General features: G+C 40.8%; 48 protein-coding genes. 22 read left to right on the top strand and 26 right to left on the bottom strand.

What is annotated here, in order from left to right:
- Positions 1 to 80: 80 nt before the first annotated feature.
- Together H5180_RS13245 and H5180_RS13240 are read left to right on the top strand one after the other, a co-directional pair.
- Positions 81 to 1316: a capsular biosynthesis protein gene (locus H5180_RS13245; protein ID WP_145234728.1), complete on the top strand. Its 1236-nt coding sequence runs from the start codon at positions 81 to 83 to the stop codon at positions 1314 to 1316.
- Positions 1249 to 2103, top strand: a complete 855-nt coding sequence (locus H5180_RS13240; RefSeq protein ID WP_182731307.1) for a sulfurtransferase — start codon at positions 1249 to 1251, stop codon at positions 2101 to 2103. Before H5180_RS13245 ends, H5180_RS13240 begins: the two co-directional genes overlap by 68 nt.
- Here H5180_RS13240 and H5180_RS13235 read toward each other — a convergent pair.
- The 3 genes from H5180_RS13235 to H5180_RS13225 all read right to left on the bottom strand — a co-directional run bounded on the left by H5180_RS13235 (position 2072) and on the right by H5180_RS13225 (position 6699).
- The gene (locus H5180_RS13235) at positions 2072 to 3616 is read right to left on the bottom strand and encodes a tetratricopeptide repeat-containing sulfotransferase family protein (protein ID WP_259399573.1); all 1545 of its coding nucleotides are present in this window, start codon (positions 3614 to 3616) and stop codon (positions 2072 to 2074) included. The two genes, H5180_RS13240 and H5180_RS13235, sit on opposite strands and share 32 nt — an antisense overlap.
- A 64-nt stretch (positions 3617 to 3680) precedes the next feature.
- Positions 3681 to 6113: a TonB-dependent receptor gene (locus H5180_RS13230; RefSeq protein ID WP_182734527.1), complete on the bottom strand. Its 2433-nt coding sequence runs from the start codon at positions 6111 to 6113 to the stop codon at positions 3681 to 3683.
- A 208-nt stretch (positions 6114 to 6321) separates the two neighbouring features.
- Positions 6322 to 6699 carry a DUF5522 domain-containing protein gene (locus H5180_RS13225; protein WP_145234736.1) on the bottom strand — a complete coding sequence of 126 codons (378 nt, stop codon included), beginning with the start codon at positions 6697 to 6699 and terminating at the stop codon, positions 6322 to 6324.
- Between the two features lie 57 nt (positions 6700 to 6756).
- Here H5180_RS13225 and H5180_RS13220 point away from each other — a divergent pair, with 57 nt between their 5' ends.
- The gene (locus H5180_RS13220) at positions 6757 to 7083 is read left to right on the top strand and encodes a hypothetical protein (RefSeq protein ID WP_145234738.1); all 327 of its coding nucleotides are present in this window, start codon (positions 6757 to 6759) and stop codon (positions 7081 to 7083) included.
- Between the two features lie 153 nt (positions 7084 to 7236).
- On the opposite strand, the gene H5180_RS13215 is transcribed toward H5180_RS13220, so the two are convergent.
- Positions 7237 to 8205, bottom strand: coding sequence for a class 1 fructose-bisphosphatase (locus H5180_RS13215; RefSeq protein ID WP_145234740.1), 969 nt, complete (start codon positions 8203 to 8205; stop codon positions 7237 to 7239).
- A gap of 161 nt (positions 8206 to 8366) precedes the next feature.
- On the opposite strand from H5180_RS13215, the gene H5180_RS13210 reads away from it, so the two are divergent.
- Together H5180_RS13210 and H5180_RS13205 are read left to right on the top strand one after the other, a co-directional pair.
- A complete protein-coding gene (locus H5180_RS13210) occupies positions 8367 to 10796 on the top strand; it encodes a zinc-dependent metalloprotease (RefSeq protein ID WP_182758368.1) in 2430 nt (809 codons plus the stop codon).
- A 104-nt stretch (positions 10797 to 10900) separates the two neighbouring features.
- The gene (locus H5180_RS13205; protein ID WP_149983146.1) at positions 10901 to 11674 is read left to right on the top strand and encodes a YggN family protein; all 774 of its coding nucleotides are present in this window, start codon (positions 10901 to 10903) and stop codon (positions 11672 to 11674) included.
- A gap of 66 nt (positions 11675 to 11740) precedes the next feature.
- On the opposite strand, the gene H5180_RS13200 is transcribed toward H5180_RS13205, so the two are convergent.
- Positions 11741 to 13411 carry a methyl-accepting chemotaxis protein gene (locus tag H5180_RS13200; RefSeq protein ID WP_182739842.1) on the bottom strand — a complete coding sequence of 557 codons (1671 nt, stop codon included), beginning with the start codon at positions 13409 to 13411 and terminating at the stop codon, positions 11741 to 11743.
- A gap of 83 nt (positions 13412 to 13494) precedes the next feature.
- Entirely contained in the window at positions 13495 to 14193 is a 699-nt protein-coding gene (gene rsuA, locus H5180_RS13195; RefSeq protein ID WP_145234749.1) for a 16S rRNA pseudouridine(516) synthase RsuA, read from the bottom strand.
- 58 nt (positions 14194 to 14251) lie between these two features.
- On the opposite strand from rsuA, the gene zapE reads away from it, so the two are divergent.
- Positions 14252 to 15364: a cell division protein ZapE gene (gene zapE, locus H5180_RS13190; RefSeq protein ID WP_182734533.1), complete on the top strand. Its 1113-nt coding sequence runs from the start codon at positions 14252 to 14254 to the stop codon at positions 15362 to 15364.
- A gap of 113 nt (positions 15365 to 15477) precedes the next feature.
- Here the strand turns inward: zapE and H5180_RS13185 are convergent, their stop codons facing one another.
- On the bottom strand, positions 15478 to 18504 hold the full coding sequence (locus tag H5180_RS13185; protein ID WP_145234753.1) for a TonB-dependent receptor domain-containing protein: 3027 nt from the start codon (positions 18502 to 18504) through the stop codon (positions 15478 to 15480).
- Positions 18505 to 19075: 571 nt separating this feature from the next.
- Between H5180_RS13185 and H5180_RS13180 the strand changes: the two genes are divergently transcribed.
- Positions 19076 to 21217 carry a winged helix-turn-helix domain-containing protein gene (locus H5180_RS13180; protein WP_182758367.1) on the top strand — a complete coding sequence of 714 codons (2142 nt, stop codon included), beginning with the start codon at positions 19076 to 19078 and terminating at the stop codon, positions 21215 to 21217.
- Between the two features lie 7 nt (positions 21218 to 21224).
- Here H5180_RS13180 and H5180_RS13175 read toward each other — a convergent pair whose 3' ends face one another.
- Positions 21225 to 21554, bottom strand: a complete 330-nt coding sequence (locus H5180_RS13175; RefSeq protein ID WP_145234757.1) for a 5-carboxymethyl-2-hydroxymuconate Delta-isomerase — start codon at positions 21552 to 21554, stop codon at positions 21225 to 21227.
- Positions 21555 to 21571: 17 nt separating this feature from the next.
- A complete protein-coding gene (locus H5180_RS13170) occupies positions 21572 to 22159 on the bottom strand; it encodes an outer membrane beta-barrel protein (RefSeq protein ID WP_182731317.1) in 588 nt (195 codons plus the stop codon).
- A gap of 104 nt (positions 22160 to 22263) precedes the next feature.
- On the opposite strand from H5180_RS13170, the gene H5180_RS13165 reads away from it, so the two are divergent.
- From H5180_RS13165 to H5180_RS13135, 7 genes are all read left to right on the top strand, one after another.
- Positions 22264 to 22734 carry a CreA family protein gene (locus tag H5180_RS13165; protein ID WP_182731318.1) on the top strand — a complete coding sequence of 157 codons (471 nt, stop codon included), beginning with the start codon at positions 22264 to 22266 and terminating at the stop codon, positions 22732 to 22734.
- A gap of 15 nt (positions 22735 to 22749) precedes the next feature.
- Complete coding sequence (locus H5180_RS13160) at positions 22750 to 23532, top strand: hypothetical protein (RefSeq protein ID WP_182758366.1); 783 nt, start codon at positions 22750 to 22752, stop codon at positions 23530 to 23532.
- A 2-nt stretch (positions 23533 to 23534) separates the two neighbouring features.
- The gene (locus H5180_RS13155; protein WP_145234766.1) at positions 23535 to 24158 is read left to right on the top strand and encodes a LysE family translocator; all 624 of its coding nucleotides are present in this window, start codon (positions 23535 to 23537) and stop codon (positions 24156 to 24158) included.
- Positions 24159 to 24192: 34 nt separating this feature from the next.
- Positions 24193 to 24687, top strand: coding sequence for a gamma-glutamylcyclotransferase family protein (locus H5180_RS13150; RefSeq protein WP_145234768.1), 495 nt, complete (start codon positions 24193 to 24195; stop codon positions 24685 to 24687).
- A gap of 29 nt (positions 24688 to 24716) precedes the next feature.
- The gene (locus H5180_RS13145) at positions 24717 to 26261 is read left to right on the top strand and encodes a serine hydrolase (protein ID WP_145234770.1); all 1545 of its coding nucleotides are present in this window, start codon (positions 24717 to 24719) and stop codon (positions 26259 to 26261) included.
- A gap of 72 nt (positions 26262 to 26333) precedes the next feature.
- On the top strand, positions 26334 to 27257 hold the full coding sequence (locus tag H5180_RS13140) for a histone deacetylase family protein (protein ID WP_182758365.1): 924 nt from the start codon (positions 26334 to 26336) through the stop codon (positions 27255 to 27257).
- Positions 27258 to 27335: 78 nt separating this feature from the next.
- Entirely contained in the window at positions 27336 to 28415 is a 1080-nt protein-coding gene (locus H5180_RS13135) for a DKNYY domain-containing protein (RefSeq protein ID WP_182758364.1), read from the top strand.
- Between the two features lie 39 nt (positions 28416 to 28454).
- On the opposite strand, the gene H5180_RS13130 is transcribed toward H5180_RS13135, so the two are convergent.
- The 3 genes from H5180_RS13130 to H5180_RS13120 form a co-directional block, all read right to left on the bottom strand.
- On the bottom strand, positions 28455 to 28610 hold the full coding sequence (locus H5180_RS13130) for a hypothetical protein (protein ID WP_182758363.1): 156 nt from the start codon (positions 28608 to 28610) through the stop codon (positions 28455 to 28457).
- A gap of 235 nt (positions 28611 to 28845) precedes the next feature.
- Positions 28846 to 29823, bottom strand: a complete 978-nt coding sequence (gene hemB, locus H5180_RS13125; protein WP_182758362.1) for a porphobilinogen synthase — start codon at positions 29821 to 29823, stop codon at positions 28846 to 28848.
- Between the two features lie 254 nt (positions 29824 to 30077).
- Positions 30078 to 30374: a DUF4144 family protein gene (locus tag H5180_RS13120; RefSeq protein ID WP_145234779.1), complete on the bottom strand. Its 297-nt coding sequence runs from the start codon at positions 30372 to 30374 to the stop codon at positions 30078 to 30080.
- 79 nt (positions 30375 to 30453) lie between these two features.
- Here H5180_RS13120 and H5180_RS13115 point away from each other — a divergent pair, with 79 nt between their 5' ends.
- Positions 30454 to 32970: an EAL domain-containing protein gene (locus H5180_RS13115; protein ID WP_182758361.1), complete on the top strand. Its 2517-nt coding sequence runs from the start codon at positions 30454 to 30456 to the stop codon at positions 32968 to 32970.
- On the opposite strand, the gene H5180_RS13110 is transcribed toward H5180_RS13115, so the two are convergent.
- The 13 genes from H5180_RS13110 to rsmD form a co-directional block, all read right to left on the bottom strand.
- The gene (locus H5180_RS13110) at positions 32949 to 33758 is read right to left on the bottom strand and encodes a DUF2797 domain-containing protein (protein WP_145234783.1); all 810 of its coding nucleotides are present in this window, start codon (positions 33756 to 33758) and stop codon (positions 32949 to 32951) included. The two genes, H5180_RS13115 and H5180_RS13110, sit on opposite strands and share 22 nt — an antisense overlap.
- Positions 33759 to 33825: 67 nt before the next feature.
- Positions 33826 to 36345, bottom strand: coding sequence for an EAL domain-containing protein (locus H5180_RS13105; protein WP_182758360.1), 2520 nt, complete (start codon positions 36343 to 36345; stop codon positions 33826 to 33828).
- A gap of 98 nt (positions 36346 to 36443) precedes the next feature.
- Entirely contained in the window at positions 36444 to 37727 is a 1284-nt protein-coding gene (gene purD, locus H5180_RS13100) for a phosphoribosylamine--glycine ligase (RefSeq protein ID WP_182734541.1), read from the bottom strand.
- A gap of 14 nt (positions 37728 to 37741) precedes the next feature.
- Positions 37742 to 38560 carry a class I SAM-dependent methyltransferase gene (locus tag H5180_RS13095; RefSeq protein ID WP_145234789.1) on the bottom strand — a complete coding sequence of 273 codons (819 nt, stop codon included), beginning with the start codon at positions 38558 to 38560 and terminating at the stop codon, positions 37742 to 37744.
- Positions 38561 to 38668: 108 nt separating this feature from the next.
- Positions 38669 to 40255, bottom strand: coding sequence for a bifunctional phosphoribosylaminoimidazolecarboxamide formyltransferase/IMP cyclohydrolase (gene purH, locus H5180_RS13090; protein ID WP_182717208.1), 1587 nt, complete (start codon positions 40253 to 40255; stop codon positions 38669 to 38671).
- Positions 40256 to 40466: 211 nt separating this feature from the next.
- On the bottom strand, positions 40467 to 40757 hold the full coding sequence (fis, locus tag H5180_RS13085) for a DNA-binding transcriptional regulator Fis (protein ID WP_002957804.1): 291 nt from the start codon (positions 40755 to 40757) through the stop codon (positions 40467 to 40469).
- A 20-nt stretch (positions 40758 to 40777) separates the two neighbouring features.
- Positions 40778 to 41749 carry a tRNA dihydrouridine synthase DusB gene (gene dusB / locus H5180_RS13080; protein ID WP_182731350.1) on the bottom strand — a complete coding sequence of 324 codons (972 nt, stop codon included), beginning with the start codon at positions 41747 to 41749 and terminating at the stop codon, positions 40778 to 40780.
- A gap of 281 nt (positions 41750 to 42030) precedes the next feature.
- Positions 42031 to 42912, bottom strand: a complete 882-nt coding sequence (prmA, locus tag H5180_RS13075; protein WP_182758359.1) for a 50S ribosomal protein L11 methyltransferase — start codon at positions 42910 to 42912, stop codon at positions 42031 to 42033.
- A 68-nt stretch (positions 42913 to 42980) separates the two neighbouring features.
- Entirely contained in the window at positions 42981 to 44822 is a 1842-nt protein-coding gene (gene rpoD, locus H5180_RS13070) for an RNA polymerase sigma factor RpoD (protein WP_145234798.1), read from the bottom strand.
- Positions 44823 to 44953: 131 nt separating this feature from the next.
- The gene (gene dnaG / locus H5180_RS13065) at positions 44954 to 46708 is read right to left on the bottom strand and encodes a DNA primase (RefSeq protein WP_145234801.1); all 1755 of its coding nucleotides are present in this window, start codon (positions 46706 to 46708) and stop codon (positions 44954 to 44956) included.
- A 169-nt stretch (positions 46709 to 46877) separates the two neighbouring features.
- Positions 46878 to 47324: a GatB/YqeY domain-containing protein gene (locus tag H5180_RS13060; RefSeq protein ID WP_145234803.1), complete on the bottom strand. Its 447-nt coding sequence runs from the start codon at positions 47322 to 47324 to the stop codon at positions 46878 to 46880.
- Between the two features lie 20 nt (positions 47325 to 47344).
- Positions 47345 to 47560 (bottom strand): 30S ribosomal protein S21, encoded by a 216-nt coding sequence (gene rpsU, locus H5180_RS13055; protein WP_002957797.1) that lies wholly within the window; start codon positions 47558 to 47560, stop codon positions 47345 to 47347.
- A 163-nt stretch (positions 47561 to 47723) separates the two neighbouring features.
- Entirely contained in the window at positions 47724 to 48323 is a 600-nt protein-coding gene (gene rsmD / locus H5180_RS13050; RefSeq protein WP_145234805.1) for a 16S rRNA (guanine(966)-N(2))-methyltransferase RsmD, read from the bottom strand.
- 213 nt (positions 48324 to 48536) lie between these two features.
- On the opposite strand from rsmD, the gene ftsY reads away from it, so the two are divergent.
- The 5 genes from ftsY to H5180_RS13025 all read left to right on the top strand — a co-directional run bounded on the left by ftsY (position 48537) and on the right by H5180_RS13025 (position 56025).
- The gene (gene ftsY / locus H5180_RS13045) at positions 48537 to 50741 is read left to right on the top strand and encodes a signal recognition particle-docking protein FtsY (protein WP_182758358.1); all 2205 of its coding nucleotides are present in this window, start codon (positions 48537 to 48539) and stop codon (positions 50739 to 50741) included.
- A gap of 52 nt (positions 50742 to 50793) precedes the next feature.
- Positions 50794 to 51471 carry a cell division ATP-binding protein FtsE gene (gene ftsE / locus H5180_RS13040; RefSeq protein WP_064665448.1) on the top strand — a complete coding sequence of 226 codons (678 nt, stop codon included), beginning with the start codon at positions 50794 to 50796 and terminating at the stop codon, positions 51469 to 51471.
- The gene (gene ftsX, locus H5180_RS13035; RefSeq protein ID WP_145234809.1) at positions 51468 to 52454 is read left to right on the top strand and encodes a permease-like cell division protein FtsX; all 987 of its coding nucleotides are present in this window, start codon (positions 51468 to 51470) and stop codon (positions 52452 to 52454) included. The genes ftsE and ftsX overlap by 4 nt, the downstream gene beginning before the upstream one ends.
- 236 nt (positions 52455 to 52690) lie before the next feature.
- Complete coding sequence (gene rpoH, locus H5180_RS13030) at positions 52691 to 53554, top strand: RNA polymerase sigma factor RpoH (RefSeq protein ID WP_145234811.1); 864 nt, start codon at positions 52691 to 52693, stop codon at positions 53552 to 53554.
- A gap of 599 nt (positions 53555 to 54153) precedes the next feature.
- Positions 54154 to 56025 (top strand): methyl-accepting chemotaxis protein, encoded by a 1872-nt coding sequence (locus H5180_RS13025; protein ID WP_182758357.1) that lies wholly within the window; start codon positions 54154 to 54156, stop codon positions 56023 to 56025.
- 147 nt (positions 56026 to 56172) lie between these two features.
- Here H5180_RS13025 and H5180_RS13020 read toward each other — a convergent pair whose 3' ends face one another.
- On the bottom strand, positions 56173 to 56709 hold the full coding sequence (locus H5180_RS13020) for a dihydrofolate reductase family protein (protein ID WP_182758356.1): 537 nt from the start codon (positions 56707 to 56709) through the stop codon (positions 56173 to 56175).
- Between the two features lie 87 nt (positions 56710 to 56796).
- On the opposite strand from H5180_RS13020, the gene H5180_RS13015 reads away from it, so the two are divergent.
- Positions 56797 to 57366: a TetR/AcrR family transcriptional regulator gene (locus H5180_RS13015; RefSeq protein ID WP_145234818.1), complete on the top strand. Its 570-nt coding sequence runs from the start codon at positions 56797 to 56799 to the stop codon at positions 57364 to 57366.
- A 139-nt stretch (positions 57367 to 57505) separates the two neighbouring features.
- Positions 57506 to 57671: transposase family protein (locus tag H5180_RS13010; RefSeq protein WP_182758355.1), on the top strand; the 166-nt coding region annotated here is incomplete at its 3' end.

The following is a 57671-nucleotide window of genomic DNA, read 5'->3' as shown; positions in this document are numbered from 1 at the left end:
ATTGTAACGCTTCATTCATAAATAAGTCATTATTACGGCTTAGTATTTATATCAAATATTAAAATTGGTATAAGCACCCTATGCACTTTTTATTCGTATCTCGTCGCAATGTACATGCTCGCTACTATAAAAAGTTAATCACTCAACTAAATTTAAGTGCTAGTTTACATATTTTTGGTAAGCCAATACTGCGTGCATTAAAGTACTTACCGGAGGCATTTAAAGCGTCTTTTGACGATATAATAGCTACTCAGATAAAGCGTAAACAAGCAAAGCATGCTATTTGGCATAGTTACTTGTTAATCTTACCTTATTACCTTCTACTCAATTTTGTCGAGCGTTGTCGCTACGCTAAGTATTTGGCGTTACTTACTCGGGAAAAACCAACACATCTGGTTATTTGGAATGGTCATAAACTGCCTAATATCACAGTAGTAAAAGCGGCGAAAAAGCTAGAAATTAACGTTTTTTATTATGAAAATGGCTTGCTGCCAAATACTAGCTGTTTAGATCCTAAAGGTGTTAACTTTGCATCTGCAATTAAGCGTGATCGAAATTTTTACCTTAATTTTGAATCATCATATGCATCTGATTTAAGCGCTTTAGCGTTAATGCCTCGATCAAATCACAAAAAACGTAAAGCATTTTTACAGAGTAAGTTACCGCCAAGGTATATTTTCGTGCCTTTTCAGGTTCCCCATGATACGCAAATCGTTTGTTATTCGCCCTGGATTAATTCAATGGAGATGTTATTTACAGAAGTAATGACAGCGATTGAAAAACTAAATGATCCAGAGTTAAAAGTGGTATTTAAAGAACACCCCTCTTGGCATAAACACTATTCTCATTTATATAAAAAGCACCCTCAGGCAGTATTTGCCAACGGCAATGTGACGGCTGATTTAATAGAAAATGCACAGGCCGTGATCACGATTAATTCTACCGTCGGACTAGAGGCGTTATTGTTAGGGCGCCGTGTTATTACGCTTGGGCAGGCTTGCTATAACATTGATGAATTGGTTTTACATGCGCGCAATAATGAGGAGTTAAGTGAAAAAATATCGCAAATGAACCAAGGTTGGCAATTCAATGCTCAACTTAGAAATCAATTTTTCAATTATTTAAAGCATGTTTACAGTGTCCAAGGAAGGTGGCAAGATTGCTCAAAAGAACATGCTGATGCTGTTGAAAAACGTTTGTTAGGATTGGATGTTTTTTCTCAGCAAATTAATGAAGTAAAGGATAACAATGAAAAACATCGTAACTTGCCAGTGGTTGAACGAGCACTTAAACGACCCCAAGCTGATTATTTTTGATGCCGGTATGGTGCGTCCAGGTAAGCTGGGAGAGTATAAACCAGAAGCTAAGTTACCTAATGCGCAGCGTTTTGACTTTAAAAAGCAATTAGCCGATCAAGACAATCCGCTACCGCATACCATGTGCAGTGCGGAGCAATTTACTCAGCAGATGCAGTTAATGGGGGTTGATAAAGATTCCTTAGTTATCATCTACGAAGACCAAGGCTTATTTAGTGCTGCAAGAGGTTGGTGGATGTTTAAAGCCATGGGCTTTGATAATGTCAAAGTACTCGGTGGTGGCCTTGCTAAGTGGCAGTCGTTGGGTTATTTAACTCAAATTGAATATAGCCGCCATTATCATAAAGGTAACTTTGTTGCCAAACCGCGAGTTGGTTACTTTATTGATGCTGCTGCAGTCTTTCAGGGCATAGATGATGAACATACCGTACTACTTGATGCACGAGGTTATCAGCGTTATTTAGGTGAAATGGCAGAGCCGAGAGCTGGGATGCGCAGCGGCCATATTCCAAATAGCCGCGCTTTACCTTTTGTTGAATTATTGGATGATGGCGAAGCAAAACCATTCGCTGATATTAAAGCTGCTTTCGAGGCTGTACTTGGCGATCAAGCAGATCTGCAAACTACCTTGCAATTTAGTTGTGGCTCCGGCGTTACTGCATGCATCTTGGCGTTATTTGCCGATGAGTGCGGATATGAAAATCTGCATGTTTATGACGGCTCATGGAGTGAGTGGGGCGGCCGAGACGAACTACCTATCGAAACGGGTCCTTGTCCTTCGCGTTAAACGCAAATCCGTAGTGCTGCCAGTAATCAATGGCTTTATTATTGAGAGGCTGGCGTACTTGTACTTTGCTTGCTGTTGCCGACGGGCTATGTTGCTTATGAAAATCCAGACACTTAACTTGCCAAGGTAAATCACAAAAATCATAGAGCAGCTGCGTGCTTGTGATTGGCTCTGATACTAATGTTTCGTATTGCATAATCATCACATTATCCGGGTGTTTTGCTGCAAAATGATTTATCAAAGAGCTGTAATCTTGATAAAAACTATCGATGTCTTGCAGGTTATAGCTATAGTGATGAAACGCACTGGCTGGGCTGTACAGTTGGCGGTAATTAGCTATACAGCTAGCTTTTCGGCCTCGTTGCATGCAAATGATTTTAGCCTTCGGGAAAGCCGCTAAAATTAAATCGATATAGTAAAAATTAAATGGCTGTTTGTCGCAGCTGCGTAGCTGTGGTGCTACTAGTTGACTAATACGCTGTTTATACTGACTCAACTGCGCCATTAACGCAGCATTTTTATATGCGTCATTGAGCACAACGCTATTTAATGCTTGAGCATTATTACCTTGGCAAACCTGGGCAATATCATTGAGTTCACCAACACCTTGCACCAAATCTGATTGATTCATTATTTTTTCTAGCAAAGTAGTCCCTGAGCGCGGCATACCAACAATAAATATCGGGGTAAAATCGTTGTCGCTTAAGGACGGCGTATACCTGTGACTTAAGGTTATCAGTTGCTGGCAAAATGCTTTGTGAGCTTGCGCATCATATTTTACATGCTGATAGATCGCTTGCTTACTTGTAGTAAAGTGGGCAAAGGCTTGCTTATAATCAGCGCAATGCTCGTAATTGAGTGCAATCGCATGGTGCAGAAATTGTTGCTGCATCGGCGTTTTAGCGTATTCGGTTAAAGTTAACAGCTGTTGTAAATGCTGCTTAGCCTGCTTGTTATTGTTAAGTTCAGCTAGCGAATAGTGAGCTTGAAAATGTTGCGGGTACTGTTTAACAAGCATTTGTAGTAGCAGTATTGCATCACTAAATTGCCCCATGATTTTATAGGCCACAGCTAAGTTATAACTTATTTGCGGATTGTTAGGGGCTTGTTGATAGGCCCGTAATTGCCACTCGAGCGCCAGTGGATAATGGCCTAAACGAGTCAGTACATTAGCAATTAAATCGCATTCAATAACTTCATAATATGGATGTTTTATTGCTTCAGTTATATATTGCTGCGCATCTAACAGCTGCCCGCGCAGTACGGAAAATTTGGCTGAGTGAGCAAAATATAAAGGTAGGGGCTCAATACTAATCGCCTTGCTTAAGAGTTTATTTGCTTTGCTTATATCATTTGCTGCAACATTTACTTGCGCTAGCAAAAAATAGCTAAAGTGATCATCTGGTGTGTTTTTAATATTATTGATCAGTAATAAGTGCGCGTCATTAAGCTTGCTATGATTAATAGCGTGCTCAATTTGTTGTTGTAGGTTTTTTTGTATCGATGTCAACATGGCAATAAGCATAAAAGCCTTGGCGTAAAACACCAAGGCTTTTTTAATTTATAGATAACCGTTATTACAGTTCAAAGTTATACGTAAACTTCATGCCGATAGTGCGCGGCGCTGTAGTGTAGTGACCATACACACGTTGTAGTTCAGGGAGCTCTTTATTTAGCTCTTCATATTTTGCCATACCGGCCCATGATTTATCACGGCGTACCGAAGTAAAGGCATACTTATCGAATAAATTATCAACATAAATAGTGGCAGACCACATATCACCCGTTAGCTTGGCTGATAAGTTACTCAAGGCATAGCCTGCAAGTGTTTCACCATCGGCTTTTAAGCCAACTTTAGTGATCACATCACTTTGCGCGGTCATACCGTAGTTAATGCTCAGTAGTTTATCGTCTAGTACATCTTGTTCATAACGCAGGCCGAATGAAAGCTGATGCTCAGGCGCGCCTGGTAGGCGGTCTCCATCAGTACCATCGTAGTATGCTTGATACTGTGTATATTTTTTATCTAATGTACCTAATAAACCTGGTGCATCCTCGGTTAGCTCAGCTTTTGCATAGGCGTAAGTTGCGTAGGCCGTCCAGTTATCAGCAATTATAGCGCGAGAAGAAATTTCCACGCCTTTTGAATTGGCAGCACCTGCATTAGAGGTGATCAGCTCTTGACCATTCACAGTTGCAGTACCAACTTGCGCATCTTTCCAATCAACATTAAATAATGCCGCGTTAAAGTGTAGACGATTTTTAAACCAGCTCGATTTAAAACCAAGTTCATAGTTAACGGTGGTATCTGGTTTATAATCTTCTTCATTCGGAAGAGCACAAACAATTTGTTGTTCCGGTAGTACGTCAGGACAAGGGGCAATGCCGTTACCACCACCAATTCTAAAGCCTTCACTTACAGTAAAGTAAGCAAGTACACCAGAGTCAAAGGTGTAGCTGGCATTAAATTTAAACAGGTTACCGTTGTCGCTAGCGCTAACGTTTTCCATTGCTAAATCGTTAAGAGATTCAAAGTCACCTGAATACAGTGGAGTCGCTGAACCTGCCGTGGTTGATACATCATATTCATAGAAACGTGCACCAAGTGTCACGTTAAATTGATCGGTAAACGCATAACCTACTTCACCAAATAGCGCTTTTTCAGTGGTCTCAGAATCACTGACTAAAATATACTCGAGGTCTTGTTGCAGATTAGGAATATCATCGCCCCAAAACTCAGTTAAACCGGGTGTGTATTCGCGATCATCTGAGTGAGTTTCAAGCTTGTTGTAGTAACCACCGACAATCCAGTTAAAAGCGCTATCAGAGTTAGACACTAAACGAATTTCTTGAGTGAAACTATCACGTTTTGATGTATCCAAGGTTTGCGCAACAAACGCTGGAAATTCTGCATAACCAGTCCATATGTCGTAAAGCAAGTCTGTTTGGTCGCGTTGCCCAGATTGCTCATAGCTTGACCAACCAGATGCTGAGACAAGTTCAGCAAAGCCTAGATCCGCTTTAATTTCCAAGCTTAATAAGTCGTTTTCTTCTTCACCAGGCTCAAGTATGCGGGCGGCATTTTCGTATTGACCCACCATACCTTGTAAGGCACTGCTGTCACTTAATGAATTATATTGCGATGTAGAATTACCGCCATTTTCTTGTTTTTGATAAAAATAGTTTAGCGTTGCCTCTACAGCTTCATTAGCTTGCCAGCGCAGTGACACACGACCTGTGGTAATTTGCTCATCATTTACATCACTGACACTGCGCAAGTTAGCACTAACATCCTGTGGGTTGGTAAAATCAGGATTTGGGTTTGATACGCCTGGGTTTTGTACTACGAAGTTATAATCGATATAACCTGGGTTGGTGTAGTAATTGACGCTAGCGCGGATTGCCAATACATCGTCAATTAACGGCGTATTAAATACTAAACCAAACTCACCGCCAGTGCCGTCACTTTCGTTTAAGCTAAACACATCACCAGTGACTTGCCCTTCGGTAATATCGAGCTGAGGTTGTTTTAATAAGTAACGAATTGCACCACCTAATGTTCCCGCTCCGTATAATGTACCTTGTGGACCAATAAGCACTTCAACACGGTCTACGTCTGTTAAGCGTAAATCAATATTTAGTGGAATTTCACCCACGTAAGTCGCTACTGTACCACCATCAGAAATACGATCAGAAGTATTGGTATTTAAGCCACGGACAATAATTGGTGAACCTTCACGGCCACCTTGATCAGAAATAGTTAAACCTGGCACCCAGCGTGCCACATCTTCAAGATCACCAATGTTTTGATCTTTGATCACATCACCATCAAGGGCGGTAATATTAAGTGGTGCTTCTTGCACTGAGCCCGCACGACGAGTCGCGGTAATTTGAATTGTTTCAATTGCTTTTTCTGTTGCAACTTGTTGCTCCGCTGCAACAGCATGACCGGCAGTAAAAAATTGGGCGGCTATTGCGCAAGCGACAATATTAGGCTTGAACTGTTTCATTGATTATCCTGTTTTTTGTTTATCTGGTTGTCATTTTCTAATAAGAAAGCATGTTATAAAAAGATAAACAAGATGGCTGAAAGGGTACGGAAATTAATATGCAATTATATAGATAAAATATTCATCAAAAAACGTTTTTTAGTGCTTTAAAGAGTTTTTATTGCATATTAATATTTGTATGAATTTTTTTCTCTTTATGGTTTTTTTGCTATTTTGCATCACTTGTTAATTTTGTGTTTTTGAATGGGCAGTTTTTACAATTGTTTTTACAACATGTACCACGTTTTAAAAAGAACCAGCGTGAGAACACCATATAGTTGTTCTGCATTGTATAATCGAGATTTTCTATTAGGGGATTATGGCTAGAGAAAGAGGCTGCAAAACTAAGCTGATTTTTAAGTGGTTGCTGATAGAGGGCATTTAAAAATAGATTGATTTTAGTCAACGTACAATCTCTGCATAAACAGCTGGTGGTTGTGCTATCAAGCGGTAAAATAGCAGGCAGCTCATTGCACCAACAGGCATTGATATCATCAACATTGCAGTTAAGAGTCGCTTGGCATTGCGAGCAGGCTAAAATAGTCATTAGATATATTTTAATCTTTAATGAAATAGTCAGTTACAGGATAACAGATAATTAAAAATGAACAGAGCACAAGCGTTAGCAGAATTTGTCACTTTTGGTAAATACAAAGACGAGGCAATAAGTATTATTGTTGCATCAACAATAGATAACCAAGGCCCAATTTACATATTGACGCTCGCAACTGTTTTGGATGTGCTCACTCGCTGCCAAGCAGATGAGATTGATTTAGACGATCTGGAGTTGTGGGCGAATGTTATAGAATCTAGAACCGACATCGACTACAGCGGCGTCGAAGGGGTTATCTATGCCCTCAGCAACAGCGAACAAATGGGCGAGCTTGATAAGAGTAAAGTTGCGAAGTTGGTTGAATTATTAGCAAGTTAGTAGGGGCTAGGTTCTAGGGATATTGCGGCTAACTTCGCCTTGATATGGCTGAAAATAAAAAACGCGGCATAAAGCCGCGCCTACGATGTGATTGTTATCTGAGGAAATCACTTTCCTAGAGCCTTTTACCTAGCTCCTCTATCCTAAAGTCTATTACTTATGATATCCCAAGCAGGTTTCTACTTCGTTTTTCGAACCTAAAATCACCGCTACGCGTTGGTGGATAGCGTCGGGTTGAATATCCATAATGCGTTCTGTGCCAGTTGAGGCGATGCCGCCGGCTTGCTCGATCAGCATAGCCATTGGGTTTGCTTCGTAAAGTAGGCGTAGCTTATTTGGTTTGTTTGGATCTTTAGTGTCGGTTGGGTAGGTAAAAATACCACCGCGACATAACACGCGATGAACATCACCGACCATGGCGGCAATCCAGCGCATGTTAAAGTTACGCGCTCGTGGGCCTGTTTCGCCAGCCATTAAGTCATTTATGTAGTTTTGCATCGCAGGCTGCCAATGGCGTTGATTTGACGCATTGATGGCGTATTCGTTGGTCTCTTCTGGTACTTGGGCAAAATCTTGAGTTAATAAGAAGCTGCCGTGTGTTTTATCTAGCGTGAAGAAACGAGTACCTTTGCCAGTCGTTAATGCAAGCACTGTAGATGGGCCATATAATACATATCCCGCAGCGACTTGGCTTTTACCCGGTTGCATAAAGATACTTTGATCTGCAGGATCTGAGCCTTCAGGCGCTTTCATTACTGAGAAAATAGTACCAACCAGTGAATTGATATCGGTATTTGATGAGCCATCAAGTGGGTCAAACGCAACGATATATTCTGCATTCGGGTTACCAGCTACTGTGTAGTCTTCTTCTTCTGAGGCTATCGCTTTTACGTAGCCTGACTCCAGTAAAATATCTTTAAGTAGTTGGTTGGTCAGAACATCGAGTTTCTTTTGTGTTTCGCCTTGAATGTTTTCATCAAGCGTTGAACCTAGTACACCGGACAGGGCACCTTGGCCGACGCGGAATGAAATTTCTTTACAGGCCGCTAAAATCGTTCTGATCAATGAGATTAACTCTCTAGGGCAACCGTCTTCAAGTAATACCGGAGGTAGTCTACGCATTCTATTTTCCTGATAACGTTATGGGCCATGATAATCATAGGGTGAGAGGGATCATCACAGCAAGCGCTGAATTTCGTCTTAAATAACTGTATTTTAGGTGCAACATCCTATACTGGACACACCTTAACCGTATTTAAAACGCGAATAACAAAGATAAGATTATGCAAAAAATACCATTGATACGTTACATACTCTTTACTGTGTTGCTAACTATGATAACCCAAGCGCACGCAGCAATTAAGTCTATTAATGATTTTACTGAACAAATGAATCATTTTCCGGGCTACTTCTCTTTTTATTACGACACTCAAAACGGTAAAATTTATTTAAAAGTTGATAAACTCAAGCAGCAATTTTTATTACAGCAAAGCTTGCCTTATGGTGTCGGCTCTAACGATATTGGCCTTGATCGCGGCCAGTTAGGCAATACGCATCTAGTACAGTTTGAGCGCTTTGGCGATAAAGTGATGTTACGGGCTATTAATACCTACTACCGTGCAAATACCAGCAATAAAGCCGAACAAAAAAGTATTCAAGAAGCCTTTGCATCAAGTATTTTAGCGGGTTTTAAAGTGGTTGCACAAAGCCCGCAAGCTGTCTTGATTGATTATACGCCCTATTTACTGAGCGATGTACATGGTGTGGGTCGAACGCTTGCTGCACGTAAACAAGGCAATTTTAGCCTTGATGAAAGTCGCAGTGCAGTAAATATGGATCGCTCAAAAGCGTTTATGAAAAATACTGAACTTGAAGCTGTACTGACATTTAATGGCACTCAACCGGGTGAGTATATTCGTCAGGTCAGTGCTGACCCTTACGCATTAACCGTGCATATGCATCACTCTTTAATACAGTTACCTGATGATAATTACACGCCACGTGCGTTTCATCCGCAATCAGGTTATTGGAGTATTGAACATAAAGATTATGCCGCGCCATTAAGTGAATCAATGTTGGTACGTTATATTCCGCGTCATCGTCTAGCGAAAAAAGACCCAAGCTTACCTATTAGCGAACCCGTTGAGCCGATTATTTATTATTTAGATCCTGGCGTACCAGAGCCGGTAAAAACAGCGTTACTCGATGGCGCAAAATGGTGGGATGATGCGTTTTCTCAAGCGGGTTATAAAAATGCATTTATTGTTAAAGTGTTACCAGATAACGCGGATCCTATGGATGTGCGTTATAACGTGATCCAGTGGGTGCATCGTGCAACGCGCGGTTGGTCTTATGGCAGCTCGGTGATCGATCCGCGTACAGGTGAGATTTTAAAAGGTCACGTTACATTAGGCTCACTGCGTGTGCGCCAAGATATTTTAATAGCTGAAGCACTTGCAGCGCCTTATTTAGAAGGTAATGAAGTGGCAAAAACGTTACAAGCAATGGCACTTGATCGTATTCGCCAGCTCAGTGCTCACGAAATTGGTCACACACTTGGTATAGCGCATAATTTCTCTGCGTCAGTGGCTGATCGTGCTTCGGTGATGGATTATCCGCACCCACTAGTGGGCTTTAATGACCAAGGTGAACTCGATGTGAGCCGAGGTTATGCACAAGGTATGGGGCAGTGGGATACGCAAGTTATAAAGTACGGTTACAGTGATTTTCGTAACCTTGATGAAGATGCAGAACTAAGTGCAATTTTAGCGGATAACCAAGCTAAAGGGCTGGAGTTTATTTCTGATAGTGATGCACGAGCGCAAGGTGGCGCGCATCCAACAGCACATTTATGGGATAACGGCAGTTCGCCAAGTGAAGAGCTATTAAGAGTGCTTGACGTAAGACAACAAGCACTCGCTAAATTTGGTATTAACAATATCAAAGAAGGAACCTCACTATCTCAGCTAGAAGAGATGCTGGTGCCGCTGTATTTATTCCATCGTTATCAGGTCGAGTCTGCTGTAAAACTGATTGCAGGTGTTGATTATGATTACGAAGTACGTGGTCAAGGTATGGTAAAAGGTGCACAAGTTGTTGCAAAGGCAACTCAACAGCTCGCTTTAAAGGCCATCTTAACTACCCTAAATGCTGACAATTTAGTATTACCAGAATCAGTGTTAGCGCTAATTCCACCCAAGGCCTATGGCGAATCTAAAAGCCGAGAAAGCATTGTTGGCCGCACTGGCTTAACCTTAGATGCAATGGCGCTACCCGAAGTGGCTGCACAACATAGTTTAGCGTTATTGCTAAATAGCCAACGATTAAATCGTTTAGCACAGCAACAAGCGCGCAGTGATGCATTTTTTAGCTTAGATGAACTGCTTGCAAAGGTTTATCAGCAGGTGTTTTTGATTCAGAGTAAAAAAGGCATGGCAGGCAAAATCACTCAGCGGGTGCAGTTATTAACAGCAAAGCAGTTTGCTGATTTAGTCGCCAGTGATAAAGTTGCTCCAGAGGTGCAAGCTCAGTTGCGTTATTACTTAGTAAAACTGAGTAAGGCGTATCAGCAAGAGTCTTTACTTAGCAGTGCTGATGTTGGTGAAAGTGCGTTTAAGCAATACTTAGCCGATCAAATTAAACAGTTTCTGGCTACCGGCAATTGGCCTACAAATTTTACTGTATTACCAATCCCACCAGGATCACCAATTTAAATGTTATCTATAAGGCCCTAGAAGCTAGGGCCTAGTTTCTCTTGCATAAAACTGGTTTTTTGTTAACCTAGCCGCCTTCCATTTTTAGTCTTTTTGAGGTGTTTATGGCGTTTTTATCTCGTTCGATATTGGCGATGTCCATAGCACTATCAAGTCTTAATGTCAGCGCTAAAGCCGTGTGCGAAGTAGAGCTAAGGCATGGTTTGATCATCACTGATGATGTCATTCGTATTGTTGATAAGGGCCAAACCCGCGTACAAATAAATAATGATAATCAACTCTTTATCCGTGGCTATTGGATTGATCTAACGTCAGATGAAACCCTAGTGTTAAAACAGTTTAGCGCGGGTATTCGCGATACGGTGCCTGAGTTGGTAGAGTTGGCAACTGACGGTGTTAATCTTGGCTTAAGTGCGATAGAGCAAGTTGTTGAAGGTATGTCGGACAAAGAGTCGGAAGTGCTAAAAACGCAACTGCAATATGTTGAGCGCGCTTTAATGGATAAATTTAAACGCGGCGATGATTTCTTTTTTATTGCCCCACAATCACTATCCAAAATTGATGATTTTTTTACCGAAGAGATCAGTCAAAAAATTCACTCTGCAGTTCATGGCTCTCTCGGCGCTATTTTAGTTTCTCTAGGTGATGCATTTAAGTCCCGCGAAGGTAATATTGAAGATCGTATCAATGACATGGGACAGCGCATGGATATTATTTCAAAAGAAATCGATAAGTCATTGCAGAAAAAAGCTCAACAGTTAGAGTTAAAAGCCTCAGAATACTGTGAATGTTTAAACTCGCTTGATGTCACCGAATCACGATTACAAATGATAGTACCAAGTATGGCTGATTTTGATTTAGTACAAATTAAATCTTAACTTAATCAATTCAATTAAAAAGCCCGCGTAATTAACGCGGGCTTTTTAGTTTTAGGTAACCAATTACTAGGATCTAAACTTGCCGGTTTCAGCTTCTAAATCGCTAGTCAGCCCTTTTATCAAGTCCGTTGCGGCATGGGCTTGATGCGATAGGTCTGCGGTCTGTGAGGCGGTGTCAGAGATGGTCACAATGCGTCTTGCTGTGTCTTCCCCTGCATCGAGCTGCTCTTTAGCTGCAATGGCTATTTGATGGCTCATTTGTGCTATGGCACTCAAAGATGCAGCAACACGCTGCAACTCTTCACTGGCATCTTTAGATTTCGCTACGGTTTGTTCACTGGTGGCAATACTTAAGTTAACTGAAGTTTTTGCATCTTTAGTGGCGGATTGTAATTTACCGATCATAGTACGAATTTCTTCTGTGCTAGTTTGCGTGCGCTGCGCTAGTTGACGTACTTCATCCGCAACGACCGCAAAGCCTCTTCCTTGTTCACCGGCACGGGCAGCTTCAATGGCTGCATTGAGTGCTAACAGGTTAGTTTGCTCGGCAATACTTTGAATAACAGTAAGCACATTTGCAATATTATTTACTTCATCATCAAGGAGTTGGATGTTATTACCAGCGCTGTCAATTTGTTGCTCTAAAAGAGCTATGGTATTTGCTGCCTCAGCAGTTAAATGACTGGCATTTTGTCCTTGGCTTTCGGCTTCTTGTACTGAAAAGGCGGCTTGCTCGGCATGCTCAACCACTGTTTGCGCAGAGGCTGTTAGCTCAGTGATAGCTGATGCGACCATATGGGTTTCTTCGTTTAGGCTGCGGGTCAGTTTATCAAGCTCAGTTGAGCGGGATTCGTTATCTAAACTCTGATTTTTTAGACTATCAGTAACATCTTTAATACTGCCAACTACACCCCGTAGCCCTTGTTGCATATAGTGCATGGCAGCAATAATGCTTTCAGGTTGGGCGTCAGTACGAATATGCGAATTTAAGTTACCACGAGAAACTTGCTTAACAATACCAATTACCTCAGTGACTTCACCGCCTAACGCGTTGCTTAAAGAAATACCAAAGCGAGCAATTGCAGCAGTTAAAGCAAGGGCAATAAGTAGTGATAAACCTAGTAACCATTTAGCGGTATTCCAGTAACGCTGATCAACTTCTTTTTCGCTGATCCCGGTACCAACATACCAACCAAAGTAAGGGGTTTTTTGTACCACAGAGGTTAGGTCAACGGTTTCACCATCACGGACAGAATCCCAATGATAAGTAATAATTTTGTTGGTTTGATTACCGACTAATTGTTCAACCATACGACCAATACTGTTACCGCTGGCATCTTTGAAATCATTAAAACTGGTGTTGTGTAGCTGCGGATCGTGCGGTGTGGCAATAAAGTCGAGTTTATCATTCACTACGTACACATATTCACTGTCGTGGTATTTGTTTTCACGCAACATTTGCGTGGCAAAGTCACGCGCTTGTTGCTCGGTTAGTTGCCCATTTTTAGCAAGTAACTCAAATTGCTCGACAATATTTGTCGTGCTTTTCATGAGTTGATTGATACGGGCAATATTATCGTTTTCACTAGCGTGACGAAGAGATTGTAAGCCCAGTAATGCTATAGCATTGAGTGCTATAAACATTGCTCCAGCGAACAAGATTATTTTAGTTCTTAATGCTAAACCTGACAGCACATCGAGCCCCTTATTATTGTTATGACCATGATTTTCTACCATGTTTGTCGGCCAGATGTTAGCTTTAATTAACAATAATATGGGAATTAGACGTGACTTTTACTCAAGTTTCCATTACGGGTAAATTAAAGCGTGATTTCTGCTGCGCTTAAGAGTCGATATTCTCCGCTAGCAAGAGCCTCATCAAGCTCGATATTTGCTACTTTTTCTCTATGTAATTCAACGACCTTATTGCCTACTGCAGCGAGCATGCGTTTAACCTGATGATATTTACCTTCGCAGATCGACAGACGCATACGATATGTGGCAAGTTGCTCTGCAATTGCGGGTCTGGTTAGTTCTTTTTCGTTGTGTAATTGCACTCCTTGGCGAAGTTTTTCCAGCGCATCATCCGTTAGAGGTTCTTGTGTTTCAATCAGGTAAGTCTTAAATTTGTTATGTTTTGGGGAGGTGATTTTATGTGACCAATCGCCATCATTGGTAATGATCACAAGCCCAGTTGTATCGAGATCAAGCCGACCTGCAACATGAAAATCACTCATGTTAGGTTCATCGAGTAAATCAAATACCGTTGGGTGTAACTCGTCACTGTTGGCGCATACATAACCGACCGGTTTATTCAGCATATAATAGCGTTTACCTAGAAAAACTAGCGGCTTACCTTGCCATAATACGTTATCTGTCGCTGTGATTGGATGATCATAAGCGCTGATCACCTCGCCATTTACGCTGGCATCTTTACGCTTTATTCCTGCTCTCGCTTTGGTGCGTGGCGTTTCTGCTAGATGGCTAATAAATTTATCTAGGCGGCAAGGGAATTTCATTGGGTTCACACTTCTAGTCGACTACAATGGCGGCGAGTATAACGGATCGTGATAACGCATGACAGTACACAGTGGACAAATATTAGCATATTATCAACAGCAAATAGCCACCGGTAAATTGCAATTTGATGATGCCCAATTAGCAGCGGTGAATGCACTAGACAATCTCGCAATTGCCATTGATAAACCGCATCATTGGTGGCAAAAATCGGTATCTTTGCAAGGCATTTATTTGTATGGACCTGTTGGACGGGGTAAATCGATGCTAATGGATGTGTTTTTTGAGACTGTAGCAATTAAACAAAAAACACGTTTACACTTCCATCATTTTATTGCTCAAGTACATACTCGTCTAGGACAGTTGCAAGGGGTTAAAAACCCGCTGGATAAAATAGCAAATGAGTGGTCAGAAACGCTTAAATTAATTTGTTTTGATGAGTTTTTTGTCTCTGATATTGGCGATGCTATGATCATGGCCGGCCTATTTAAAGCCTTGTTTGCCAAAGGCATCATTTTGGTTGCTACGTCAAATTGTCAACCTGAGCAGCTTTATTATAACGGCTTGCAGCGAGCGCGCTTTTTACCCACCATAGCGTTAATTAAAGCGCATTGTCATATTATTAATGTCACAGGCTCTGTTGACCACCGATTTCGTTTTGGTAAGCACGCAACTCATTATTTTAACAGCTCGGCTAACTCTGAACTGGATGCTGATTTTTTGGCTTTTGCAGATAACTTACAAACAGCAACTGATATTTCTATTTACGGGCGTAAACTGGCGTGTTTAAGGCTCAGCAATAATGCCATTATGTTTGATTTTATGGCGTTGTGCTCAGGCCCGCGTAGTACCGCTGATTATATTCATTTAGCAAAGTACTATCAGCGTGTGTATATCTGTAATGTGCCAGTAATGGGCGCTGCGGCAACAGGTAAGCAAATAGTGCATGGTATTGAAGATAGCTATCAGCGTGAAAAACAAGATTTACAAGAACATACACTAGACGATGAAGCGCGACGCTTTATTGCTTTAGTGGATGAATTTTACGACCGTGGCAAGTTATTGATACTGAGTAGCGAGGTTGGCATTGCTGATTTATATCAAGGTAAAAAGCTGGCATTTGAATACGCACGCACCGAGTCAAGATTAATAGAAATGCAAAACTGGTTCTAGGTTTAAATAAAAAAGGTACGTTCTTGCGATACGTACCTTTGACAACAACCTAGTAGTTATAAAACTAACGAATCATTAACGCTTCGTTAGCAATAAATTTTAGACGCTATCATTTAAAAACTATATTGCGCACCTAAGTACATATAACGACCAGTACCACCGCCATATCCACTGTAATAATTACCGTTGCCACTTGGGTAGAATGCGCCTTTATTATCAAATATATTATTAATTCCACCAAACACGCGTAAGTCGCTGTTTGAAGTTAAGGCCATAGTGTAAGAAGCTGATAAACTATGCTTTATATATGAGCCGTAGTCTTGATAAGCAAGAGGCTCTGGGTTGGAAATACAGTCTGCACTTGCAGCGGCACAGTTTTCATTGTTTTCTAACACGGCCGTTAGGTAATCTTTTTCATCTTGTTGATCGGCTTTAAAAGAGCCCAAGAAGTTGGTACGCCAACGAATACGCAAGTCATCCAAACTCCATGCAATTGACATCGCGGCTTTGTCTTTACTGCGACCATATCCAGCATAATGAGTAACTACGTTATTGCCATCTAAACCTTCATAGGTTTGTGAGTTTTCAATAACGTGATTGTAGTCAAGCTTTAAAGATACTTCGCCATAACTACCAATATCAAAATCATAAGTCGCGACTACATCATAACCACGGGCTGTCAGCTCATCTAAATTATATTCACGCTGTAGAATTTTGATAATGTTACCTTCGTTATTTCGGGTGATATCATTACAGAACTCATTATTGCTACCCCAAGCTGCTTCAGAATCGTAACATTCATTCATAATATTTTCGTTACTGATCTCATCAATCGCATCAATAATGGCAATATCGTAGTAATCGATGGCGAGATTAAAACCACGGAAAAACTCCGGTGATAGTGTTACACCAAAGGTATAGGTATCGGCCGTTTCTTCTTTAAGGTTAGGGTTACCTGTACCTGGAGAATAATTGTTATCTTCGCTGTCGAATTTAAAGTTAGGATCCTCAGCTAGCTGTTTAGCAAGAGTTGGCTCTAAACGACAATTATCATGACCTGGCTTAGTTGAGGTCGCCGTTAAGCCATCACAAATATCATCATATGAGTCGAAATCGCCACGCGGTGGAGACATCAATTCGGTAATCGTTGGAGCGCGCTGTGCGCGAGCATAATTTGCGCGTACCATGTAGCCATCAACTGGCTGCCATAGTAAACCTAGTTTATAGCTGGCTACAGTATTGACGTTTTCCATGCTGTAATTAGCTAAGCGTAACGAGGTTTCAGCGGATAAGCTTTTTGCAAGAGGGGCATCTTTTAGTAGTGGAATCGCCAATTCTGCAAAGGCTTCATAGACTTCAACTTCACCATAAAACGAAGGAACAACGTTAAACGTAATACCGCCAACTTTCATGTCCTCACTGGTATCTAAGCTTTGGCTATCTTTACGATATTCGCCACCAAATACCGCAGAAACACTCCCTGCTGGTAATTCAAATAAATCACCTGTGATGTAACCCATCACTGTATATTGCTGAATCTTTGTATCAATAATCGGGTTGCTACGGATCCAGTCGGCCATATCTGGAGTAATTGAACCTTCACCAAATAGATTGATTGGTACACAGCCTGCTGCACGGGCTGCTTCATCTATACATTGAATAGAGCCATCAGCAAGTTTCTCCGCTTGTAATGCTTGATTTAAATTTATTACATTCAGTTCATTATTACGGATTTGATGCTGTTTAAATTGCCCATATCCGGCTGATACATCCCAATCCCATTGGTGATTAAACATAGTACCTTGTAGGCCTGCCCATGTCCGGATAGTGGTACGGTCATTATCAGTACTGATATTACCGACTTCGCCAAAGCGACGATCCCAATAAATGCGGTCTTTGTATGGATTTGCGTCTAAGATTTGTTGTGGCACATACGGGTTATTAATTGGAATGTAGCCCGGTGCGATATCTGCGATTGGATCGCCTGTTACAGCATCATAACGCGGTACGAATGCACCCTCATATTCATCTTCAGGTGACTTACTGTTGAACGAGCCACTTTTACTATATTGCAGTTGGAAGTAACTCATGATGTCGTCGCTGATATCAAAATCGATTTTTACAGCTGTTGACAGGTTATCACTTGGTACATCCAGCATTACGTACTGATTTGAGTTAATACCGTATATTTCTTCATTGCCTTTCCAGTCATCACGCAGTGTTTGACCGTCATACCAAAATTGCGTTTCGTTGTTATTGTTTTCTAGAAAAACGCCGCCTAAGGTGCCATCACTTTTACTTACCCAATCAGCTTGAGTAATGTCACGCATACATTTAGAGCCACTTTCGGTCATCATTTGATTGCACATAAGAGTGTTATTATAGCTATGTGCGGCTTCTATTTTTGCACGATCGCGATCATAGTAACTAATGCCAAAATCGCGGTCCCAGTTAGCACTAAAAAACACATACCCTTTATTATTAGCAAATGAATCGCCGTAGTTTAAATCAAGAGTAAACTCTTTACCGCCACCTTCAGTGGTTTGGCCACCACGAGCCTGAAAATCAAAGCCTTCTTTTTTTGATTGGGTAATTATATTGACGACCCCAGCGACTGCATCGGCTCCATAAGTTGCAGATGCGCCACCACTGATTATTTCAACACGTTCAACCATGCCACTTGGAATGGTATTTAAGCTTACATAGTTACCGCCGTAGCTATTTGACACTACACGGCGACCATCAATAAGAGTAAGGGTACGATTAGCGCCTAAGTCACGTAATTGAACGGTTGAAAGGCCAGTGCCAGAAATACTCGATTGACTTGTATTGTTGCCTATACTTTGGCTAAGTGCAGGCATGTTATCAACAAGAACATCAGATAAGTTACCTAAACCAGTGTCTTGAATCGCCGCGCGATCCATAGTCACTAGTGGTGTGGCAACAGAAAAACTATCACGCTTTAAGCGAGAGCCAGTCACCACTATTTTTTCAGGGGCTTCTTGTTTCTCTTCTTTTATCGTTGTTTTATTTGGCGTTAATTGATGTTCAATTTGTTTATCATTTGCAATTAATTGGCCTGAAAAGCTTGCTGTGATCGCCAGTGCTAATGCGCATTTTTTTGTTAATATACTGCTCACAGATTTCCCTTACATATTGAATCTTGATAAAACTAATGTATTAGTAATCTTTGAAGGGCAGTTCAAAGTACAGCAACTAATGCATTAGCGAATGGGTTTATACCCAAACCAGCTCAGATGTGAGTTTCAGTTAGAATTAAAAGCGATTTAGGCAAGGCATTGATTGGCTCTATTGTTAAAATCAATAACGAAGTATAAATCCGCTTTTAAACCAACCCTTTGGGCGTTTCACAGACACTTACTCTCTTGTTAAAAGGGACTGTCATTGTTGCAAAGTAACGCCTTGATATTAAGCTCCTGTAAAACACTGAATTCTGCATCTTGAGGTGATTTGGGTATATTCGTGAGTTGTTTTAAATAATCGTGAACAAAAACACAATGAAAGGTATCTCGTTTATATCCCTATTTTACATCTATTTTATATCTATTCCTTTATTATCATATGGTTGAGTTTATTCAATCGAATGGTTGGTAAATTGTAATTATGCTGTCTATCGCGTTATTTTGCTTTTTGTGCCAATAAAAGGTTAACCTTCTAGACTTCTAAATATAAGGTGTAAATACGTTATTTATGAAAACTAACCAGTCATTTTCCTTAGGGCAGTGCGAAGTTAATACAATTGAAAATAAGCTGTTATGTGGTGAGAGTGAATGTGTATTGCAACCTAAATTTGTCGAGTTGCTGTGTTTTCTTGTTATGCGTTATCCAGAACTTGTTACTCGTGAAGATCTAATCGATGGTGTCTGGGATGGTAATCAATTTGTCGGTGAAAAAGCGCTGACCAATGCAATCTGGCATTTGCGTAAAACCTTTAAAGAACTAGACCCTGCTCATGCTTATATTGCTACAGTTCGCAAAACAGGCTATCGCTTGGCACAGCAACCAGTATTTTTAGATACTCAAAAGCTAAAATCAGAAGTAAAGCCGCAGTTAACGCAAATAAAAAAGAGTAAACAAGTACTTTTTAGTAGTGTTAAAATTGCAGTCATGGTGGCTACCGTTATGGTATGTCTTGCGTTTTTTTATTTTAAGCGGCAAATTCCGAGTCTTGAGCCGTTAAAGTTCACATCTTTATCTGAACATGTTGAAACCATTACCACGAGCCCAGGTCGGGAGTTATTTCCGGCAATTTCAAACGACAGCCATTTTATTGTTTATTCTTGGCGTCGCCCTGGACAGCAAGCAAACCTTTATCTTCGAGATTTATTTTCACCTGAACAAGCGGCTATAGCCTTAACTGAGAGCTCATTTCTTGAGGGACGTGCTGTATTTAGTCATGATTTAAATAATATATTTTATTATCGGCGAGATGAGCAAAGGCAGTGTGAAATAGTTAAACAAAATTTAACGACAGCAGTAACAAGGGTGTTGGCAACATGCGGTCAAGGCCGAAGCACCGATCTTGATATTAACGCCGCAGGTAATCAGCTGGTATTTATCAGTGATGATAAAAATGATCACGCACAAACACAGCTAAATATTGTTGATCTTCAATCAAGTGAGTTAGCAATAACACGAGTGCCTTGCTCTGGGAACTGTGATTTTAATGATGAATCAGTGGTATTTTCGCCGGATGGTAAACAGCTCGTGGTATCGCGAAATTTAGCCTCCGGCTACGAAGAGCTATTTTTAGTTGAAATTGCTACTGGCAATGCTAAGCAATTGACCTCGGGATTTGTTGATATTCGTGGTGTGGATTGGCACCCGAGTAAAGATTTGTTGGTTTTTTCTGGGGTTGATCAAGGTAAGCGGCATGGTTATTTTTATGAATTAGCAACTGGGCGCTTAGTTGATGCGCACATTGACGGATTAAGTTATCCAGAATACAGCCAAGACGGCAGTTTGTATTTTCACCAATGGGATATCGACTCTACGCTGATGCGAGTTGAAACAAATAATGTGGTGGCGAGCTCTCCATTTCCTGTTTTATCTACACATTTTAATACGCGTTTTCCTGATTACAGTGCTACTAAAAATAAATTGGTATTTGTGTCAAATGAATCAGGCACGACAGAGTTGTGGATTGCCAATAAGGATGGCACACAACGCAAGAAACTAACTCAGTTAAATGCCACTATTTATAGTCCTGTTTGGTCACCAGATGGACGTTATATAGCATTTGTCGTATCTAAAAATGAAGTGAATAGCCTTCGAATTTATGATTTTAATTCACAAAGTAGCAGCCAAATAAATACAGGCCTTAATTATCATGGCAAACCAAGCTGGGCGCCGGATAGTAAGAGTATATTGACCTCAAATAATAATGAGTTATACCGGTTTAATCTCAAAGGCGATAATTTAGGTAAAGCGATTGAGCAATCAACAATGTATGCGTATGAGGATAAGCATGGAGCGTTAATTTTTGCAGATATTGCAGCCAAACAATTATGGATAAAACAGCCTGATAGTGGCCATGCGCAATTACTTGTTGAATCTATTAATTTGTCTAATCATTCATCTTGGTACTATGTTGAGGGAGCAACTCAGGCGTTATCAAGAGTATATTACTTCAATGTAGAACGGGACGATTACCGTTTGAGTTATTATGATTTTTCTACGCAAAGTCAGCATGATTTGATGCGTTTACCTGAGCGTGCATTTAGCCGCAGCTCAGGTTTGACCTATATCGAAAATATAGGCTGGTTAGTGTATACCTCGTATAAATCACCACAAATTGATATTAAGCGTATTAAAGCTGAATATTTACCCTAGAGGCTGTTTAACACTTTCGGTAAATTTCGTGTTCCATATCGTGAACGTTAACACTTAAGCTGTCTGATTCTCGGCAGTATATTTTTAAACAGTCTAACAACTGCTCGCTGAGTTGTTGCTTTTGTTTAATTGTACGCCCTTGCATAATGTGTGCGCCAATATGGATAAAACCTTCCTTACCATCGCCCAATTGATAATGTGTATAGGCTATAGCGCGAGTTTTAATCGTTGCTAATTCAAACAAGCCACTGTTAAACGTTGCTTGATGAATTTTTTCAACCAATACCTGCGGTAATACCGGTAAATCTTCAGAATGTTCAATGATGATATGTGGCATGTTATCTATTTGCTCCCCTAAAAACGATATGTGAAACCTAAGCTGGTTTGAAACTGATTGAGTACATCACCATCAAAATGCCACAAGCATTGCTTGTTTTCGTCTGTTGGTAATGTACATGAAACGTTACTGGCATTATTGACGATCGTTGCAAGCCAGCGAGTTTCAAATAAGATGCGAGCTTGATCGCTAAATAAGTATTCTAAACCGCCATACAGGCCGCTGGCAAAGAAAGTATCAGAGCTGGCGAAGTTAGGACTTATGTAATTTGCACCAATTTGTGCGCCGACATAACTATTAATGTGGTTGCTTAAAGGGACTTCAACAGCACTTTGAAACATAAAATACTGCATTTCAACGTTTTTATCAGGGGAGGATTGAAAGTCACTTTCGGTGTTTGAAAAGTAAAAACCATAACGAGCTGAGTCAATTGTTCTATCAATACTAAAAGCAAGATGGTTACTATCTTTGAGCTCTATTGCTAAACCGTTTTTAGTTTCTAATGATTGATTAAAGCTTTTACCAGTATAAATACTCAGTGAGTAACCAGCTAACGCACTCTGACTTACTAACAGTAAGCACAGTAAAACAAATACTTTTTTCATGGTGTCGTGCTCGTTGTTGTGATTAATTTAAGTTAGTATTGAAACATAGCTGAATATTAAATGTAAGCCACGAATCGTTTACCCCTACATGGAGCAAGTAATATATGAAACCTATAATGATAGGCGTATTGACAGGTTTATTGATCACCTTAGCGGGCTGCTCTGATGATGTTGCATCAGTTAGTTTGGGATTATTTACCACTAAAGATATTAAAGTTAACTCGCAACAAGACCCTCTAGTAAAAGGCGTAACCTGCCATATTAGCCATATCGAAGCAAACTTAGATTTTGCTGATCCGTCTGATATGTCTATTGCGTGTCGCCAAACAGGACCAATTACTGCCGACCAATTACAAGCGATTGACCGTAGTAAGTCGGGTGAGGTGGTATTTAAATCATCAAAAAGTATTTTATTTAAATCATTAAAAGTGCGTCGAATTTATGATGCGCAAACGCGAACTCTGTTATATCTGTCGTATTCAACTAAAGAGTCAACCGGCAGTCATCATCATGCGTTATCCACTGTGCCATTGTATAACACCCAAGCATGGGCATGGGCACAAGAGCAAGAATAAGCAAAAGAGCAAACTATGTTAGCGTTATTTAAAAGCAAACCTTTATTAGATGAACAAGAGCAGCAATGGCTGATTGATACTTTTGTGTGGGCGGTGGAAAATTTTGACAGCGATTATTTCATTAATAACTCGCAATTAGTTTTGCCAAACCACCAATGCTTTCCCGATGCGGTTTCAAGCATTGAAGAAATGGCCAGTAAAGTGTTTGAGCGAGTGGTTGGCTATGCGGGGCTGCAAGCTTGGCCAATTACGCTGGTGGCTCCACAGCAATTGCAGCCGCAAGTATTTCCTCATTTTGCTTTTAGTAATCAGTTACGTGGTGATAATAGCCAATTAATTGTGCCGCCAAGCCATACGGTTAATGTGTCATTTAATCCAAATCAAATTAATCAGCCACAAGATTTAGTGGCCTGCTTTGCCGGTACTTTAGCGACAATTATGATCCACCATGTGGGCGTGTTACCACCAGGCGGTAAAGAGTTTTTACCACAGGCCGCCGATGCCGTGGCATGTTTTTTAGGTTTTGGGGTAATGATGAGCAATACGGTATATCAGTTTAAAGGGGGCTGTGGCTCGTGTTACAACCCCTATGCGAACAGGCAAGCTGCACTTAGTGAACCGCAAACCTTATTTATGCATGCCCTTATTTGCCACTTTAAAGGCTATAAAGATTCTAAAAAGCATTTAAAGCCGCACTTACGCAGCCAATTCAAAAAGGCGCAAAAAGAAATAAAAGCCTTAGTTAATAGTACTGCTAATCCGTTGTTGTTAGCGCTTGATGATAAAAAAGCGGGGTAATCGTGGCTTATTTAGATGAGTTTTTATTGATTGCACTGGCGCACTTTTTTGCTGTAGCAAGCCCCGGCCCAGATTTTGCCATTGTGCTTAAACAAAGTGTTCAGCAGGGGCGTCGTAATGCATTGTGGACCAGCTTTGGGGTAGGCCTGGCTATTTTATTACATGTTAGTTATTGCTTACTCGGGGTTGCGGTTTTATTAACGCAATCACCAAACGTATTTATGGCATTAAAATATTTAGCGGGTGCATACTTGGCCTACATTGGTGTGCAAGCGCTTAGAAGTGCTAGACCGGCGCCAGCGCAGCAAGAAACTGTTTTTCAATCTCAAGGTGTTGAATCCAGTTGGATTGCATTTCGTCGCGGCTTTTTAACCAATGCGTTAAACCCAAAAGCCACGTTATTTTTTATGTCGTTGTTTACTTTAGTGATCAGCCAATCAACGCCATTAATTGTGCAAGCAGGCTATGGGCTGTATATGGCATTGGCAACGTGGGCGTGGTTTTCGTTTCTATCCTTGGTGCTATCAAAGCCTAGTGTTCGCGGTTTTTTTCAAAAAAGTGGCTATTGGTTTGACCGTGGTATTGGCGTGATTTTGATCGCTCTAGCAATAAGAATTGTAGTGTAAGTGTTGTTTTAACAGAAATCTGTAGTAGGTGAATATGGCTGTATATAATTTTTCGTTTGGTTCAAATATGTCGTCGAGTCGTTTGTTGGCGCGTTTACCAAACGCTACTCGTATTGGTACGGCAATACTAGCCGGTTACGAGTTAACCTTTGATATGGTAAGTACTGATGGCTCAGGAAAAGGCAATGTACGCCCATCAAATGATAAGAACGCGCAAGTATATGGCGTGGTATATCAACTCAATGACGCAGAAAAAACGATTTTAGACGCCATCGAAGGGCCTCGTTATGACTGCGTAGATATTCAAGTAACATTACTTGATGGGCAACAAGTAGCGGCGCATTGTTATATTGCCAACACCACTGATGCTCAGATACTGCCTTACGATTGGTATATGCAGCACGTTCATCGCGGTGCGCTTGAAGCTGGTGTGCCAAATGCGTACAGTGATGCCATAAAGTCTCGGCCAACCTGCCAAGATAGCGACAGTGCGCGTGCAGCCATTGAGTTTGCTGTACATCAAAAATAAAAACTAAAATGATAACTCCAAGGATTGTTATGAAATTAACTAAACTAGCGATTGCGGCCACCTTATTAGCAGGCTGTGCATTTAATAGCTACGCCGATATTGATACCAAGCACATTAATCAAGTGATTGAAAATTCAATGGCGCGCTTTGATGTGCCGGGTATGGCCGTGGCGATTGTTGAAAACGATAAGGTTATTTTTGCTAAAGGCTTTGGTGTTAGTAACTTAGATACAGGTAGTAAGGTGAATAAAGACACCTTATTTGGTATTGCATCAAATACTAAAGCATTTACGGTTGCGGCATTGGCAAAATTAGTTGATGAAGAAAAGCTCAGTTGGGATGACAAGGTAATTGATCACCTTCCTGAATTTCGTTTATACGACCCTTATGTAACCCGCGAAATGACGATCCGTGATTTATTAAGTCACCGTAGTGGTTTAGGGTTAGGCCAAGGGGATTTAATGATTTGGCCTGACACCGATAAATCAATCGAAGAAATTCTCGCAGGCCTTAAATATTTAAAACCAGCTAGTAGCTTTCGCAGCACATACGCTTATAACAACTTGATGTTTGTGACCGCTGGCGAGGTAGTCGCGCGGGTCTCAGGTATGAGCTGGAATGATTATATTGAAAAGAATATTCTCCAGCCTTTGCACATGGATAACTCACGCGCCGGTTTTTCGCGTATTCCAAAAAGTAATAAGAACTGGGCAACGGGTCATATTCCTATGGATGGTCAATTACATCCATTTTTCGTTAATTACTTAGAAGATTTTCGTGGTGCCGGCGCTATTGCATCCAGTGTGAATGATATGAGCCAATGGCTACGTACACAATTAGCCCATGGTAAAATGCCAAATGGCGAGCAGTTGTTTAGTGAAAAACAACAAGAGCAAATGTGGCATCCACATATTACCTCACTGGCGTCAAAAAGCGCTTATGAGGCTTATCATCAGCAATTTAGAGGTTATGGTTTAGGTTGGAGCATTGAAGACTACCACGGTATTAAAAAATTAGGCCATGGTGGTGGTATTTTAGGAATGGTATCGCAGGTGACGTTATTGCCTGAGAAAAACCTCGGGATTGTTATTTTATCTAATCAGCAAGCATTCGGTGCGCTCTCTGCTATTACTCATGAAGTGCTTGAAGACGCCCTTGAACTTGAAGATAAAGATTGGGTAGCAGAGTTGGCTAAAAAGCATTTTGAAGGTAAGCAAAAAGCGTATGCTAATGCTAAACCGGACGCTCCTGCAGACTATCAACCACAGTTACCAAATATTAGCTACACCGGCACTTTGCACGATGATTGGTATGGTGATGTTATTATTGAAGAGCTAGACGGTAAGTTACGTATTGATTTCACGCATACTAAACGTTTAAAAGGGCAGCTTGAGCATTACACGGGCAACACATTTATCGTCAAGTGGGATGAAAAGCTACTCGAAGCTGATGCGTATATTAGCTTTGATATGAGCACTAAAAATCGTGTGAATGAAGCGACAATGCGTGCAGTATCAACAGCGGTGACTGATTTCAGTTTTGATTTTAGAAATCTTCATTTGCAAGCTAAATAGTAAACCAAAGTCGCAAAGCCACCAAAGGGTGGCTTTGTTATAGTTACAGTCGTTAACTCATTTGGAGCATTTATGCGTACTGCGATTATTTCTCATCCTTTTTGCCGTAAACACAAAATGATCGCGGATCATCCAGAGTGTCCTGAGCGCTTAGATGCTATTACCGATCGTCTTTTGGCCAGTGGCTTGGATATTGCCGTGCAGCAAAAGCAAGCGCCTAAAGCATTACGTGAGCATTACTTATTAGCCCATGATGAGGCCCTTGTATCGCTGGTGGAAAACACCCTCCCGGAACAAGGTTTAGTATCACTTGATGGCGACACTTGGTTATGCCCAGAGTCATTTTTGGCAATTGAGCGGGCGGTAGGGGCAGGGCTATTAGCCGTCGATGAAATATTAGCGGATAACCTCGATGCCGCATTTTGCTCCGTACGGCCACCGGGTCATCATGCAAACCGTACAACCTCTGCCGGCTTTTGTGTGTTTAATAACTTAGCAATTTCGGTGAAGTACGCGCAAAGTAAAGGGATTAAGCGCATTGCGATTGTCGATTTTGATGTTCACCACGGTAATGGCACGCAAGACATTTTTATCGATGATGACAATGTGTTGCTTTGCTCATTATTTCAGCATCCTTTTTACCCTAATACCGCCGTTGAAAATAACGATACATTGGTTAATTCACCGTTGCCCATAGCAAGCGATGGCAATGATTTAAAAACGTTGTATAACCAACAGTGGTTACCTAAATTAGCAGAGTTTAAGCCAGAATTATTGTTTATCAGCGCAGGGTTTGATGCGCATTTTGAAGATGATATGGCAAGCCTCAAATTTGTTGAGGCTGATTATGCCTGGTTGACACAACAGCTGTGTGACATGGTAAAAAGTACTGGCTGTAAAGGGATTATCTCTTTTTTAGAAGGAGGATATAATTTATCTGCGCTAGGGCGAAGCGCTGTAGAACATATTAGAGTGTTTGCAGAAGCAGAAGAGTAGCTTTATTTTCATTCTACAATTAAGTAAAAATATTGGTTGTTGTATGATACCAATACAACTAATTAAACAAGGAAGATAATGTCTGTAGTAATTAATATCTTAGTCACGTTGGCACTGTGCTTTTGGGGAAGCATGATGATGATGTCGCCGATGATGTTCGGTGCCCCTGGCGCGACGAATAACAAGCAAGCGGTATTAACAGCCTTATTATTTTTAAGCTATCCGGTACCGTTATTTTTGTTGATTGGTTTATTTGGTGGTAGTTATTTTGGCATTAACAGTTACAAGATGGCACTGATAAGTGTCGTTGTTATCGGATTTTTATTTACGATATTTGGCTATACCAGTATGGTTAAGAATCTGCTTCAAGGTGTTGCCAATGGTGGCTACTGTGTGGTCGAACAGCGTGTTTACTATAATGCTAAGTTAATGGAACACGCTGATGCTGAAAGCTTTATCAGTTACAGTCAAGCTGATTTAAATACCTATGATGCTCAACTGTACGCTAAAGATAAACAGCATCTTTACTACAGCGGTCAAGCTGTGAGTGGTGTTAACCTTGAAAACTTGCACGCTAAGATAATTGGCAGTGATCTTTATTGGCTTAACGATACTCAGGTGATTAAAGGCGAGCGTATTGTTGAGGGCGCAGATCCTAGCACTTATTCAGCATATGATTATTATAGTTTTTGGAATATCTCAGGGCATGAGGGAAATCAGGTCATTTACCATCACGATGAACCCATGCATAACATAGATGCGCAGTCATTTGTCCCTATTGATGATAGTTATGGGAAAGACGGGCAACATATCTTTTATCAAGGTCTCGCTATTTTAGCGGATGTTGATATTGATACCGCCAGTTTTTCACGATTAGATGAAAATTTTGCCAGCGATAATCAGCATATTTTTTACTTAAATGGGGAAGATAGCCATATATTGATAGGCGCTGAACCTGTTAATTTTGAGGTGTTTGAGCGCAACTACTACAGAAGTGGTGAGATTGTTTATTACGTTACACAATATGAGTCAGCAAAGCCGATGCCACAGATACATGCAGCCAGCTTTACGGTCACTCAATATGATGAACAAACGAATTCGGATGCTTACGATAAAAATAATTACTATCTTCGTGGTGAGGTTGTTGTAACGCGCTAAGGCGTTGCGATGAACGAGGTAATTTGCTGTTGAAAATGATTAAACAGAAGGAAGTTTATTCATACTCTCGGGTAACTTGCCTACGTTGGTTTGCGTTGCATCAACTTGGTTTATATCGATAAAGTCAAGTTGCCCATTTGCTATGATCTGCTTACCATTACTCAGTTTTAATGGTGTACTTCCTTGATTCTGCAAAGTTGTGGTGATTATTGACTCTTTTTATCGGTTATCTATGAGCAATATTTGTAAAAACACAGCAAACATTACTTATCCTCACTCTATAAAACAAGACAAATTATGATTTACGAGATCAAGTTTTGTTTTTTAATTTTTGCGCATGTAACACGTTAAGATATTTACGTAGGTTTAAACTAAGCCAATATAGGGTTAGCGTGTTCTAAAATGTTACATGCCCTAAAAATTACCACGGTTATTCTTTTAACCACTGTGCAACTTGTTTTGTATAATAACTCACTATTAAATCAGCGCCTGCACGTTTGAAGCCGGTCAGTGTTTCAAATATCACTTTCTTTTCATCAAGGGCACCTGCTAATGCTGCAAATTTAATAGCGGCATACTCACCACCAACTTGGTAGGCAGCTAAAGGTAAGTTTGTTTTCTCTCTCAAGCTGCTAAGGACATCAAGATAGGGCGTGCCTGGTTTCACCATTAGAATATCAGCGCCTTCTTGTTCATCAAGAAGGGCTTCTTGAAGCGCTTGACGAATATTTGCGTAATCCATTTGATAGCCTTTGCGATCACCACTTAATTCACAATCAACAGCAGCTCTAAATGGACCATAGAAAGATGAAGCAAATTTAATGGCGTGAGCTAAAATGGCAACATGTTCAAACCCTGCATTGTCAAGGCCTGCTCGAATAGCTTTAACTTGACCATCCATCATCGCAGATGGGGCTAGCATATCGGCACCTGCTTTTGCTGCGCATACACTCTGCTTTACAAGGTTAGCAACAGTTTGGTCGTTACAAACTTGATTATCTTCAACAACGCCACAGTGTCCATGATCTGTATATTCACAAAAACAAATGTCGGGTATTACCATCATCTCGGGGCATGTTTGTTTGATTGTTTTAATCATACGTGCCAGTAAACCATCATCGTGCCATGTATCACTGCCAACACTGTCTTTATGATGCGATATGCCAAAAGGCATAACATACTGAATTCCTAATCTATGCAGTTCAGTAATCTCTTGGGCTAATGCATGTTCAGGAATGCGCTGTATACCAGGCATAGTGGATATTTCTAGACTTTCAGTTAACGACTCTTCGATAAAAATAGGATGGATAAGATCGCCAATATTAAAATCAAATTCGCGTACTAGCTGTCGCATTGCATCACTGTGGCGAAGCCTGCGCATGCGTCTTGATAAATTAGGTGTACTCATTGCTATCTGCCTTACTGAGCTGAGTATAACGAGATGTTTATAATATCATTTTTATCACTGTAAACGATATGCGTTAAATCAATATTAAAGGCGTGTTCATGGTAGTAACCTTTTTCTTTATTTGTAATAAATAAACTGTAAATACTAGGTTACCGGTGTAGAAGTCGCTAGTGGGGTTTGCTGTTCTTTATTGTTATCGCTGCCACTACACGCGACTAAACTCATGGATAAAACGGCTGATGCAACTAAACGTGCTATTTTATTCCTAATAGATCAAATGCTTGTGGAGCTGTTAGGCTCGTTATTTTAGTTAAGCAGCAGTGTCCTTCTTGTGCTAAGTGCTGCGTTACTCTGCGAGCTAACTCTATGTTAGTCAGCGGTGTTGCAAGGTTAAATGCTAAATCAAAATATTCGCCTTGTTTATTCAATATCACACAGTGTTGCTGTTGTTCAGCGGTTAAACTGTGTAGATAGTCATTTAAATCTCGTTGTTCATTAATAATTTCTAGCTCGTTGTCACTACATATCAAGTAAGGGAAGTAAGTATGCATGCATTTATTGTCCTGTATCAAATAGCGCGAGCAATATAATAATATAATTATAGTTCGTATTATACTAAGGACGAATATTATGAAACAAACTCGCCACCCTCAACAGGTATCAGATATTTTTTCTAGGAAATTAGTATGTTGTTCCACCGATACCTCTTTAGTTGATGCTGTACGGTTGATGCAGGTTCATAATATAAGCGCAATTTTTGTAAAACGACAGCAAGCAATCGTTGGTATTTGGACAGAAGCCGATTGCATTAAACTAGACTTTACTGACAGCAACCTTAAACATATTGAAATTCAAAGCGTAATGAGCAGTCCGGTATTGAAAATCTCCTGTCAGCAATTATTGTGTGATGCCGCGCTTATTTTTTATCAACACAATGTTCGCCATTTATTAGTTATTGATAACAATGATCTACCATGCGGCGTTATTAGTATCAGTGATATTGTACGTAATCAAGGGCTTGATCACTATTTACAATTTAGACCAATCAAAGAGCAATATCATAAAAATGTGTTAGTGGTACCTAGTTATTTGATGCTCAGTGAAGGCGTTGAAATGATGCGCGAGCGAACCGCCCAAGTTATTTTAGTGTATAACCAGCAGCAAGACGAACATGGCATTATCACCCAGCGAGATTTACTGCATTTGATTGTCGAACCCGATAGTAATGCGTCATGTTGGAGCTTTGCGAGTCGGCCCTTGTATCGGGTAAGCTCAAAAAGCAGTTTATTCGATGCGTATCGATTAATGTCTACCAACAATGTGCGTCATTTAGTGGTCACTGATGATTTGGAGATTAAGGGAGTGCTCGCCATTGAGCATCTTGTTAATGAAATAGAAAGCGCCTATTACAGTGAGCTTGAAAAAGTACTTGAACAACGTGATATAGACCTTCAGCATTCACAGCGTAATTTGTATCTCGCGAATAAAATAATCGATGCCTCGCTAGATGGTATTATGATCACCCAACAAAATGGTGTGATCATGCAGGTTAATCCTGCTTTTACCGCGCTTACCGGCTATCAAGAATATGAAGTGGTCGGCAAACACCCTAGAATTCTAAGCTCCGGAAAGCACGGTAAAAATTTCTACGTAAAAATGTGGCAATCAATTACCCAAACTGGTGTGTGGCAAGGGGAAATATGCAATCGTAAAAAAAATGGTGATTTGTATGTTGAATGGCTAACTATTATTGCTATCCGCGAGCCAAATGATGATGAGCTAGTGTATGCGGCGATTTTTAGCGATATCACTGAACGTAAAACTGCAGAAGACAAAATTGTTCAGTTAGCTTATTTTGATGAGCTAACAGGCTTACCTAATAGACGCTTATTTAATGACAGATTAACCATGGCATTAGCTGCTGCACATCGAAATAACGACATGTTAGCAGTGATGTTTATTGACCTAGATCGGTTTAAAGAAATCAATGATAGCTTAGGGCATAGTGCGGGGGATGAGTTATTAAAAATGGTGGCAATACGGCTGCAAAACGTATTGTGTGAAGGTGATACTTTAGCGCGATTAGGTGGCGACGAATTTGTGGTGCTATGCGAGATTGATGATATTAGCGCAGTGATTAGTTTAGCCGATCAAATTTTAAATAACTTAAACACTCCTTTTCAGCTCGAAGGGCTTGAGGTAGGCGCGACGGCATCAATCGGTGCTGCGGTCTATCCTGATGATGGTCTCGATAGTGAAACTTTACTAAAACACGCTGATATTGCCATGTATCGCTCTAAAGAAGTGGGTAGAAACTCATTTCAGTTATTTAAGCCATCGATGAATGCACGCTCTTTAGAGCGCTTTGCGATGATGAGCCGGTTTCAATATGCGCTCGAAAATGATGAGTTTGAACTGTATTTTCAGCCTAAACAGTGTTTAAGAAGTAAAGCTATCAAAGGTGTTGAAGCACTATTACGTTGGCAAGATCCCGCGCTTGGCATAATATCGCCTGCACAGTTTATCCCATTGGCGGAAGAACTAGGTCTAATTGTAAAGCTGGATCTCTGGGTGCTCAATAACGCTGGCATGCAATTGGCGTTATGGCAACAACAAGGAATAACGGCTGGTCGGTTGGCAATTAATATCTCAGCTTGCCATCTTAGTCAGGGGAGTTTATCAAGTAGCGTTGAGAAAATGCTCCAGCGCTATAATTTATCGGGAAATTGTCTTGAAATAGAGTTAACAGAAAGTAGTTTTATTAGCTCATTTAGTCAGGCGAAAAGAGAATTGTGGCAACTTAAAAAAATGGGCGTACAGATTGCGCTAGATGATTTTGGTACCGGCTATTCGGCACTGAGTTACCTTACAAAATTACCCATAGATACACTAAAAATAGATGCCAGCTTTATTGCTAAAGTACCCGATGAATACGGTAATAGTGAGATTGTTGCCGCGATAGTGGCAATGGCGAATAGTCTTAATTTAAAAGTTATCGCTGAAGGGGTTGAAAAGCTTGCTCAGTATAGTTACTTATTGGAGCTAGGCTGCGATGTGATCCAAGGCTATTACTATTGCCGCCCGTTAACGCAGCGGCAATGGTTAGAGTTTTATCAGCTGCAAAATCAACCTACGGTGATATCGTAAGAGGTAAATTTACGAATGTTGATAACGCCAGTATCAAAGATCAAGTACTGGCCTTTAATACCGTTTAGAATACCACTCACAACTGGCTCTTTATCAAAATTAAAAGAGCTAATTTTAGTTGGGTAGGCGGTAACAGGGAACTCTAAATCAACCACTTCTTCATCAAGTTGTTCTATCGCAGTAGCACCAAAGAGCTCTGCAAGTTCATTTAGTTTATCGGCAATTTGTGGAATAAGTTCTGCCGCAGCAGCTTTTAAATCAAGGACATCGCTTTGTCCTTTGAGCATATTACGCCAATTGGTTTTATCGGCAATAAATTGTGCTAAGGCAACTTCAACTAATCCAGATTGTAAGCGCGTTTGTACTTTGAATATTGGCAGTGCTTGCGTTGCACCTTGGTCAATCCAGCGGGTTGGAATTTGTGTATGACGGGTGATCCCCACTTTCAGCCCTGACGTGTTCGCAAGATAGACATAATGTGGGATCATACAGTTTTCTTCGCCCCACTGTGGTTCACGGCAAGTACCTTGGTCAAAGTGACATGTTTCAGGTTTCATAATACACATATCGCAGCTAGCAAGCTTACGCATACATACAAAACAATGACCTTGCGAGTAACTTTTTTTGGTTTTTTTACCGCAGCTAGAACATACAATAGCGCCATTAAAAGTCAGTGTAAGCTGCTTGCCAATATAGGCATTAAGATCGACCAACTCATCACCCACAGGCAAATGATACTGAATCGGTTGTGTTAGCGATGATTTTAATTTTTTGATAGTGCCTTGCATCTTTACGCCCCTAAAGATGTGAAAAAGAGGATTCTATCAGTAATCCTTAAACATGTGGCAATTTTACTTAATTCGCTTGTTTATTTTCAGCTAACCACAACAAATAGTCATCCACAGCGATGGCTTTGGAGTAATAGTACCCTTGCCCGTAGTCTGCCTCCATGGCCTTTAAAAGTTGTTGTGTTGTTACATCTTCAACACCCTCGGCAGTGACTTTTAAACCTAGGCTATGAGCCATTTCTATCGCAGCCTTAACAATTACTCTATTAGCACTGTGAGTAGGGAGACCTATAATAAATGATTTATCTATTTTTAAGGTTGAAAAGTTGTAGCTAACAAAACAATTTAGTGACGAATAGCCAGTACCAAAATCATCTAAAATCACTTCAATACCAAGGCGGGTTAATTGTTCAACTAAGTGAATCATTTGCTGTTGGTTTGCAATTAAAGCTGACTCAGTAAGTTCAAACTTAAGTTGTTTGGCAGGAACATTGTGTTTGAGTAAGGTGTTTTCAATTTTTTCAATTAAATTATGGATCATTAAGTTTTTAGCACTTAAATTAACGCTTACTTTATGCTTAAAAAAACCTGCGTGATTAAACTTAGCGATATCTTGGCAGGCTTGCTCTAGCACCCACAGTGTGAGTTTATTGATAAGACCAGTACGTTCGGCTAATAGGATTAAAGCCTCTATATTGATTTGCTCATAAGGTGCATTAGGCCAGCGCAATAAGGCTTCACTGCCAATCGTTTGGCCGGTGCGTAAATCTATTTGCGGCTGATGATAAATAGTTAACTGGTTCGTTTTTAAGGCATTTTGAAATGCAGCCGCTAAGCTAATGTTCATAGTGACAGGTATTAATTTTGACTGATTATTTGGATAGCTTGTTTGTGGCGCTTCGGTTAGTGAAAAATAGCCATTTTGCAACCATGTATCAAAGCCACTTTCACCGTCGAGAATACAATATCCCATTGCGTAGCTTAATTGTAAATCAAACCCTTGCACCGGATGATGTTTAGGTAAGCTTTTACGAATTTTGGTTAACTTATCATGCAGTGATTGTGCACTTTGAGTTTTAATTGAAATGAATGCCAGCACACCGTTGCTCAAATCGGCTATCCGCGGACAGGTATCTAGATTGCTCTCTAAATTGATAAATTCACGCTCTTTACTCAGTTGCAGCTCAAGAGATTTAGCAATAGCAACAACAAGTTGACTACTTTGAGTTTGATTTAAAATATGACTGAGTGAATGAAAATCAGTAATTCTAATTAAGCATAAGCTTGCTCTGCGCTGCTTGAGTTGTAAACTCATATAGGCTTGTTTTAGCATGGCACTATTTAATAGTTTGGTTTGCTCTGTATGAGTGGCGTGATACAGCGCCTTTTCTCGTTGATAGCGCACTCTATCCGCAAGTGCCATAGCCATTAATACCACCTCACATAGTATCGCAACTAAAAATGCGTGGCGTATAGCAAAGCTATAAGGTAATACGCCAGTTAATTCAAGCGGTTGAATGGCTGCACCAATAATAAGAGGTATCCATGAAACAACATAGAACTTAGCCCATCGGAAGCCACTACGTAATTTTCTGTAAATCATAATAATACAGACGATGTACAACAATACCAACACAGCAAAAAATATCGGTGCAGCAATATTTTCAGCTATGAAAAAACAACTTATACCTAGACAAAGCATTAAAAGCATTAAATATATACTGAGTTTATAACGCCAGCATTGCTCTTTATGGTAACGCAAAAACATAGTGCAGAATGCTAAGGTAAATAAAGCAATTGCATAGTTGCTAACAACAATATATTTTTGAAAAAATAGCTGCCAACTTAGTGGCCAAAGATAAAAACCAAAACCAAGTACACCCCCCATTAAAATGATGGCACTAATAATGTAACCAATATAGATTAAGTACACGCGATCTTTAATACCAAAAAACAGCACTAAGTTATAAAGTGCCGCCATAATAAGTACACCCACAAATATTCCCCAAATAGCGGTTTGTGAGCGGGTTAAATCCTGAAACTCTGCTTCGCCATATAAATTGACAGGGGTTTTACTTATGCCGGTTGTATCAACTTTCAGTAGTAGCTTTTGTTTACTCTGCGCAGTAATTGTTAGCCGAATATGCGGCACGCTGTATTGAAAAAGAGAGAGTTCAGATTCCAAATCACCAAGTCGAGTGGTCGTTATAATATTATTGTGACTATCTAGGTGATAGACAGTTAAATGATCAACCATTGGATTATCAAAATGAGCGACAATTTTTTCATTTTGTTGGCTACGATTATCTAGATCTACTAGTAACCAGTAATTACGTGGCGTGAAGTTCCAATCGATATGCTCAAAAGGTTTTGCTGTAAAGCTATTTAGGTTGTCTAAAATCTGCTGAGTATGCAGATTTTTTGTATCATCAATGAGATAACTTTGGGATAAATATATGGGAGTTGTTTTGTCGATTGTATATCTAGTGGGCGTGACTAAATGACTTGCGAAATTAGCAATTACATAGAACAAGAAAAGTAGTATTAAAACGGCAATAAAGCGATAGCGAAGATGGTTATTTTTCAATTGTCAGCGTTCTTTTTTTAGTCCTTGAAATTAGTGTAGCACTAAAAAGCGCAGATGAACTGCGCTTTTATTAAATAGTAACTGGTTATACCAATGCGCTATTTTTCCCGAGCGATAGCGCGATAAGCAATATCTGTACGGTATTCCATACCTTGCCAGCTAATTTCATCAACTAGTTGGTAGGCACGTTGCTGCGCTTCGGTCACTGTGTTACCTAGTGCCGTTGCACATAATACTCGGCCACCGGCAGTCACTACGTTATCGCCGTCTTGCTTAGTACCCGCATGGAAGACTTTTTCGCCTTCTGGGTAGGTTACTTTTAGACCACTGATTGCATCACCTTTTGGGTAGTTATCAGGGTAGCCTTGAGCTGCAAGTACCACACCCACTGCTGCGCGTGAGTCAAACTCAATCGTCGTTTTATCAAGTTCAACACGATTAGCTGCTTCAATCAGTTCAACTAAGTCAGACTGTAAACGAAGCATCATAGGTTGTGTTTCAGGATCACCAAAACGACAGTTGTATTCGATTACTTTAGGGGTCCCAGAGTCATCGATCATCAAACCAGCATAGAGGAAGCCAGTGTAAGGATGGCCTTCGCTTGCCATACCTTCTACTGTTGGGTAGATCACTTCGTTCATAATACGCAGGTGGATTTCATCAGTTACCACCGGCGCTGGTGAGTATGCACCCATACCGCCAGTGTTCGGACCTTGATCGCCATTATAAGCGCGTTTGTGATCTTGGCTGGTAGCAAAAGGTAATACGTTTTTACCATCAACCATCACGATAAATGATGCTTCTTCACCTTCTAAGAACTCTTCGATTACCACGCGGCTGCCAGCGTCACCAAAAGCGTTACCGGCTAGCATATCGCGAATAGCATCTTCAGCCTCAACTTCGGTCATGGCAACAATAACGCCTTTACCTGCGGCAAGACCATCAGCTTTGATTACAATCGGCGCGCCTTTTTCTTTTAAATAAGCAAGCGCAGGGTCGATTTGTTCAAACGTTTGATAATCCGCAGTTGGGATAGCATGACGAGCTAAAAAGTCTTTAGTGAATGACTTAGAGCCTTCTAGTTGCGCAGCGCCTGCTGTTGGGCCAAAGATAGCTAAACCGTGCTCACGGAATTTATCTACCACGCCAAGTACTAATGGTACTTCAGGTCCAACAATGGTTAGCTCAACATTATTGTTTTGTGCAAAGCTAAGTAGGCCATCGAGATCTTCAACGTTAATGGCAACATTCTCAAGCTTGGGTTCAAGCGCTGTACCGGCATTACCTGGTGCAACATAAACAGTGTTTACTTTTGTATTTTGAGCGGCTTTGAACGCAAGTGCGTGTTCGCGGCCGCCGCTGCCAATGACTAATACATTCATGGCGAATATCCTATTTAAAGCGGTTTTTTAAATTTCAGCGTCATGCGGTCGCTTTCACCAATTGCTTTATATTTAGCGGCATCTTGCTCGCCAAGTCTAAGGCTTGGTGGAAGGGTCCATACCCCTTTAGGGTGATCGGCTGTATCAAGAGAGTTTGCATTTATGTCACTGCTTGCTGCCAGTTCAAAGCCTGCTTGTTTAGCAAGTTCGATTACCACGCTTTGTTTCATATAACCTGATGACTTTTGCATTTCATCAGCTTGCGCTTCAGGTAGGCGATGTTCAACCACACCTAAAGTACCACCTGGTTTAAGTGCTTTGTAAAAAGACTTAAAGGCATTAGCTGCGGCATCTTTATCTTTGCTCATATACCAATTATGTACGTTGCGGAAGGTTAACACCATGTCGGCGCTGCTCGCCGGGGCAATGTCTAAATGTGTTGAAGGAGCGAATTCAGTCAGCTTTACTTTATTGAATCGCTCATCTTCAGCAATTTTCTTTTTAAAGCCAGCTAGAGCTCGTTGGTAATAACCCACCGATGAGTCAGCAGGGAAATGCGCGGCATAATAAGTGCCTTGCTCTTTCAGTGCTGGCGCTAAAATTTCACTGTACCAGCCGCCGCCAGGCGCAATCTCAACAACAGTCATAGTTGGTTTAAAACCAAAAAACTCTAATGTTTCGACAGGGTGGCGGTATTGATCGCGATCACTGCTGCGCTCGCTTGATTTAACTGCATTATTTAATGCTGAATCATGGCCATGCTCATGGCTAATAGCCATAGTTGATGTCATCGCAAGGGTGGCAACAAGTAGAGATTTTAGTGCAAATTTCATCGTCTGTTCCTTCACATTATATTTTTAGAATAGGTTATAGAATAAGCAGAATACGTGAATTTGGTGCAAACAAAAAGAGCTAACTGATGCAGTTAGCTCTTTGTGTGATTAATGGCGGAAGTGACGCATGCCAGTAAACACCATTGCCATACCAGCTTCGTCAGCGGCAGCGATAACTTCTTCATCGCGCATTGAACCACCTGGTTGGATCACAGCTGTAATACCAGCCTCTGCAGCTGCATCAATACCATCACGGAATGGGAAGAACGCATCAGATGCCATTACTGAACCTTTAACTTCAAGGTTTTCATCAGCGGCTTTAATTCCGGCAATTTTAGCTGAGTAAACGCGGCTCATTTGGCCTGCACCTACACCAATGGTCATACCGTCACGGGCATAAACAATGGCGTTTGATTTAACAAATTTAGCCACTTTCCAGCAGAATAATAAGTCTTTAAGTTCTTGCTCAGTAGGCTGGCGCTTAGACACAACCGTTAAGTCGCCTTGCGTTACCATACCCAAATCACGGTCTTGGATGAGTACACCGCCATTAACGCGTTTGATGTCATGACCTGTCGCTTTGCCTGACCATTGGCCACACTCTAGTAAGCGTACATTTTGCTTAGCCGAAATAATTTGTGCAGCAGCTTCTGATACTTTAGGTGCAATGATCACTTCAACGAATTGACGTGACACAATCGCTTCAGCGGTATCAGCATCAAGCTCTTGGTTAAAGGCGATGATGCCACCAAATGCTGACGTAGGATCGGTTTTGAATGCGCGATCATAGGCTTCAAGGATGTTGTCACCGATTGAAACGCCACAAGGGTTAGCATGTTTAACAATAACACAGGCTGGTACATCAAATTCTTTCACACATTCAAGAGCTGCATCTGTATCAGCAATATTATTGAAAGAAAGTGCTTTACCTTGCAGTTGTATGGCAGTTGCAACAGATGCTTCTTGAACGTCGTTTTCAACATAAAAAGCCGCATCTTGGTGTGAATTTTCACCGTAGCGCATGTCTTGTTTTTTAGTAAACTGCATATTGATAGTGCGTGGGAATTTAGTTTCCTCAGCTGCTTCATCAGTGTAATCAGCAACCATCTTACCGAAGTAGTTAGCAATCATGCCATCGTACTGCGCGGTGTGCTCGTAAGCTGCAATGGCAAGATCAAAACGTGTTTTGTATGTAGTTGAACCATTGTTGCTTTGCATTTCGCTGATCACGCGGTCGTAATCTTTGGCGTTTACTACAATAGTCACGTCTTTGTGGTTTTTGGCCGCAGCACGCACCATCGTTGGGCCGCCGATATCAATGTTCTCAATGGCATCTTCAAGGCTGCAGTTTTCTTGAGCGACTGTATTCGCAAAGGGGTATAAGTTAACTACAACGATATCGATAGCTGAGATGTTATGAGCGTCCATTACATCTTCATCTTGACCACGACGCGCTAAAATGCCGCCATGAATTTTTGGGTGAAGAGTTTTTACGCGACCATCCATGATCTCAGGGTGACCTGTGTGGTCAGATACTTCAGTGACTTTAATGCCGTTATCGGCAAGTAATTTACAAGTACCGCCAGTTGATAAGATGTCTACGCCTTGTGATTCAAGAGCGCGAGCAAATTCAACAATACCGGTTTTATCTGACACACTTAGTAGTGCGCGACGAATTGGACGATGTGTATCCATTGTAGTTTGATTACCTCAGTGTTTGAGCTAGCTTAGAAAGGCGCTATTTTAACTGAATATCGCTTAAAAAACGATATTTATACACAAGTCATTTGGGTATACAGAGTGAGGATTTTGCAATTAGACGCTTTTTTGAGGATTTTTAAAGATATAAAAAAAGCACCCGAAGGTGCTTTTTCAAACGAATGTTGTGATAAATCACAACACGGTATTAGTTCATGCCGTATTTCTTTAGTTTCTTACGTAAAGTACCGCGGTTGATACCTAGTAAGATTGCCGCACGTGTTTGGTTGCCACGTGTGTAAGTCATTACTTCTTCAAGTAATGGTGCTTCTAGCTCTGAAAGAACAAGGTCGTAAACGTCTTGCACATCTTGACCGTTAAGCTGTTTTAAATAGTGATGAACAGCTTTCTTCACTGCATCGCGTAATGGCTGCGGTTTCTCGTGTGACTGAACATGAGGGTTAGTGATAAATGGAGAAGTCACGTTTTGTTCGAACATTGTTTATATCTCTTTCTTTCTTAGTTAGCTGCTAGTGTTTTAAAGTATTGCTCTAATGTCTCGATTTGTGCCTGTGGATTATCGAGAGCATTAAATACTCGCCTAAACTGACCGTCACTGTCATGGGTTTGCAAATACCAAGATACATGTTTGCGAGCGATGCGCGCTCCCATTGGTTCGCCGTAAAACGCATGAAGGTTCACTAAGTGTTCCATCAAAATACCACGTACTTCCGTAATTGGAGGCACAGGTAAATGTTCACCGGTTCGCAAATAGTGGTCTATCTCCCTAAATATCCAAGGGCGACCTTGGGCGGCTCGACCAATCATAATGGCATCTGCACCCGTATAGTCCAAAACCTGTTTTGCTTTTTCAGGAGATGTAATATCACCATTAGCAACCACAGGTATCGACACTGAACGTTTTATATCCCTAATTGTGGCGTATTCAGCTTCACCTTTGTACATACATGCGCGTGTACGCCCATGTACGGCCAATGAAGCTATGCCATAACGTTCAGCTATTCTCGCAATCTCAACACCGTTACGGTTATCCTGATCCCATCCTGTGCGGATTTTCAGTGTTACAGGTACATCAACAGCGCTAACCACCGCATCTATAATCTCTTCCACTAAACCAGGAAACTGCAAAAGGGCGGAGCCTGCGAGTTTCTTGTTCACTTTCTTAGCTGGGCACCCCATATTAATATCTATGATCTGTGCACCATTACTTACATTGAATTGTGCAGCCTGCGCCATAAGCTCAGGATCAGCTCCTGCGATTTGCACCGCGCGTATTCCCGATTCACCACTGTGATCCATACGGTTCATCGATTTCTCGGTTTTCCATACCAAAGGATTTGACGATAGCATTTCAGATACAGCTAGCCCCGCACCTAAGCGGCGACAAAGTTGTCTAAATGGTCTATCTGTAATTCCCGCCATTGGCGCCACAATTACATTGTTTTCTAATTGATATGTTCCGATACGCACTGTATTCAATAGGCCTCTTTTCAAGGGGCGCTAAGTTTACGGTTTTTTTGTCGAAAATCAAAGGCTATAAATTGAACAAAAGTGACTTTTTTTTGACTTTTGCATATTGACATTTGATAACAGTTTGACGAACGGCTCTATTTGTGTGAATTTTATACAGAACTAATTTGTGATAAGAAATCATTCAGTTTTTTGGCGTGTAAATAATAGGTAAAGCCTGTTAATTACAGGCTTTACATGAAGGTTTTGCGTTAATACTCTAAATTGCCGAACCCAGCAAGTTAAGCTTTTTTCATACCACTTACACGTGTCCATTCACCTTCAACAGCGATATCATCAAGCGCTAAAAAAGGGGCATAAACATCTGCTACCGACTGCGCTTGTTCTTCTAAAATTCCCGACATAGCAATTTTACCACCTGGTTTTAACAAGCCTAAAATCACGCTGTGTAATTCACGCAGTGGCGCAGCTAAAATATTGGCCACCACGATATCGGCGCTAAACTCAGGCTGATTTTCTGGCAGGTATACTTCGAGTTTATCTGCAACGCCGTTTCGCTGTGCATTATCTAAGCTTGCTTCAAGGGCTTGAGGGTCTATATCGATGCCGATCATGCGCTCAGCGCCAAGTTTGATAGCTGCGATACCTAGAATTCCAGAGCCACAACCAAAGTCGACCACAGTTTTACCGGTCAAATCTTGGCTTTCTAGCCATTTTAAGCACAAAGCGGTGGTGGCATGGGTGCCAGTGCCAAAAGCAAGGCCAGGGTCAAGCAGTACATTGACGGCATCAGGAGCGGGAATATCACGCCAGCTTGGGCAGATCCATAGTTTTTCACCAAACTGAATTGGGTGGAAGTTATCCATCCATTCGCGTTCCCAGTCTTTGTCTTCAAGTTGCTCTATTTTGTACACTAAGGTGTCTTTTAACTCGTCGTGGCGCTGTAATAGAGCTATCACCGCATTCATATCGTGGTTAGCTTCGAATAAACCAATCACAGTCGTGTCAGCCCAAAACACCACAGTGCCGATTTTTGGTTCGTAAATAGGGGTGTCTTTAGCATCAATAAAGGTAACAGACGCACTGCCTGCTGCCATTAATAGATCACTTACTGCATCTGCGGTTGCAGCATTAGCATTGATACGGATTTGGATCCAAGCCATAATTATTTCCTGTAAATAGAAAAAAGGCCGCTACAGCGGCCTTTTAAATTTAAATCTGTATTTGCTAATTACTTAGCATCTAAGAAGCTTTTCAATAAGTCAGAGCGTGAAGGGTGGCGTAATTTACGTAGTGCCTTCGCTTCGATTTGACGAATACGCTCACGCGTTACATCAAACTGTTTACCTACTTCTTCTAAGGTATGGTCGGTATTCATATCGATACCAAAACGCATACGCAATACTTTTGCTTCTCGGGCTGTTAGGCCTGCAAGCACATCGTTGGTAGCACCGCGAAGAGATTCCATTGTTGCCGAGTCGATTGGCGAATCAATAGTAGTGTCTTCGATAAAGTCGCCTAAGTGCGAATCTTCATCATCACCGATTGGCGTTTCCATAGAAATTGGCTCTTTAGCAATCTTAAGTACCTTACGGATTTTATCCTCAGGCATCATCATGCGTTCTGCTAATTCTTCTGGATTTGGCTCACGACCCATTTCTTGCAGCATTTGACGAGAAATACGATTAAGTTTATTAATCGTTTCAATCATATGCACCGGAATACGGATTGTACGCGCTTGGTCGGCGATAGAGCGGGTGATTGCTTGACGGATCCACCACGTAGCATAAGTTGAGAACTTATAACCACGACGATATTCAAACTTATCAACAGCTTTCATCAAACCAATGTTACCTTCTTGGATTAAATCCAAGAATTGTAAACCACGGTTGGTATATTTTTTAGCGATTGAGATTACAAGACGTAAGTTCGCTTCAACCATCTCTTTCTTCGCACGGCGCGCTTTTGCTTCACCAATGCTCATACGACGGTTGATGTCTTTAATACGCTCAATGCTTAAACCTGTGCTTTCTTCGATTACACATAGTTTATTAATACAGCGGATGATTTCTGGTTTGATTTCTTCTAATTTTGCAGAATGTTTTTCATTCGCAGCAATCTCAAGATCAATCCATGCAGCATCAGTTTCATTATTAGCAAAGTGCTTAACAAAAGTTTTCTTCGGTAGCTTAGCGATTTGTACAGCTTGTTTCATGACGATACGTTCTTGAACACGAACTCTGTCCATCATTTCACGCATGTTGTTAACCATACGATCAAACTGTTTCGGCACTAGTTTAAAGGTTTTAAACAGCTCACCAATCTCAAAAATCGCAGCTTGCGATTCTGGATGTGAACGGCCTTTACTATCAAACGTGTCGCGTGCTTTATTGTAAAGATCACGAAGGTTTTCAAAGTGTACACGAGCCTCTTCAGGATCTGGGCCAGTATCTACTTCTTCTTCGTCTTCATCATCGCTATCAGTATCATCGTCATCTTCATCATCAAGTTCTTTTTCGCTTAATTCAGAACCGATATGGGTAGCAGAGATTGGCGCAGCATCTTCATTAGGATCGAAAAAACCAGAGATAATGTCGCTTAAGCGCATTTCTTCTGCTTCAAACTTATCCCATTGCTCAAGCAGGTATGTAATTGCTTCAGGGTATTCTGCAACCGAGATTTGTACTTGGTTGATCCCTTCTTCAATACGCTTAGCGATAACGATTTCGCCTTCACGGGTAAGCAGTTCAACAGTACCCATTTCACGCATGTACATACGAACCGGATCCGTTGTACGGCCGATTTCTTTATCTACAGTAGCAAGCGCAGCGGCTGCAGCTTCTGCTGCGTCTTCATCTGTTGTTGTTTCTTGCATCATCAATTCATCGGCATCAGGCGCGTTTTCGCTAACCTTGATACCCATATCATTGATCATACTAATGATATCTTCTACTTGATCTGAATCGATAATATCTTGTGGAAGGTGATCATTAACTTCTGCAAAAGTTAAATAACCTTGCTCTTTACCTTTTTGAATCAGAAGTTTTAATTGTGACTGAGGAGTTGGATCCATAGAGATTGTTTCTTCCACTCTGATAAGTTGATACAACAGGCGCCAGCTCGCTTATTTATTAAGCCAAGCTAAGTATTATTTGACGCAGTGAATAGCACAGTATAACAGCATAATTCATTTTTGACTAGCTGTTAGTGTCTTTTCGACCCTTTTAACGCTTGAGTAAGGGCTAAACATTCTAGCCTTTCTTCACTCGTAAGCCCTTGGGTCTTGTCTTTTATTAATAAGGTCTCGAGTCGATAATTTAAACACTGATCTTCAATAAATCTGAAAGTATTTTTAAATTCGTCCTCTAAACGGTCGTCATTGATCTCATGACGCCAAGTAGCGAGCTTAATGAGCGCCTCATACTCGGGTGTTTCTCGAAATGATTCAATTAATTGCGCTGTAGTAATGTCACTATTTTGTAAGGCGCAATGTTGTAGCTTAATAAGTAAGGCGATACCAGCAATATTCATTTGTGCTAAATCAGCTAAATAGGGCACTGTATTGGCTAACTTAGGATGCTGAATTAGTAACCCAATTGCGCGACGCATTGGCGTAATTTTAAATTTTCGCTCAATCGCATGCTGCTGTTTAGGTGTTTTTAAGCGATTGTTTAACTGCTCTTTAGTGCGGCCTATTAATCGACCTAAGTGCTCTAATAAGTTTTCTTGATAAAACTGACTAGGGATTTTTTCAATCAACGGAAGCACAGCACTAAGAAGCTTAGCTTTACCTGCATCGGTAGTTAAATCAATCTCTTGGCTGAGTTTATTAAACAGCACTTTGGTAAAATCATCGGCTTGAGATAAACGTAGTTCAAACGCTTCTTTGCCTTCTTTTTGTACTAATGAATCGGGATCTTCACCGTCTGGTAAAAATACAAACAGTAGCGCTTTGCCATCATTTAAATAGGGCAGGGCATTTTCGAGTGCACGCCAAGCGGCATCTCGGCCAGCGCGGTCACCATCATAACAACAAATTACTCGGTCTGTGGTTCTAAACAATGTATGCATGTGCTCAGCGGTGGTGGCGGTACCAAGCGCAGCTACTGCATATTCAATACCTTGCTCGCTCAGTGCTACTACATCCATATAGCCTTCAACTATGAGCACATGTTCAAGTTTTTTATGCGCTTGTTTTGCTTCATATAATCCATATAGTTCAAAGCCTTTATGGAAGATACGGGTTTCTGGCGAGTTTAAATATTTAGGCCCTTGATCCGCTTGCATCACACGGCCACCAAAGGCAATAACACGACCACGTTTATCGCGAATAGGGAACATTAAGCGATCACGAAAGAAGTCAAATTGGCGGCCAGGGGTTTTCTCTGAGGCCAGCTTTAGCTCAACTAATTGCTCTTTTTGTTCTTTATTGCGGCCAAGTTGTTGGCAAAGGCCTTCCCATTCACTGGGGGCATAACCAATCATAAACTTTTTAACTGTTTCGCCACTTAGGCCTCGGCCTTTTACATAGTCTATTACGGTTGCTGAATTAGCATGATGTTTTAACTGGTGTTGATAAAAACGCGCACTATGGAGCATTAAATCGTAATCTGAGCGTTTTTGTTCTGCGGTACGCTCTGGACCATTACTGGTGCCTTGCTCGCGGGGAACATCGAGATTTAGGATGCTTGCAAGTTCTTCAATGGCATCAACAAATTCAAGCTTGTCGTATTCCATAACAAATGAAATAGCGTTGCCGTTCGCACCACAACCAAAGCAATGATAAAACTGTTTGTCTTGAGATACAGTAAATGATGGGGATTTTTCGTTATGAAAAGGGCAACAGGCTTGGTAATCTTTGCCCGCTTTTTTTAAGCCAACTTTGGAGTCAATTAGCTCAACAATATCGGTTCTGGCAAGTAAATCATCTATAAAATTACGTGGGATCTTTCCAGCCATTAGTAAAGTGTAGTCCTGAGATAAATAGAAAATAAGGTGAACGAAATATCAGATAATTTAGTTCTACAATTTAGATTTGAACACAAATGCTATTTTTATTAAAGCGAAAAACGAAGAAACCGAGCACATGGCTCGGTTTGCTTAAATCATACATCTGTATGTGGGAGTATTAGGCAGTTAATCGTTGCTTAATTAAACCAGAGATCTTACCTAAATCGGCGCGACCTTCAGCTTTGCTTTTGATTATACCCATTACTTTACCCATATCTTGCATACCTGCTGCGTTAGTATCAGCAATAGCCGCATCAATAAGAGCTATGATTTCTTCTTCACTCAACTGTTGAGGTAAGAATTCTTCAAGAGCTGTAATCTCATTGGCTTCAATTTCGGCTAAATCTTCACGGCCAGCATCAGTATACTGAGTGTAAGAATCACGGCGTTGTTTAACAAGCTTCACTAATACTGCGGTAATACCGTCATCATCAAGTGTTATTTGCTCGTCAATTTCACGCTGCTTGATTGCAGCAAGCACCATACGAATTGGGTTAAGACGAGATTTGTCTTTCGCTCGCATCGCATCTTTTTGCGCATCTTTTAGCTTTATTAAAAGGCTCATTTATACAAGACCAATACTGATCAATATAATTTAACGCGACGTGCGTTATCGCGAGAAAGCTTCTTCATGTGACGCTTAACCGCTGCAGCTTTTTTACGCTTACGCTCAGCTGTTGGCTTTTCATAGTGCTCGCGACGACGAACTTCTGAAAGGATACCTGCTTTTTCACATGAACGCTTGAAGCGACGAAGTGCTACGTCAAACGGTTCGTTCTCTCTTACTTTAATTACTGGCATTAAAAATTCACCTACCTAAATAATGAGCGTTGCTCAAGTTGATCAAACAATGATCAAGTGGTTCAAAAATGGTGCAGTATTGTAATCCGAAGCCGCACCACATGTAAAGGATAAATATTGTCTGCTCCAAGTGGAAACAAAAAATATTTCTATGTTATTAATTTTACTGTAGTTCATAGAGGCGGCAAAATACTTGTCCCGCCGCTTTTTCTTTCAATAACAGCCAATTGCTGGGTGTTTGTAACGCACTCATCTCGCTTTCAACTTCAACATAAATGAGGGCGTTTTTACTTAACCAGTCATTTTCAGTGAGTAAATCACAGCATTTTTGGGCTAAACCTTGGCGAAAAGGTGGATCAATAAACACTAAGTTAAACTGTTGTTGCTGAGTATTGTTACTTAAATAAAGCAAACTGTCGGTGCAAATTACTTCAGCATTAGTGAGTTTTAACGTGTCAATATTAGTTTGTAATTGGTTGGCGGCGAGTTTATCCATCTCTAAAAAGCGTGCACTGAGAGCAAAACGAGAGAGTGCTTCAAAACCTAATCCACCGGAACCTGCAAAACAATCGAGTACTTTAGTATCGCGAGTATCTTGCATTAACCAGTTAAATACCGTTTCTTTGATACGATCTGTGGTTGGACGAAGACCTTGCACATCTTTTACTGGTAATTTACGGCCACGAAATTGCCCGCTGATGATCCTAATAACGCCATCGCTGGCTTTATTACTCACTTGTTTTTGTGGTGATTTATTTCTCATTTAGCTCACTAAAAAATGGTATCTAGAATCCAGCTCAGATAATATTGCAATCATATAGTAGCGTGTCATTTTTCAACTGCGCTAAAAGTGTTACTATGAGCATCTTAGACAATATGTTGTGGTTATTAGCGGCTGTGCTTTTAAAGCAATGCAGCGAATACACAAAGTATTACCGTTAGTTTATCAGATTTTTATAAGTGGTTATTAGCAAGTATGGCAAAAAAAAATAAATTCCTGTCTTGGTTTGGTTTTGGTAAGTCAGATAAAAACCAACAAGTAGAGCAGACCGCCCAAGAGGCCGATAACCAACAAGCGGAAGTTGAGCGCTTAGAACAACAGCGTATTGCCGCAGAGCAAGCTGAAGCTGAGCGTTTAGAGCAACAACGAATTGCTGCAGAAGAGGCGGAAGCTGAGCGCGCAGAGCAACAGCGCATTGCTGCAGAGCAAGCGGAAGCTGAGCGCTTAGAACAACAGCGCATTGTTGCAGAGCAAGCTGAAGCAGAGCGCTTAGAACAACAGCGCATTGTTGCAGAGCAAGCTGAGGCAGAGCGCTTAGAACAACAGCGCATTGCTGCAGAGCAAGCGGAAGCTGAGCGCTTAGAACAACAGCGCATTGCTGCAGAGCAAGCGGAAGCTGAGCGCTTAGAACAACAGCGCATTGTTGCAGAGCAAGCTGAAGCAGAGCGCTTAGAACAACAGCGCATTGTTGCAGAGCAAGCTGAAGCAGAGCGCTTAGAACAACAGCGTATTGCTGTAGAGCAAGCTGAGGCACGTGATGCTGAACGCCAAGCTATCACAGATGCTGAATTAGCAGCAACAGAACAAGCAGAACAACAACGCCGCGATGAAGCCGCTCGTTTAGTACAGCAAGAAGAAGCAATGCTTTTAGAGCAAGAACGTATTGCAGCAGGACAGGCCGAAGCTGAGCGTTTAGAGCAAGAGCGTATTGTTACTGAGCAGGCTGAAGCTGAACGTTTAGAGCAAGAGCGTATTGCTGCCGAGCAAGCTGAAGCTGAACGTGTAGAACAAGTGCGTATCGCAGCAGAGCAAGCCGAAGCTGAGCGTTTAGAGCAAGAGCGTATTGCCGCGGAGCAAGCCGAAGCTGAACGTGTAGAGCAAGAGCGTATTGCTGCCGAGCAAGCCGAAGCTGAACGTGTAGAGCGAGAGCGTATTGCTGCAGAGCAAGCCGAAGCTGAACGTGTAGAGCAAGAGCGTATTGCTGCAGAGCAAGCCGAAGCTGAACGTGTAGAGCGTATTGCTGCCGAGCAAGCCGAAGCTGAACGTGCAGAGCAACAACGCATTGCCACAGAGCAGGCCGAAGCTGAGCGTGTAGAGCAACAACGTATTGCCGCAGAGCAAGCTGAAGCCGAACGTGTAGAGCAACAACGTATTGCTGCAGAAGAGGCGGAAGCTGAGCGTTTAGAGCAAGAGCGATTAACGGCAGAGCTTGCTATCGAGGAAGCAAAAACAGCTGAAAAACCTAAGAAAGAAGGTTTTTTTGCTCGTCTTAAAAAAGGCTTATTAAAAACCAAAGTAAACTTAGGTTCTGGCTTTGCATCGATTTTCACTGGTAAGAAAATTGATGATGAATTATTTGAAGATCTTGAAACTCAGCTATTAACAGCCGACTTAGGTGTTGATACCACCATGAAGCTGATCGATCGTTTGACTGATGCGGCTAACCGCAAACAGTTAAAAGATGGTGATGCATTATATGAGCTAATGAAGCAAGAAATGGCGGCGATGCTTAAAACGGCAGAACAGCCATTAGAAATTCCTGCTGATAAAAAACCATTTGTTATTTTAATGGTGGGTGTTAATGGAGTTGGTAAAACAACGACCATTGGTAAACTTGCTAAGCAATTTCAGGATCAAGGTAAATCAGTCATGTTAGCTGCAGGTGATACTTTCCGTGCAGCTGCGGTTGAGCAATTACAAGTATGGGGTGAGCGTAATAAAATCCCAGTAATTGCACAGCACACCGGTGCTGATAGTGCCTCAGTGATATTTGATGCATTTCAAGCTGCCAAAGCGCGTAACGTTGATGTGTTAATTGCAGATACAGCTGGTCGCTTGCAAAATAAAGACAACTTGATGCAAGAGCTTGAAAAAATAGCCCGAGTGATGAAGAAAATTGATCCCGATGCACCGCATGAAGTGATGCTAACCATCGATGCTGGCACAGGGCAAAATGCAATTAGCCAAGTGAACTTATTTAATCAGTGTGTTGGCCTTACCGGTATTACATTGTCTAAGTTAGATGGTACAGCCAAAGGTGGGGTTATTTTTGCCGTCGCCGATAAATTTAATATTCCGATCCGCTATATTGGTGTTGGTGAAGGCATTGATGATTTACGTGCATTTAATAGTAATGACTTCATTGATGCGCTATTTAGCCAAGATGAGGACGAAGTTTAAATTTCAAAGGGGAGCTTGCTCCCTTTTCAGCTGTGGATGATTGATAACTAAAATGATAAATTTTCAGCAAGTCAGCAAAACATATCCCGGTGGTCACCGAGCACTGGAAAAAGTTAATTTTCATGTTAAACCGGGTGAATTGGCTTTTTTAACTGGTCACAGTGGTGCTGGTAAAAGTACCTTACTTAAACTCATTAGTTTAATGGAACGCCCGTCGGCGGGTCATGTTTTTATTAATGGCGTTGATTTAAATGCAGTAAAATCGCGGCAAATTCCTTATGTCCGCCGTGATATTGGTATCATATTTCAAAACCACCGTTTATTAGAGCGCCACACTATTTTTGATAATGTTGCCTTGCCGCTAATTATCGAAGGTACGCATCATAAGCAAATTGAAAAGCGTGTGCATGGCGCACTTGATAAAGTTGGCTTGCTAGATAAAGTAAAATGCCACCCTTCAACACTCTCTGGTGGTGAACAACAGCGAGTTGGGATTGCCCGGGCAATTGTAAACTCTCCGCCATTATTACTTGCAGATGAACCAACAGGTAACCTAGATCCTGAGCTTTCCATGGATATCTTGCGTTTGTTTGAAGAATTTAATAATCATGGCACTACAGTCTTAATTGCCACCCATGATTTAGGGCTGATCTCGCGAATGAAATACCGTAGCTTAACCTTAAAAGATGGTCGCATGAGTCAAGATCCATTGGCAGAGGCAACACTATGAGTTTGTTATTCAAAGGCCGAAAAAGCCAAAATGAACGAGTAAAAAAATCAGTTTTTGCAGCCGGATATTTCTTTGTGCTGAATATATTTCGCCAAGGTGTATATAGCCTAGGCGAAATGTGGCGCACACCGATGGCGTCAATGATGACCATTGCGGTGTTGGGTTTAAGTTTAACCTTACCAGCGACCTTGTATTTAGTGGTTAAAAATGTGCAGCAGGTCAGCAGTGGCTTTGAAGAAGCTGCAGAGATTTCATTATTTGTAAAAGAATCTATGAGTGAACAAGAAACACAAACGCTTGTTAAACGCTTAGCACTCTACCCTGAAATTGATAATGTCACTTTTATTTCTAAACAAAATGCGCTCATTGAATTTAAAGAAGTATCAGGGTTTGGCCAAGCACTTGAATATTTAGATAGCAATCCTCTGCCAGATGTTGTTATCGTCACGCCGACTTCTCGCCATCGTCAACCAAACGCCGCGCAAGCATTATTAAAAAAGCTTGAAGCAGAGCGTGAAGTCGATTTTGGTAAATTAGATATTGCCTGGCTTGAACGTTTAAATGCATTATTAAGCCTGTTAAAAGAAAGCGTGATCACCATCGCGTTGTTATTACTGACTTCGGTAACTTTGATCATAGGCAACACTATTCGCTTATCAATTATGGATAAGAAAGAAGAGATCCAAGTGATGAAGCTAGTCGGTGCAACCAATACCTTTATTCATGCGCCATTTTTATGGACCGGCATTTGGTATGGCATTGTTGGTGGTTTGTTTGCTTTTATATGTGTGGCCCTCATGATGTGGTGGCTTGGATCTGCAGTCACCCAAGTCGCTGGAGTGTATCAAACTAACTTTAATTTAATCGGCTTAAGCTTAGGCGAGTTTGGTGCGTTAGTGCTGCTTGCAACCAGCTTAGGGTTTGTTGGCTCCTACTTATCTGTTAATCGATATATAAAAGAAATCGAACCCGATAAAGTGTAACAATTATTTTTTATAATCATTGATTAAGTTGGTTGTGGTGAATTGCTTTATCATAACCAACTCACCGCAAAGCTAGAATTCATCGCTTATTCAGGCGTTTAAAGTAGAATAAAAAACACTGAAAAAAACACTGAAAAAACCACTTGCTTCAATCGAAAAAAAGTTTTACATTGAAGTTAGCACTCTAAGTGAAAGAGTGCTAAGATGGTTTCAAATGTTTATCACTGAGGTGAAAAATGAGTAAAGATTTATACGCAATGGCACTCACAGTTGGACAGCAAAGCGCAAGTATGGACGGTTACCTTCAAGCGGTAAGCACTATACCTATGCTAGGTGCTGAGCAAGAAAAAGAGTTAGCGACTCGCTTACAGGAAGATGGCGATCTTAACGCTGCAAAGCAACTCATCATGTCTCACCTTCGTTTTGTTGCACATATAGCTAAAGGTTACTCAGGTTACGGTCTACCGCAAGCTGATTTGATCCAAGAAGGCAATATCGGCCTGATGAAAGCAGTAAAACGTTTTGACCCATCAGTGGGCGTACGTTTGGTTTCATTTGCAGTGCATTGGATCAAAGCCGAAATACACGAATTTGTACTTAAAAACTGGCGCATTGTTAAAGTTGCGACCACTAAAGCGCAACGCAAATTGTTTTTTAATCTTCGTAAAAACAAAAAACGTTTAGGTTGGTTTAACCAAGCTGAAGTTGCTACCGTAGCGAGTGAGCTAGGTGTGAGTGAAAAAGAAGTTCGTGAAATGGAATCGCGCATGAGCGGCCAAGACATGGGCTTTGATTTAACCGGTGACGACAGCGATGACGCACCAACTAGTACCTATTCGCCTGTGCAATACTTAACTGATGGCAGTAATGATTTAGCTGAAGAAGTTGAACAGCAACAATATCAAGAGCAATCTCATACACGTTTATTTAGTGCGTTAAAAACCCTAGATGAACGTTCACAAGACATTGTTAGTGCTCGTTGGTTATCAGACGATAAAGCAACACTGCAAGAACTGGCTGAAAAATACAGCGTATCTGCAGAGCGTGTTCGTCAACTTGAAAAAACAGCAATGAAAAAGTTACAAGCTGCAATGAGTTAATCACAGTTTTACAAAATTATTAAAAGCCCTGCATGAAAATGCGGGGCTTTTTGCGTTTAGGGAAGTTACAAGTTTTAAGTCATAAGTGGCAAAAAGCAAGACGACCAATCTACTTTGATACTAGTATTACAAGCGCTGAGATTGATGGAAAAGCGTTACTACTAAAAATTAATGAAGAAGATAAACCGTTGACTAGAAAAACCCTGTTAAACTCTTTCACAGATGATGATCAGAAAAGTAGAGCTATAATATGGATTTCATACAGGGTGACTGCTCCGTCGTCACGGCTTATTACTTTTGCTTAATTTAATATAATGACTAGGCGTTACAATTATTTTAAATAATAATATACGTGCAGTATTTATACCGTGCTATTTATTTACACTTGTTAGGTTATTAATTTAAGTTTTACATTGAATTAATAATGCTTCTTTTTATATTATCTTAAATCTTTGATTTTAATTTATTATTTAAATCTTGTATGCGAAAATAGAACAAGATTGAGAATTGTCTCTCAATTCATACTCTAAATTAAGCTAACCCCAAGCTGTATTTATATCCGTATTTCAATTTAATTAAAGTCAGTATTAGCACTCAATATGAATTCATATTCACTAAAGAAAAAAATATTATTATCGGTTGTTCTCGCCCTCGTAATTGTTGTTGTATTATTGTCATGGTATAGCTACTCCACGCAAAAAGCGTTGTTACTGCAAAACAGTGTTGATAGTGTGAGGCAAGCAGGTAAACAGCAAGCCGCGCGTATTGAAGCATGGTTAACCGATCGTCAGCGAGTGATCGCTTCTGTCGCCACTAAAGTCGAAGGTGATACGCTTAATGCATTGCAGCAAGCACAGATATCTGGCGATTTTCAATTAACCTATTTTGGTAACCGCGACGGGCTGATGGTGGACTCTGATCCCAGTATTGACCGCTCAGGTTATGATCCTAGAACACGTCCTTGGTATCAGCAGTCACAACAAGCTCGTAGCAGCATAATTACCAAGCCTTATTTGGATGTGGCCTTTAATCTATTGGTCGTTACCATAGCTCATCCAGTGCGCAATGGTGTGGTTGGCGGTGATGTGTCAATTGCGAGTATTGTCGATAGCGTTAGCAATATGTCTCTACCGGCAAACGGTTATGCCATCATGATGCATGAAGACGGTACTGTGATCGCCTATAAAGACTCAAGTAAATTGATGGGTAAAATTACCAATATTGAGACTAAATTAAGCAGCCGACTAATCGAATCAAGTAGCCAAACAGGCCAACTTACGCCTGTTTATTTTGAAACTGAAGCTCGGGATAAGCTACTTTGGGGGGAAAAAATCCCCAATACAGATTGGCAGCTAGTTTTTGTACTCGACAAACAAACGTTAGAGGCACCATTAGTAAGCTTGATGGTCACACAGTTAGGACTGGCAACGTTAGCACTGATCATTAGTGTATTATCTATTTCTTGGTTGTTAAGTTTGCTACTAGGGCCACTAAGTCGCGTGTCGCAAGCGTTATCTCGTATTGCTGCAGGCAATGGTGATTTAACTCAGCGTATTACAGTCGACAGCCAAGACGAAGTTGGCATGTTAGCTGATAGCTTTAATAGTTTTGTAAGTAGTCAACATCAGCTGATCAGTCATATTCGTCAACTAGCGACTGATCTAGACTCAGATGCAGAGAAAAGTCTGTTAACCAATCAATCAAGCGTTAATGAACTACAGCGCCAACAGCAAGAAGTTACAATGGTTGCTACCGCAGTTACAGAGATGTCCAGTGCTACTCATGAAATTGCAGCTAACGCTGAAAATACCGCTGCCGCATCCCAGCAGTCGGCGCAAAGCAGTATTCAGGGGAAAAGCTTAGTTGATAAAACCAGAACCACGATTAACTCATTGGCATCAGAAATTGATGAAACCACAGTAGTGATCAGTGAGCTGAGCCTGCATGCACAAGCAATCTCAAGTATTTTAACGACGATTCAGGAGATTGCAGAGCAAACTAATTTACTAGCATTAAATGCTGCGATTGAAGCGGCGCGTGCCGGCGAGCAAGGCCGTGGTTTTGCTGTTGTCGCAGACGAAGTTCGGGTGTTATCACATCGTACTCAAAACTCTACCGCAGAGATTTATACCACGATTGAAACGTTGCAAAATACCACTAAAAAAGCGGTTAGCTTGATGGATAGCAGTAAAAGTTTAGCTAATAATAGTGTTCACGATGTCAACGCCGCAGCACAAGCTTTAGAAGAAATTACTCAAGCAGTGAATGAGATCTCCGACATGGCTGGGCAAATTGCAGTCGCAGCCGAGGAGCAAACTCAAGTAACAAATGAGATAACCAGAAACACGGTCGCGATAAAAGATGTCACTGATGAAATCACTTCGTCGGCGATGACTCATTTAAGTCAAGCCAAAATGCTTAAAGATCGCGCAACTGACTTAAACGAAAAAGTTGCTACCTTTATTCTGTAATGTGACATTTTTGCTTTGAGGCTGAATACCAGCTAATCAAAATTGAGTAAGTTTGTATGAGGGGGTTTCTCCCTACAGACTTACTCAATCGTAAATTAAAATATTAACTTGAGAGGGGAGGAGGAAAGGAATTTTAACTGTTTTAAATTATATTCTGTGTCTTTTAAAATGACTTTGACTAATACCATGAGGGAATACTTCAGACTTTATGCATCGAAATTCGAGAGTATCTTTCAGCTGACCAAATAACGAAATACCAGCACCTAATAAAACAGGAATTGTGGTAATTATCATTTCGTCTATCAGATCATCTTTTAGGAAGTTTTGAATTGTCACACCGCCATCTATATATAAATTTTTATAGCCATCATCTTGAAGTTTTGTAGTTAACTCTCGTAAATCACCTTTTACTATAGAAAATTTACCTTCACAGCTTGCTGGCACACTGCTTAGTGTATTACTTAAAACAAATACAGGCTTTGAATATGGCCATTCACATTCTAGCGTTAACACTAATTCAAATGTGTTGCTGCCCATAACTAAGGCATCAATACTTTGCATATGCTTAACAAATCCCATATCTAAATTATTAGGGTTGGGGATTGAATATAACCAATCAATTTCATTATTTTTATCTGCAATGTAGCCATCCAAACTTGTTGCTATAAATGCTAAATTAGCCATAGTTGTCTCTTATGTTGACTCTATATTAATATCAAATATTCTACACTGTAGAATATTTTTGTAAACTTCAATAAATTAGGCAGGGTTATGACGGTTAAAAAAAGAGGCCGGCCGCAAAAAGAATCAAAGGTATTAAGCGGTGAGGAAATAATAAAAACGGCTAAAAAACTGATGTTAACTAGCGGTAAGATACCGAGTATTCGATCTTTGTCGGCAGAGCTTCATGTAGATGCAATGGCAATATATTATTATTTTAAAAATAAAAACGTGCTGTTAGAAGAGCTAACAACATCTCTAATTTTTGAGATGTATATACCTAAGAATGATTTAGAGTGGGAGGTAGAGTTACGAAAGCTCTCAAAAAGCTATGTTGCACTTTTAAGTAAATATGATGGTTTGCTGCAAACATTGTTGTCTATGAATTCTACAAGCCCAGCTAACGTTTTTATTGATAGATTTAAAATAATTACAAAGGATTTAAATCTGGAAGTATCAGCAGAAAAGGCTTCACTAAATTTACTTGCTGATTATTTACATGGTTTTTCTATGTCGATGAGTTGTGATAGTACAGCTCAATTAACAGTTGATGATGTTGATGGATCGCTTGATATTATATTTGCTGGAATCAATGCTTCATTGAGCATGAGTAACCAGTAATTTATTGATAACAGTTTATTTTTGATTGGAGCCCTTTAATTGTTTAACTGCCATAATATTTAGTTAGTAAGCAGGGCCAGATCACGAACTTTACCTTGACTTAAAAGTATGATCTTATACTCCTTTTTAAGGAGCCCCCATGCCTGATATTCAACTATTTAAATATTTCGAATCAATTGCCGACCCTCGCCAGCAGGGTAAAGTTGTCCATAAACTTTTTGATATCATATTCTTAGCTGTCAGCGCTGTCATATCTGGGTGCCAAGGCTGGGAAGATATTGAAGATTTTGGCCATGATAGATTAG

It is taken from the genome of Pseudoalteromonas sp. SR41-4 (genome assembly GCF_014163985.1).
In the GTDB taxonomy this organism is placed as follows: Bacteria; Pseudomonadota; Gammaproteobacteria; order Enterobacterales; family Alteromonadaceae; genus Pseudoalteromonas; species Pseudoalteromonas rhizosphaerae.
Note: the sequence above shows the minus strand (reverse complement) of the source record. Positions and strands in the feature narration are given on the sequence as shown.

Coding starts and splice junctions, on each gene's coding strand:
- fis (WP_002957804.1), bottom strand. CDS start 40,757: ATGTTCGAACAAAACGTGACTTCTCCATTTATCACTAACCCTCATGTT.
- purH (WP_182717208.1), bottom strand. CDS start 40,255: ATGGATACACATCGTCCAATTCGTCGCGCACTACTAAGTGTGTCAGAT.
- H5180_RS13165 (WP_182731318.1), top strand. CDS start 22,264: ATGAAACCTATAATGATAGGCGTATTGACAGGTTTATTGATCACCTTA.
- H5180_RS13210 (WP_182758368.1), top strand. CDS start 8,367: ATGCAAAAAATACCATTGATACGTTACATACTCTTTACTGTGTTGCTA.
- ftsY (WP_182758358.1), top strand. CDS start 48,537: ATGGCAAAAAAAAATAAATTCCTGTCTTGGTTTGGTTTTGGTAAGTCA.
- prmA (WP_182758359.1), bottom strand. CDS start 42,912: ATGGCTTGGATCCAAATCCGTATCAATGCTAATGCTGCAACCGCAGAT.
- H5180_RS13120 (WP_145234779.1), bottom strand. CDS start 30,374: ATGCATACTTACTTCCCTTACTTGATATGTAGTGACAACGAGCTAGAA.
- H5180_RS13175 (WP_145234757.1), bottom strand. CDS start 21,554: ATGCCACATATCATCATTGAACATTCTGAAGATTTACCGGTATTACCG.
- H5180_RS13235 (WP_259399573.1), bottom strand. CDS start 3,616: ATGTTGACATCGATACAAAAAAACCTACAACAACAAATTGAGCACGCT.
- H5180_RS13060 (WP_145234803.1), bottom strand. CDS start 47,324: ATGAGCCTTTTAATAAAGCTAAAAGATGCGCAAAAAGATGCGATGCGA.
- ftsX (WP_145234809.1), top strand. CDS start 51,468: ATGAGTTTGTTATTCAAAGGCCGAAAAAGCCAAAATGAACGAGTAAAA.
- H5180_RS13150 (WP_145234768.1), top strand. CDS start 24,193: ATGGCTGTATATAATTTTTCGTTTGGTTCAAATATGTCGTCGAGTCGT.
- H5180_RS13095 (WP_145234789.1), bottom strand. CDS start 38,560: ATGAAATTTGCACTAAAATCTCTACTTGTTGCCACCCTTGCGATGACA.
- H5180_RS13230 (WP_182734527.1), bottom strand. CDS start 6,113: ATGAAACAGTTCAAGCCTAATATTGTCGCTTGCGCAATAGCCGCCCAA.
- H5180_RS13115 (WP_182758361.1), top strand. CDS start 30,454: ATGAAACAAACTCGCCACCCTCAACAGGTATCAGATATTTTTTCTAGG.
- dnaG (WP_145234801.1), bottom strand. CDS start 46,708: ATGGCTGGAAAGATCCCACGTAATTTTATAGATGATTTACTTGCCAGA.
- hemB (WP_182758362.1), bottom strand. CDS start 29,823: ATGAGTACACCTAATTTATCAAGACGCATGCGCAGGCTTCGCCACAGT.
- H5180_RS13180 (WP_182758367.1), top strand. CDS start 19,076: ATGAAAACTAACCAGTCATTTTCCTTAGGGCAGTGCGAAGTTAATACA.
- H5180_RS13200 (WP_182739842.1), bottom strand. CDS start 13,411: ATGGTAGAAAATCATGGTCATAACAATAATAAGGGGCTCGATGTGCTG.
- H5180_RS13135 (WP_182758364.1), top strand. CDS start 27,336: ATGTCTGTAGTAATTAATATCTTAGTCACGTTGGCACTGTGCTTTTGG.
- zapE (WP_182734533.1), top strand. CDS start 14,252: ATGACAGTACACAGTGGACAAATATTAGCATATTATCAACAGCAAATA.
- rsmD (WP_145234805.1), bottom strand. CDS start 48,323: ATGAGAAATAAATCACCACAAAAACAAGTGAGTAATAAAGCCAGCGAT.
- H5180_RS13140 (WP_182758365.1), top strand. CDS start 26,334: ATGCGTACTGCGATTATTTCTCATCCTTTTTGCCGTAAACACAAAATG.
- H5180_RS13015 (WP_145234818.1), top strand. CDS start 56,797: ATGACGGTTAAAAAAAGAGGCCGGCCGCAAAAAGAATCAAAGGTATTA.
- purD (WP_182734541.1), bottom strand. CDS start 37,727: ATGAATGTATTAGTCATTGGCAGCGGCGGCCGCGAACACGCACTTGCG.
- H5180_RS13020 (WP_182758356.1), bottom strand. CDS start 56,709: ATGGCTAATTTAGCATTTATAGCAACAAGTTTGGATGGCTACATTGCA.
- H5180_RS13160 (WP_182758366.1), top strand. CDS start 22,750: ATGTTAGCGTTATTTAAAAGCAAACCTTTATTAGATGAACAAGAGCAG.
- rpsU (WP_002957797.1), bottom strand. CDS start 47,560: ATGCCAGTAATTAAAGTAAGAGAGAACGAACCGTTTGACGTAGCACTT.
- H5180_RS13220 (WP_145234738.1), top strand. CDS start 6,757: ATGAACAGAGCACAAGCGTTAGCAGAATTTGTCACTTTTGGTAAATAC.
- H5180_RS13205 (WP_149983146.1), top strand. CDS start 10,901: ATGGCGTTTTTATCTCGTTCGATATTGGCGATGTCCATAGCACTATCA.
- H5180_RS13215 (WP_145234740.1), bottom strand. CDS start 8,205: ATGCGTAGACTACCTCCGGTATTACTTGAAGACGGTTGCCCTAGAGAG.
- H5180_RS13025 (WP_182758357.1), top strand. CDS start 54,154: ATGAATTCATATTCACTAAAGAAAAAAATATTATTATCGGTTGTTCTC.
- rpoH (WP_145234811.1), top strand. CDS start 52,691: ATGAGTAAAGATTTATACGCAATGGCACTCACAGTTGGACAGCAAAGC.
- H5180_RS13145 (WP_145234770.1), top strand. CDS start 24,717: ATGAAATTAACTAAACTAGCGATTGCGGCCACCTTATTAGCAGGCTGT.
- H5180_RS13240 (WP_182731307.1), top strand. CDS start 1,249: ATGAAAAACATCGTAACTTGCCAGTGGTTGAACGAGCACTTAAACGAC.
- H5180_RS13110 (WP_145234783.1), bottom strand. CDS start 33,758: ATGCAAGGCACTATCAAAAAATTAAAATCATCGCTAACACAACCGATT.
- H5180_RS13245 (WP_145234728.1), top strand. CDS start 81: ATGCACTTTTTATTCGTATCTCGTCGCAATGTACATGCTCGCTACTAT.
- rpoD (WP_145234798.1), bottom strand. CDS start 44,822: ATGGATCCAACTCCTCAGTCACAATTAAAACTTCTGATTCAAAAAGGT.
- ftsE (WP_064665448.1), top strand. CDS start 50,794: ATGATAAATTTTCAGCAAGTCAGCAAAACATATCCCGGTGGTCACCGA.
- rsuA (WP_145234749.1), bottom strand. CDS start 14,193: ATGAAATTCCCTTGCCGCCTAGATAAATTTATTAGCCATCTAGCAGAA.
- H5180_RS13225 (WP_145234736.1), bottom strand. CDS start 6,699: ATGACTATTTTAGCCTGCTCGCAATGCCAAGCGACTCTTAACTGCAAT.
- H5180_RS13170 (WP_182731317.1), bottom strand. CDS start 22,159: ATGAAAAAAGTATTTGTTTTACTGTGCTTACTGTTAGTAAGTCAGAGT.